This is a genomic window from Variovorax sp. 679 (assembly GCF_003952185.1).
In the GTDB taxonomy this organism is placed as follows: Bacteria; Pseudomonadota; Gammaproteobacteria; order Burkholderiales; family Burkholderiaceae_C; genus Variovorax.
This window is the reverse complement of record NZ_RXFS01000004.1, coordinates 1-57671: the sequence shown is the minus strand read 5'-3', so window position 1 is coordinate 57671 and position 57671 is coordinate 1. Positions and strand designations below refer to the sequence as shown.

Genomic DNA, 57671 nt, shown 5'->3' with positions numbered 1-57671 from the left:
GCCTCAAGTCGAAGACCGGCGAGAAGAAGGAGGCCTACTCGGCGCTCACCGAATTCCTCAAGATCGCGCGGCACTCGCAGAAGGTGTCGTACCAGGATGCCGGCGGCGCGAGCCGGCTGGTGCTGCGCCGCGGCCAGTCGTTGCTGCACGTGGTGTGGACGCAGGGCGGCGAGAAGACCGTGTCGGTCCCTGCGAACGGTGCGAAGAAGTGCACGCGCGTCGACTTCTTTCCCCGGATGCGCGAAGGCAGTTGCGGCAGCCGCTCGGGAGACGGGTTCACCGTCGGGGCGAGCTCCAGTCCTGTTCTGCTTTCGATATCGGACTAGCCGGAATGACGCGCCTTTCAGGTCTCGGGAAACGCCTCGGCGGTCCGATCTACGCCGTTGCCGACCAGTGCATCTACAGCGCCAGCCAGCTGCTGCTGAGCTTCGCGCTGGCCCGCGTGCTCTCGCCCTCCGACTTCGGCCTGGCCTCCGCCTTCCTGGCGGTGGTCAGCTTCCAGTACATCCTGCACATGGCGATGGTGCACGAGCCCCTGCTCATCAGGCGCTACTACACGGACCGGTCCGCCGCGTGGCTGGCTTGGACGCTGGTGGTCCTGTTCTCCCTTCTGGGCTACCTGGCCTGGCAGGTCGCGGCCTTTCCGGGGCAGGTGCAATGGGTGGGCGCGGCCCTCATCGTGGGCTACGAGATCTTCTGGATCTCGCGCACCCTGCTGCTCGCGGGGCGGCGCTACGGCGTGCTCTGCATCTCGGGCGTGCTGATCGCGGCGGGCTATGTCGTCGTGCTGGGCGCCGAAAGGCCGGCGAGCTGGAAGGAGGCGCTGCTGCTGGTTTCCGTTCTGCAGATCCCGTTTCTCTTCCTTGTGCTGGGCAATGTGAAAAACACGGTGCTCCCGCTGCCGGCGGCAAGGGATGCGCAGGGGCTGACGGTCAGGGAATCGATGGGCTACGGCTGGAAGGCCAGCCTCTCGCAGTTCATGAGCTGGATCATGACGGGCGGCGCCATCCTGCTGCTGGGCTCCTCGGCCGACGCCGAGCAGGGCGGGCTGCTCAAGATCTACATCACCTTCCTGCTGCCGATGCAGTACGTGCTGTCGGCGCTGGGCTACTACCTGTTGCCGCAACTGGCGGCGAACTGGAAGTCGGCACAGGAGGCGCAAAGGAAGAAGTCCTTCCGCGACTTCGCCGGCTTCGTGCTGCTCGGGTTCCTGGTCGCGCAGGCCGTGGGCGTGGTGCTGGGCCTGCTGGGGCCGCGCCTCGTGGTGCTGGCCTTCGGCGCGAACTACAAGGGGATGGACTTCTCGCCCTTCTTCTACGCGCCTGCGATCTTCGGCCTGACGATGTGCCTGCGCACCGGCTTCAGGGCGGCATCGCGGCCGGGCGCCCTTCTGCTGTGCTCGGTCGTCGGCGCGGTGGTGTTCGCCATCGCGATGCTCGCGGCCGGGACGCCCGTCTCCTACATCCAGACCGTCCACGCCATGACGTGGGGCTTCGCCTGCATGGCCTCGCTGATGATCGCCTGGCTGTTCTTCCTGATGCGGGCGAACGGGGAGCAACGCGCCTGAAGCCGGGTGCGCCGGTTCCGGAGGAAATCCCGATGAGCATCAGCCAACCACTGCTTCGCAGCGTGAGCTTCGACGAGCGCCTCCGCTTCCTGAGGGACGGCGTCGTGTGCCTGCGCAGGATCATCTCGCCCGAGTGGATACGTCGGGCGCTGGACGGCGTCGAGCAGCAGCGCAACGGCACGCTGCTGCAGCACGTCGTGTCCGAATCGGGCGCCGGCGAAATTGCCGGGCAGCTGACCGTCACGCGGCGGCCGCGCTGGATCTGCAACCAGCTCTTCGACAAGGACAAAAGCGCGGTGGCGGCCGGCACGCCCTGGCACCAGGACACCTCCTGCGGACTCGCGGACAGCCATCGCGTCGTGCGCGTGTGGATGCCTGTGGACCACATGCCGCGCGAGAGCGCGATCGAGGTGGTGCGCGGCTCGCACCTCTGGAAGACCGGATACAGGCGAGGCGGCAGCAGCAAGCCCGCGCCGCCGGACGACGACGAGCCCCAGCTTCCCGACATCGAGGCCAACCGCGGTGCCTTCGACATCGTGGGTTACGAGATGGACCCGGGCGACGTGGTGGCCTTCAACTGCCGGGCCTTGCACCATGCCGGCTCCGGCTTGAACCTGGACGAGAAGCACAGGGCCTTCGCCATCCTCTATGCCGATGACGAGCTCAGGCTGAAGCAGCTGAACCACCATCCGGCTGCGGGGACGTTCCGCGCCGCTTAGCCGACGGGCACCCTTACCAGCGCTTCTCGGGTGTTGCGGCCAGCGTCTCGGTGCAGCTGGCGACAGCTTTCGCCCGCTCCTCGCGCAGCCGCTGCCAGTTGTCGGCCTGCCACTGGCTCCATGCGACCGGCTCCGACTGGTACAGGCACGCGGCCGGAGGGCGCATGAAGCCCGCGCGGCCCAGCTCGGCGCCGAACTTCAGGCGAAACAGCTCGTCCGACCCCGTCAGGTTCTCGTAGACCAGGTGCCAGGGCCCCGGATGCAGGGGCGTATCGGCCTCCGCCTGCACCTTGCGCGCCTCCTCGATCTCCTCGGGCGTGGAACCGTCCGTCAGCGCCGTCGCGTACGCGGCCTCGGCACGCTTGCGGTAGATGTCGGTGGCGACCTTGCCGAGCGCGTCGTTCAGCTCGCTGATGGCGGGGTTGACACCCAGCGGATCGCCTTTGAGCGCCTCGAGCGTGGTGCCGCCGAGATCGTCCTTCGAGAACCCCTGCGCGCCGATGCTCACGCCGCCCCCGATGACCGACAGCGCGACGCTCAGGGCAATCTGCCCCGCGACGTTGCCCATCGTGTCCTCCCGGCGAACCACGCGAAGCTGTTCGATGCCGGGCTTGTAGAAGCCCCGGTTGAAGCGCAGGCGGGTCTGCTGTGCCGCCGGCGGCGCGGCTGCGACAGGTGCCGCGGGCGCCTCGGCGGCGGCTTGCGCAGGTTGTTGTTGTTGTGGCGCCGGTGCCGGCGCGTCGGGTTCGGCGTGCGCCGAGAGGCCGGCGAGCGCCAGCGCGATAACGCATGCGCGCCGGGCGACGCGTCGTCCTTGCTTGTTCGAGTTCATGTGAACGTGATTCCTCCCGGCGCGGATTGTCTCCGGCTCAGGGGGTCAGCGTTCGCAGCACGGCATCGAGCACCCGCTCATGGTCGCGCGGATGCGACTGGAGCCAGTCGTGCAGCTTGTGCCCCGCGCCGTCGAGCCGCACGACCTCGACGGACTTCGCCTTGCGGGCCCTGCGCTCGTACTGGTCGAGGACCTGCGCGGGGATCACCGCGTCCGCCGTTCCGTACACCAGCAGCAGGCGGCCTTCGTAGCCTTCGATCGCATCGAACGCGGGCGAACTCGCGTAGTCCACGGTCGAGCGCAGGATGTGCTGGAAGCGCGGCCCGAAAGGCGCGTCCTGCGCCTGGGCCACATAGGCCGCCGGGCAGAAGAGCACCAGCGCGGGCGGCTGCAGCCGCTCGATCAGCGAGCACGCGATGTGGCCGCCCATGCTGGTGCCGATCAGCGAAAGCGCACGCCCCGGCGCCACGCGGCCGGCCACGGCCATCGCCTGCGCCATGCGTTCGTTCAGGCTGGAGCCTTCGACCTGCCCGGAGCTTTCTCCATGGCCGGAGAAATCGAAGGATGCGCTGGCCACGCCGCCGTTCGCAATGCCGTCGAGAAGGTACTGGATACCGCGCCGCGAGGACTGGCCGCCACCGTGCAGTGCCAGCACACGAGGCACATCGCCTGGCAGGTTGTTCGTGATCGTGCCGCGCAGCGTCTGCGTACCCGAGATCACGGAGAAGTCTTCGTTCATCGGCGCGAGCATGACACGGCCGATGCGTACAGCCTCAGGCGGTATCGCCGACGGCCCTGCGGCCCGGGCTCTCCCTGGCCGGCATCGTCACCCACCACGCCGCACAGACGATCAGCAAGCCCCCTGCCCACCCCCACGGCCCGATGCGCTCGCCGAAGCCGTAGGCCGCGATCAGCGCGCCGAACACCGGCTCGCTCCCCATCAGCAGCGACACCCTGCTCGGGCTCGAACGCGAGGCCGCGTGGTTCTGCGCAAAGAACGCGAAGACGGTGCACAGCAGCACGAGGTACGCCATGCCCCACCAGAACGACGCGGTGGCGGGCGGCATGTGCCACGCGCCGCCGGCCGGCGAGGCGACGAGCGCGATCGCCGCCGCGCCGAGGGCCATCACGCCCGATTGCACGGCCGTGAGCGTCAGCGCCGGCAGCGCGTGGTGCCCGGCGAGCCGCCTCGTCAGGCAGACCATCACGGCACGCAGGAAGGCGGCGATCACCATGAGCGCGTCGCCCCAGCCCATCGACAGGTCCGCGGGCGAGGTGGCCGACAGCATCGCGGCTCCCAGCGCCGACAGGCCGGCCGCCCAGAACATGCGCCGCTGCGGCCGCCGGCCCAGCAGCCACCATTCGACGAAAGGCGTGAGCGCGACGCACAGGCTGATGAGGAAGGCGGCATTGCTGGCCGTGGTCAGCGACACGCCGAAGGTCTCGCACACGAAGATCGCCAGCAGGTTCGCACCGAGCAGGCCGCCGACCGCGAGGCCCTGGCGCCACTGCGCGCTGAACAACGGCCTCAGCGCAGGCAGCAGCACGACGAAGGTGAAGCCGAAGCGCAGCGCGATGAACTCCAGCACGGGCAGCTGCTGCGTCGCCTGCTTGGCCACCGCATAGCTGCCGCCCCACACGGCGGCCACCAGCAGCAGCATGATTTCGGCCGGGCCGATGCCCGCCCCGATGCCCACCCGCTTCTTTGAATCCATACTGTCGGCCCGCCGTCCTCGAACAATCAGGAGAGAAAGAGGGAATTGTTCAGGGCATCAACCGGGCCGCACAGCCATCGGCCGGAACAGGACTATTGCGTCGTGGGAACGAATTCATTTCTCAAGGTGCTGCCCGAGATGGTGACCTTCGTGCGGGTCGCCGAACTGGGCAGTTTCTCGGCAGCAGCCGATCTGCTGGGCATGACGCCGTCAGCGGCGAGCCGGCAGGTGAAGCGGCTCGAAAAGGAAATCGGCGTGCAGCTGCTGCAGCGCACGACGCGCCAGCTGCGGCTGACCGAACCCGGCACGGAAGCCTTCGCGCGCTGCCGCGAACTGGTGCTGGCGGCGCAGGGCGCGATGGAGATCGGGCAGCAGTTCGCCGCCGGGCCGAGCGGGCTGGTGCGCATCAGCGCGCCCAAGGCTTTTGCGCGGCGCGTGCTGCATCCGCACATCCTCGAATTCTTGCGGCTCTATCCCGAGGTGGATGTGCAGCTCATCGTGGCCGACCGCGACGTCGACCCGATCCGCGAAGGCGTCGACCTGGTGGTGCGGCTGACGACGAAGCCGCCCGAGGGGCTGGTGGCGCGGCAGCTGATGCCGGCGGCGCACATCCTCTGCGCCTCGCCGCGCTATCTGGCGGAGCACGCCGCCATCGCGCACCCGGGCGACCTCGCGGCGCACAGCTGCCTTTCATTGGGCGAGCACGAGCGCGACAACCACTGGCGGTTCAGGAAGAAAGAAGAAGAAGGAGAAAAAGAGGAGACGGAAGTCATCGTGCGCGGCCGCTATGTCTCGAACCACAGCGAGGTGCGCCTCGAAGGCGCGCTCGCGGACCTCGGCGTGGCCGTGGTGCCGGCCTTCGTCGCGCAGGAAGCGCTGGACGCGGGCAGCGTGGTCCGCGTGCTGCCCGGCTGGGAGTACCGCGGCAACTACCAGGGGCACGCCTACATCCTGTACCCGCCCAACCGCTTCATGGCGCCCAAGTGCAGGGCGCTGGTCGATCACCTGCTCGGCACGCTCGGGCTCAGTGCTTCTTCATCAGGACGCGCACCGCCTCGGGCAAGGAGTCGACCTGCGGCATGAAGTGATCGAGCAGCGCGCCCAGCGCCACCGCGCAGATCACCGCGCCCAGCAGCGGCTTCCAGGTGAGCCGCACGGCCGCCATGAGCCAGCCCTCGCGCGCCACGCGCACCGCGGCACGGGCCGACACGTACGAGAAGGCGATCTCGATGGCCACGGCCAGCAATGCGTCCCAGCTGAAATACAGCAGCACCAGCGAGCCTGCGCCGAACAGGATGGCCACGCAGATCAGGAAGATGGCGATCACCGGCACGACGACGATCGCGCCCTCGTCCGCGCCGCCGGCGACGTCGAGCGCGCCGCTGGCGATGTCCGAGAGGCCACTGCCTTCGCCACCGCCGTGCGCATCACCCACGCTCGTGTGGCCGTGCGAGCCGCCGCCGCGTCCGCCGCCGAAGTCCATGTCGGGCGCATCGACGTCGATGTCGAGCTCGCGCTCTTCCACCAGCCGCTTCGCCCACCAGCGCAGCACCAGCAGATAGCCGACGTACCCCACGCCCAGCGTGAGCAGATAGCGCACCGCCAGCGAGTCGACGTGCAGCAGGTGCATCTGCAGCGCCGACACGCCCCACATCAGCAGCAGCGTGAAGCTGCCGATCAGGATGCCGTGCGTGCGCAGGCTGTACCTGCGGTGCAGGTCGTGTTCGACCTGCGTTTCCCACAGGCGCACGGAGCGCCAGTCGGAAAGGATCTTCATCGGCCTCAGGCGGCCGTCATGTCCGCGAACGGCACGCGCGGCGCCACGGCGCACATGAGTTCGTAGCCGACGGTGCCCGCGGCCCTCGCGACCTCGTCGATGGGGAGCACGGCGCCGGTCTTCGCCGACCGGCCCCACAGCGTGACCTCGCTGCCGAACTTCGCGTCGGGCACGCCGGTGAGGTCGACGGTGATCATGTCCATGCTCACGCGCCCGACCATGCGGGTGCGCACGCCGTTCACCAGCACCGGCGTGCCGGTGGTGCAGTGGCGTGGATAGCCGTCGGCATAGCCGACCGCCGCCACGCCGATGGTGAGCGGGCCCTCGGCCGTGAAGTTGGAGCCGTAGCCGATGGTGTCGCCGGCCTTCAGCGTCTGCACCGAGATGAGCTGGGTCGACAGCGTCATGGTCGGCTGCAGCTGCCAGTGCGCCGAATCGTGCTCGGGAAAGTCGGGGGCGCTGCCGTACAGCAGGATGCCGGGGCGCACCCAGTCGCCGCGCGTCTGCCCGGCATGGCGCAGGGTGGCGGCGCTGTTGGCGATGGAGCGCTCGCCCGGCAGGTCGCGGGTGACGCGCTCGAAGGCCTCCAGCTGGTGGGCGATGCCGCGTTCGCCGTCGGCGTCGCTGAAGTGGGTCATGAGCGAGATCTCGTCGACCTGCGTGAGCGCGTTGAGGCGGGTCCAGGCGGAGCCGAAGCGCTCCGGCGTGAAGCCCAGGCGGTTCATGCCCGAGTTCATCTTGAGGAACACGCGCTGCGGCTTCAGGGTCTTGTGGGCGGCGAGCATGTCGATCTGCTCGTCGCAGTGCACGGTGTGCCAGAGATCGAGGCGCGAGCACAGCTCCAGGTCGCGGGCGTCGAACACGCCCTCCAGCAGCAGCACCGGACCGCGCCAGCCGAGGGCGCGCACGCGCTCGGCCTCGGCCAGGTCGAGCAGCGCGAAGCCGTCGGCGCCGCGCAGCCCCTCATAAACCCGCTCGATGCCATGGCCATAGGCATTGGCCTTCACGACGGCCCAGACACGGGCTTCGAGGGCCGATCGGCGCGCCCGCTCGAGGTTGTGGCGCAGGGCTTCGGTGTGGACGGTGGCGAGGATGGGGCGCGGCATGGGGGTTTCCGGAGAAGGCTCGGGGACAATGCAGACCACGTTTTAGCATCTTCGGGAATGGGGTCGAACACGGTGGGGATGCCGGATTCGCTGTCGCACCCCCGTGCTATAACCGCCCATTCGCCTTCGAGGCGACACTTTTTCACTACCGCCAGCAGACCCTCTGGCCAGCCAGCCCATCGATGAAGCGCGGTTTCTACACGATCATGTCGGCCCAGTTCTTTTCGTCGCTGGCCGACCAAGCGCTCTTCGTTGTTGCCGTCGACCTCATGCGAAGTTCCGGCGCGCCAGAGTGGCAGCGCGCCGCACTGGTGCCCATCTTCGCGGTCTTCTACGTGGTGCTCGCTCCGCTGGTGGGCGCCTTCGCCGACGCCCTGCCCAAGGGCAAGGTGATGTTCATCAGCAATGCCATCAAGGTGCTGGGCTGCGTGATGATGCTGTTCGGCTCGCACCCGCTGCTGTCCTACTCGATCGTGGGGTTGGGCGCCGCGGCGTACTCGCCGGCCAAGTACGGCATCCTGACCGAGCTGCTGCCGGCCTCCCAGCTGGTCAAGGCCAACGGCTGGATCGAGGGGCTGACCATCGCGTCGATCCTGCTGGGCATCGTGCTCGGCGGCACGCTGGTGGGACATTCCATTTCCAGCAAGCTGCTGGCCATCGACCTCCCGTTCATCGACACCGGCATCAACACGCCGGCCGAGGCCGCGCTCTCGGTGCTGATCTTCGTCTACATCCTGGCGGCCTGGTTCAACACGCGCATTCCGCACACCGGCGTCGAGATGCGCCCGCTGCGCTCCAACCCCGAGCAAGGCCTGGCGCGCAACATCGCCGCGCTGCTGCCCGACTTCTGGCACTGCAACGCCCGCCTGTGGCGCGACCGCCTCGGCCAGATCTCGCTGGCCACCACCACGCTGTTCTGGGGCGCGGGCGGCAACCTCAAGTACATCGTGCTGGCCTGGGCCTCGCTGGCGCTGGGCTACAACACCACGCAGGCCTCGGCGCTGACGGGCGTGGTGACCATCGGCACCGCCGTGGGCGCGATCGTCGCCTCGATGCGCATGCGGCTGGACATGGCCACGCGCGTGATCCCCATGGGCATCGCGATGGGCCTGATGGTGATCTGCATGAACTTCATCGGCAACGTGTGGCTGGCGGTGCCGTTCCTGATCCTGCTGGGCGGCCTGGGCGGCTTCCTGGTGGTGCCGATGAACGCGCTGCTGCAGCACCGCGGCCACAACCTGATGGGCGCGGGCCGCTCCATCGCGGTGCAGAACTTCAACGAGCAGGCCTGCATCCTCCTGCTCGGCGGCTTCTACAGCGTGTGCACGGGCCTCGGACTCTCGGCCTACGGTGCGATCAGCGCGTTCGGCCTCGTCGTGGCCGGGTGCATGTGGATCATCAAGCGCTGGCACGAGAACAACCTGAAAAAGTATCCCGAAGAAGTCGAGCACCTGCTGGCCATTGCCCGCAGCGATAAGCACCACTAACTCCCCCAGGCTGCGCGCACTTCGTGTCGCTACGCCACCCCCTCACCGGGGGCGACACCGGAGGCCCGGCAAAGCCGGTTCCTCGGTGTCCCTTGAAGAACTCGCGCCCCAATGCCAGCACTCGCCCTGCTACTGAACGCCTTCGTCTGGGGCGTGTCGTGGTTCCCGTTCCGCCAGATCGCGGGCCATGGGCTGCATCCGCTGTGGACCACCTGCCTGATCTACCTGGTCATCGCCTGCGCGATGGGCCTGCTGCGCCGGCACGCGTGGAAAGGCTTCGCGGCCTTTCCGATGCTGGCGGCGCTGGGCCTGGCGGCCGGCCTCACCAACGTGGGGTTCAACTGGGCCGTGACGCAGGGCGACGTGGTGCGCGTGGTGCTGCTGTTCTACCTGATGCCGCTTTGGAGCGTGCTGCTGGGCTGGCTGCTGCTGGGCGAGCGGCCCACCGGCGGCGCGCTGGCGCGCGTGGCGCTCGCGCTGACCGGCGTGGCGGTGGTGCTGAAGGCGCCCGGCACCGACTGGCCGGTGCCGTCGAGCCTGCCCGACTGGCTGGGCGTGGCGGCGGGCTTCAGCTTTGCCCTCACCAACATCGCGCTGCGCCACCTGCGGCAGGCACCGGGCGAGTCGCGCGCGCTGGCGATGTTCTGCGGCTGCGCCTTCGTGGCGGGCGTCGCGGCGCTGATCGGCACCGCGCTCGGCGCGTTCGATTCGCCGCTGCGCGCCTCGCCGGGCTGGCTCGGCTGGGCCGCGCTGCTGGGCACGGCCTTCGTCTTCGCCAACGTGTGCCTGCAGTACGGCGCGGCCCGGCTGACGGCTTCCGCGACCTCGGTGATCATGCTGTCGGAGGTGCTGTTCGCGAGCGTGTCTTCGGTGGCGCTGGGCGCGGCCGAGATGGACCCGCGCATCCTCATGGGCGGCGCGCTGATCGTGCTGGGCGCGGTCTGGGCGGCGTTTGCGCGAACGCCCGCGCGGCGCGATGATCGCGCCTCTTCTTCTCCCACCTGAGGAAAACCGCATGACCAGCGTCTACGACTTCGAAGCCACCCTGATCGACGGCAAGCCGGTGAAGCTCTCCGCCTTCAAGGGCAAGGTACTGCTGATCGTCAACACCGCCAGCAAGTGCGGCTTCACGCCGCAGTTCGCGGGGCTGGAGGCGCTGCACGAGAAGTACGCCGACCAGGGGCTCACGGTGCTGGGCTTTCCGTCGAACCAGTTCGGCTCGCAGGACCCGGGCACCAACGAAGAGATCGGCGCCTTCTGCACGAAGAACTACGGCGTGAGCTTTCCGATGATGGAGAAGATCGACGTGAACGGCAGCAACGCCGCGCCGCTCTACCAGTGGCTCACGAAGGAAAAGCCGGGCCTGCTGGGCAGCACGGCCATCAAGTGGAATTTCACGAAATTCCTGATCGGGCGCGACGGCTCGGTGCTCAAGCGCTACGCGCCGCTGGACACGCCGGCCTCGCTCGCGCGCGACGTGGAAGCGGCGCTGGCTTCAGCCGCCTGACGCCTTCCGGCGCCCCGCGCCCTCGACGCGGCGGTCCCACAGGTCGAGGCCGTTCAGCCACGCGAGCAATGCCCCGTCGTCGACCGGCGAGGCCAGCATCTGGAACGACGGCGGTGCGCGCATACGCGAAGGCAGGCGATGGGCGAGCGCCATCTCGGAGTCGTGCACCACGTAGAGCACCGGCAGCGGGCAATCCGCCTCGGCAGCCACGTCGAGCAGCAGCGGCAGCGCCTTCATGCCGTTCGCGTGCAGCCCCAGGACCACCGCATCGAACTGCTGGCCCGCACGCATCGCCTCGACGAGTCCGGACAACTCGTCGAACCAGTCGTACCCGGCACCGACGACGGACAGCGAATTGCCGGTGCACAGGCGCTGCAGCGCATCGGAATCCACCAGCGCGACCCGGCATGTCAGTCGGACCCACGCGTCCATGGCTCATTGCTCCCCGGCGATGTCGATCTCGACGCGCCGGTTCGGCTGCAGGCAACGCAGCAGGGCCGGCGAGCTGTGCGTGCCCACGCAGTCGCCGACCACCGGTTGGCGCTTGCCCATGCCGGCCGTGCGGATCAGCTTGCGCTCGATGCCCTGCTGCACCAGCAGGTCGCGCACGGTGTTGGCGCGCTCCAGAGACAGGGCCTCGTTGTAGGCGTCGCCGCCCAGCCGGTCGGTGTGGCCGGTCACGACAACGTAGTGCAGCGACCTGAAGTTGTTGCGCAGCTCGGCGGCAAGGCGCTCGACGCGCGCGCGGCCTTCGGGCAGCAGGTCGGTGAGCGATGCGCCGTCGAAGCGGAACAGGCCGTCCGCATTCATCGTGACTTTCTGCGGCGGCGCGAGCTTCGGGGAGACCGGAATCGGCGTGGCCTCCGGCGGCTGCGCGAGCATGGCGCAGTCGGGGTTCTTCCACCAGCTGCCGATGGAAAGCTCGTCGCCGTTGAAGCGCACCATGTACTGGCAGGTCACATAGTCGGCGCCCTTGCCCGTGCGGAAGTGGAAGAGGTAGTTCCACTCGCGCACGCCCCACAGCCCCTCGCTGAAGTGTGGCCAGCCCAGCAGCTCGCGCAGCTGGTCCTTGCCCATGCCGGGGCGTATGCGATCGAAGGTGCCCATAGCGGGGAAGGCGCCCTGCTTCCACTTCGCGCTGTCGGGCGCGGGAAAGTCCCCGGGCCCCGGCGGCATCGGCTTTGCGGCGACGGCGCGCGCCTGCGCATCCCTGTCGATGGCGATGCCGGGGTCGGGCCCGGCGCAGCCCTGCAGCATCGTCGCGGCCAGGATGAGCAAAGCCGCCAGCGGGGCCGCGTGCATCGTTCTTCCGTTGTTGTTGTCGTTGCTCATGCTTGCTCTCGTCCCTGTCCCGATCAATTGAAGACCCACTCGGCGCCGACCGTTGCCGCCGCGCCCGCACGGCTCACGCCCACGCCGCCCGTGAGGCTCCAGCCGTTGTTCTCCGCGGTGCGGCGGAAGCTCACGCCGACCGCGCTCTCGCCCTTGAAGGTGCCGTAGCCGACGCGCATCACCGTCTTGCCGGGCACGTAGCTGCCGGGCATCTGCACCGCCATGGCGGCGGCGGTGCCGGCATAGGCGTTGCGCGCAACGGCGCGGATGTCGCTGCCGAGCGCGTTGACGCGCGCATCGGTGTAGGCCGTGTTCGCGGCGCTCGACTGGTTCAGCTGCTGCACGTTGACCGCATCGGTGGGCGCCACGCCCGGTGCCACGTTGTGCACCGTCACCGCGCCGGTGGAGCTGCCGTTGCCCATGGTCACGCTGTTGTAGTTGACGCTGCCGTCCACGTTGGTGTCGTAGCGCACCGCGCTCTGCTGCACGGCCTGGAGCTGGCGCACGTTCACCGCGTCGGTGGCCTGCGTGCCGCCGGCCACGTTGGTGATCTGCCGCTCGTTGCCCGCCGAGCCCACCGACACCCCGCCCTGCGTCGACAGCACCGAGACGTTCGAGAACAGCTCCTTCTGCCCGTTCATGCCCGCGCGGTCCGCCGTGGCGCCGTTGCCCAGCGCCACGCCGTTGCTGCTGGTGGCGATGGCACTGGCGCCCAGTGCAATGCTGCCCGCTGCGTTCGCCTGCGCGCCGTTGCCCGTCGCGATAGCGCTCGCGCCCAGCGCGATGGCCTGCGGACCGATCGCCACGCTCTCCGCTCCAGCCGCCTGCGAATCCGCCGCCTGCGAGTTCGCGTGGAAGTACTTGATGCCCCCGCCGGTCTGGATGTTGTTGATGGCCTGGTTGGTCGCGTACAGCTGGCTGCCGTTGACCGCGTCGGTGCTGGTGGCGCTGAGCTGGCCGGCGGCCACGTTCTGTACCTGCCGCTCGGCGCCAGCGCTGCCCACGCTGACCACGCCCACGGGATTCGCGCCCGCGAAGTTGTAGGTCTGCCCCTGGATCGTGGTGCTGGCCGTCGGCGTGGCCGTGGCGGTGGTCGAGCCGTTGCCCAGGGCCACGCTGTTGCTGGTGGTGGCGCTGGCGTTCGCGCCCACCGCCACCGAGTTGTTCGCGCTGGCGCTGGCACCGGGCCCGGCTGCGATGCTGTTGGCTCCGCTGGCCCCTGCATTGTTGTAGTTGGCCTGCTGGGTTCCACCGTCGTTGACGCTGTAGTAGTGCGTCTGCGCGTTGTTGACGATGGTGGTGATGCTGCCGCCCAGGGCGCTGACGGTGCTGGCCACCTGGTACAGCTGGCTGCCGTTCACCGCATCCGTGCTGGTGGCGGTGATGGCGCCGGGCGCCACGTTGACGATCTGCCGCTCGGCGCCCGCCGCGCCGACGCTCACCACGCCGGTGGCGGTGCCTGCGAAGTTGCCGTAGGTGACGGCCGGCCCGGCGCTGTAGGTGACGGTGCCGTCCGGGTTCAGCGTGGCGATCACCGAGGGGACCGTGGCGCTGCTCACCTGCACGGCCGCCTTGTCGGCGCTGTCGTTGCCCAGCACGACGTTGTTGGCGTTGCTCACCGTGACGTTGCTGCCCAGCACGAAGCTGTTGTTGCCGCTGACGGTGTTGTTGTTGCCCACCGAGTAGCTGCCGCTGCCGGTGACGGTGCTCGGGTCGCCGATGGCGCCGCTGCCGGCGCCGCTGACCACGTTGCCCGTGCCGATGCTGATGCTGCCGACGCCCGTGGCCTGCGCGCCCGTGCCGATGGCGATGGCATCCGCCGCGCCGCCGAGCGCCCCTTTGCCCACGGCGACCGTCCGGTCCGCATCGGTGATGGCCTTGTTGCCGATGGCCACCGTGTCGTTGATCGCGGCCGAAGGCGCGGACGAGAGGACATTGCCGTTGCGATCGAGAAAATCGCCCGTGGCCGGATCGACGGAATACCCGGTTCCCGCCGACGTTCCGAGCGCGACGTTGTTGCTTCCGCTGACACCGATGCCGGCGTAGCTGCCGGAGGCGTAGTTGTCGCTGCCCTTGGTGACGAACCCTGCGTAGGTTCCGATGGCCGTGTTCCGGTTGCCGGTCACCTGCCAGGCCGCGACGTTGCCGAACGCGATGTTGGAATCGCCGGTGACGAACTCGCCGGCCGCGAAGCCGAAGGCCGTGTTGCCGTTGCCCTTGACCACGGAACCCGCCACCGCGCCGAACGCGCTGTTGTTGCTGCCGGAAGCCTGGGTGCCGGAGCCCGAACCGATGTAGGAGTTGTGGTCTCCCGACGAGCCGGAACCCGAGCCGTCGCCGATGAAGACGCCGTTGGTGGTGGTCGAGCCCGTGCCGGCGTCGGTGCCGATGGCGGTGGTGAAGATCCCCTTCGCGGTAGCGCGCAGGCCGATCGCCACCGTGCTCGTTCCGCCGGCCAGGGCGCCGTCGCCGAGCGCCAGCGCGCTGTCGGCCTGCGCCTGCGAATTCGCGCCCAGCGCCGTCGCGTTGATGCCGTTGGCCATCGCCCTGTCGCCTGCCGCCAGGCTGCTCTTCTTCAATGCCTGCGTGTTCGCGCCGAGCGCGACGGAATTGATGTCGCTGGCGCTGGCACGGTCGCCCGCGGCAAGGCTGCTGGTGGCCACCGCGGTGGTGTTGGCGCCGATCGCGGTCGAGTTCTTGCCGAAGGCCTGCGCCACGTTGCCGATGGCCGTGCTGCTGACCGCGCCCGCCGTGGACGTGGAGCCGACCGCCGTGGCGTAGACCTCCGTGGCCCTCGCCGTATCGCCGATCGCCACCGCGCTGGTCATCGTGGCCTGCGCGTTCGGGCCCGCCGCCAGCGCATCGACGCCGATGGCGCCCGAGTTGGCCTGCGTGGAGTTGCCGGCGACGCTGCTGTTGACGTGGAAGTACGGCGTTTCGTCCACGCTGACCCAGCGCCCGCCCTTCCAGGCGACCAGCCCCGTCGAGAGGCCGTTGACGCCGCTCGAGGCCTGCGTGTTGAAAACCACCATGCCTTCGACCGGGGTGTTGCCCGCGAGGCTCCAGGTGACGGCGTCGGTCAGCGCCACGCGCGACAGGAGCAGGCCGCGCTGCGTGCTGCCGAGTTCCAGCACCGCGCCGGGCGCGGGCGTCGGGTTCGAGCCGCCCGTGCCGTCGTCGATCCGGACCTGCGCATGCGCCGCGCCCGCGGCGGCCGCCAGCAGCCCCGCCGCCGCCAGGGCCCGCACGCTGCGCGAGCCCCGGCCGTCGCTCTTCGCGATTTCGGAAACGGCCACCCACGTGCCTGCCTGTTCGCTCCACATGGAGCGATATGTCTTGTTCATTCGGCGATCCCTCGAGACTTCAAACCAACCACCCTCACGGACTTGTTGCCTGCCGGCGCGGGAGCGGTTTCCACGCGGCGGCGATGCGCAGGCGGCGGATGATGTCGAGGGGGTCTTCGGGGCGTCGGGCTGCCGTGAGGTTTGGTCAGTATTCGGGAAACCTTTTTGGCTGATTTGTGAATTTCTTTACTACATCGCGCGCGGCGCCGACGATTCCGCAGCCGGGCCAAGGCGTAGATTTGTCAGATTCGGCGCGCGGGTTCACTGTCAGAATCCGCCGCCAGACCCACTGAGCCATGCGCATCGCCATCCTCGAAGACGACCCCGACCAGCTGTCGCACCTCGTGCGCACGCTGGAGCAGCTGCTCACGGTCGGCGACACGACGGTCAGCTGCGCCACGTTCTCCGACGGCGCGCTGCTGCAGAACGTGCTGCGCCGCGAGAGCTTCGACCTGCTGGTGCTCGACTGGAACGTGCCGGGCCTCGAAGGCGTGGAGCTGCTGAAATGGATGCGCACCTGGCAGGCCGACCCGGTGCCCGTGCTCATGCTGAGTTCGCGCGTCTCCGAGCAGGACGTGGTGCAGGCGCTGAGCTCCGGTGCCGACGACTACATCGTCAAGCCCTTCCGGCCGCTGGAGTTGGGCGCGCGCGTGCAGCGCCTGCTGGCGCGCCGCACGCCGGCCGTGCAGACGGACTCGGAGCGCTTCGGCCGCTGGGAGTTCGACCGGCGCTCGCACTGCGTGCGGGTCCACGCGGAGCCCGCCGACGACGCGCCGCCCCAGCAGCACATGCTGAGCGACCGCGAATTCAAGCTCGCGCTCACGCTGTTCCAGCACATGGGCGGCATCGTCTCGCGCGCGCACCTGCTGGAAAGCGCCGGCTACAGCGGCGAGGAGCTGCCCTCGCGCACGCTGGACAGCCACATGTACAGGCTGCGCAACAAGCTGGGCCTGGACGCCGAGCGCGGACTCAGCCTGCGCACCGTGTACGGGCGCGGCTACCGGCTCGAAGCCCTGCAACGGCAGCCGGAGGAATCCTGAGATGACGACGGCGGCCCGCACGCGGCATGCCCCGTCGCTGCTGCATTCGCTTCGCCGGGTGCTGGCCGCCGGCGTGCTGCTCGCAGTTGCTTCTACGGCCTCCGCGCAGACGCCGCACGTGGTGCAGCCCGGCGAGACCCTCTGGGGCATCTCGGGCCAGAGCCTGCAGTCGCCGCAGCGCTGGCCCGAGGTGCAGCAGCGCAACAACGTGGGCGAACCCCGGCTGCTGCAGCCCGGCAAGGTGCTGTACTTCGCCGATGGCCGCCTCGTGCCCGAAGGCGCGGCGGTGATCACGGCGGTGGAAGGCACCGCCTGGCGCCGCCGGGGCGGCGGTGCCGAGCAGCCGCTCGCGCCGGGCATGCCGGTGCAGCCGGGCGACGTGCTGGTCACCGGCGGCGACGCCTTCGTCACCATCGGCCTGCCCGGCGGCAGCCGCACGGTGCTGCCCTCGCGCAGCACGCTGGAAGTGCAGGCCATCGACGCGCGCACGGTCCGGCTGCGGCTGATCGAGGGGCGCGTCGAATCGCAGGTGCAGAAGCAGCAGCCCGAACAGCAGTTCGAGATCCGCGCGCGCTCCATCGGCCTGGGCGTGCGCGGCACCCACTTCCGCGTGCGCGACGAGAACGGCCTGCTGACCGGCGAGGTCATCGAGGGCGAAGTGGTGGTCAGCAAGGACGTCACCGCCCGGCAGCAGCTCGTGCTGCGCGCGGGCAGCGGCGCGGTGCTGACGGACAACGCACCCGCCGAGGCCCGGGCCCTGCTGCCCGCGCCGCAGCTCGCGGCCGAGACCGCCCCCCGGCGCGACCGCACGCTGAGGCTCGTGCCGGTGCCGGGCGCGCAGACCTACCGCCTGCAGCTCGCACGCGACGAGCGCTTCCTGCTGCCGGTGCACGAGCAGCGCGGACCCGGCCCCGCGTTCACGCTGCCGCCGGGGCTGGAGCCTGGCTTCTACCAGCTGCGCCTCACGGCCTTCGATGCCAGCCAGCTCGAGGGGCTGCCGGGCGACGGCACCGTCTACCTGCCTCCGTCCACCCCCAGCGCTGGTGGCGCATTGCGCGAACAAGGCACGGGCACCGCGGCAGCGATGCCCGACGGCCGCGTCGAGATCCGCTGGCCCGGCGTTGCCGGCCGCCGCTACAGCTTCGAACTCTCGCGCAACGCCGACTTCTCGCTGCTGCTGATCCAGACGCCCGCCGTCTATGCCACCGGCATGGCAGTCGGCCCGCTGGCGCAGGACGGCCGCTACTACTGGCGGGTGCGCGAAGGCGACAGCGAGGGCACACCCGTCGGCTACGGCGGCAGCTTCGACATGCCGGCGCGCTGACCGCCCCGCATCACGCGACGATGCGCGCGCGCCTTGTCATCGAACGGCTGCTGATGGCGCTGCTGCTGCCGCTTGCGCTGCTCTGGCTCGCGCAGCGCCCGGGGTTGCTGCAGCTCGACGCGTCGATCCACGACCGCATGCTGGTGCTGGCCTCGCACGAGGCGACGCCGGACATCCTGATCGTCGCCATCGACGAACGCAGCCTCGGCGAGATCGGCCGCTGGCCGTGGCCGCGCGAGACGCACGCCCGCCTGCTCGAACGGCTGGCCGCAGCCGAGCCGCGCGCCGTGCTGCTCGACCTGTTCCTCAGCGAACCCAGCGCCGACCCTGCCGACGACGCGCGGCTGGCACGGGCGATGGCTGCGTTGCCCGTCTACCTGCCGCTGCTCCACGCGAGCCCGCTGGCGTCGGCCGCCGGCGCATGGCCGGGCTTCCTGCCGCCGCTGCCGGCCTTCGCGGCGCAAGCCCGCGGCATCGGCCACGCCGGGGTGACACCCGATGTCGACGGCGTGGCGCGCACGATCTACCTGCGCGAAGGTTTCGCGGGACAGCTGCAGCCCTACGTGGGGGCGCTGATGGTCGATCGCGTGCCGGCCACCCCTGCGCCGGCCGGCGGCTGGCAGCGCCTCGATCCGCTGCACATGGCCTTCGCCGGTCCGCGCGGCAGCTACCGCACGGTTTCCTACGCGAGCGTGCTGCGCGGCGAGGTGCCCGCCGGGCTGCTGCGCGGCAAGCTGCTGCTGGTGGGCGCGACCGCCCCCGGCCTCGGCGACCAGACACTCGCGCCCGGAGCGGGCGTCCGCGGCGTGCTGCCCGGCATCGAGCTGCACGCCAACGCCATCGACGACCTGCTGAACGGACGCAACATCCGCGAGCTGCCGCCGCTCGCTCGGGCGCTGTGGACTGTCGCGCCGCTGTGGATCGCGCTGTGGCTGCTGATCCGCATGACGCGCCATGCGCTGCCCGTCACCCTGGGCCTGGCAGCCGGCTGCCTGATCGCCAGCATCGCGGCGATGCTGTGGCGCCAATGGTGGCTGCCGCCGGCAGCGCCGATCTTCGGGCTGTTCGTGCTCTACCTGCTGTGGAGCTGGCGGCGGCTCGAGTCGCAGTTCGCCTATTTCCGCCAGCGCGCGCAGGCGCTGGACGCGCTTCCTGCCGGCGCCTTCGAAGTGCCGCCCGCACCCGGGCCGCGCATGGCTGATCCAGTGGCCCGCCCCAGGCAGGCGCTGGACCGGGCCATCGCGCGCGTCGGGCGCATGCAGAAGCTGATGGACGAGGCCATGCACGCCATGCCCGTGGCGATGCTGATCTGCGACGAGCAGGGGCGCATCGGCTCGGGCAACGCCGCGGCCTTCAGGCTGCTGGGCGCGGGCATGCGGCCGGCGCCGGAAAGCGAGCACTCCGGCGCGCTGCGCGGCGTGTCGCTGCCCGGGCTGATCGCCCCGATGGCCGCCGCGCAACGCGCCGACGCGCCTTTCGCCACGCACTGGACCGACCGCCTGCGCGCCGAGTACGCCACGCCCGAGGCCCGCGTGTTCCGCCTGGAGGCCGCGGCCTTCGGCGGCCCCGCGCCGGAAGACCGCGCCTGGGTGATCGTGCTGCCCGAACTCACGGCCGAGCGCGAGGCGCAGCGCCAGCGCGACGAGTGGCGCCGCTTCCTGTCGCACGACCTGCGCAGCCCGCAGGTCACCATCCTGAGCCTGCTGTCGATGCACGAAGCTTCAGGGCCGCACGACACCGCCGACACCCTGCTGCGCGCGATCCGCCGCGAGGCCGAGCGCACGCTGTCGCTCGCCGAGGGCTTCATGGATTTCACCGAGGCCGAGTCGAGCGACTACCACTTCGCCGAGACGCACGTGGGCACGCTGCTGCTCGACGCGCGCGACCAGGTCTGGCCCTACGCGCAGGCCAACGGCGTGCGCATAGAGGCGCAGCTCGACGAGGCCGACGAGACCATGATCCGCGCCGACGGCTCGCTGCTGACCCGCGCCGTCGTCAACCTGCTGAACAACGCCGTGCGGCACAGCGGGCGCGGCAGCTGCGTGAGCCTGCGCATGGACATCGTGGACGAAGAAGGCGCGGTGCGCATCGCCGTGAGCGACCAGGGCTCGGGCATGACGCCGCAGCAGCTGCAGGCCCTGCTGGCCACGCCGCGCGGCCAGCGTGCGGCGGTGGTCCGCGAAGACCGGGCCGCGTCGCAACCGGCGGCAGGCAGCGCCCCAGCGGTGCGCGCCGCGCGCGGCATGGGCCTCGGTTTCTCGGTGGTGCGCGCGGTCGTGCGGCGGCATGGCGGCCGCATCGAGGCGCAGAGCGCGCCAGGTGCGGGCACCACCTTCAGACTGACGCTGCCTAGAACCTGAAATCGGCCGTCTTCGGCCCGCCGCCCACCGTCACGGTCTGGCTCTTCACCGCGCCGCCGGGTGCCGCGGCATCGATCACGTAGCGTCCGTTCGGCACGTCGACCAGGCAGACCGGGCCGTTGGCGCGGAACGCCAGCGCAGCGGCGTTGTTGGCGTCGCCGCCCTTGATGGTCACGTCGACGTTCGCCATGTAGGCGCCGTCGGCGCGCGCGAACAGCAGCGCGAGCGGATGCTCCTTCATCGCGGAACGCATGGCGGTCGATTCATCGGAGCCGATGCCGCCGCACACATAGCGCGCCGCACCCGCGCCCTGCCATGGCGGCATGGCGCCCTGGGCCTGCGCGGCCACCGCACCGCCCGCGCAGGCGCAGGCCAGCAGCACGCGCCGCAGCGTACCGGGAGTGAGTGATGCGAACGGAAGGTGGGACATGGCGCTTGCTCCTTGCAGATTCGGTGCAGCCATGATGCGCCGCGAACCGGCTCCGCGCGAGTCGGACCAACCCCCTCCCGCTTGTCCGACGATGCCTGCGATCAGACCCCTCGATCAGGCCTTGGGGTTCGGCAGCAGCGCCGCGTCCAGCAGCTCGACCCAGTGCCGCACCGGCGTGTCGCCGCTGCCGCTTTGCAGGTGCGTGATGCAGCCGATGTTGGCCGAGGCGATGGTGGTGGGCTGCAGCTGCTTCAGGTGCCCCAGCTTGCGGTCGCGCAGCGGATAGGCCAGCTCCGGCTGCAGCACCGAGTAGGTACCGGCCGAGCCGCAGCACAGGTGCGATTCGTTCATCGCCACGCGCATGTCGAAGCCCAGCGCGCGCATGTGCGTCTCGACGCCGCCGCGCAGCTTCTGGCCGTGCTGCAGCGTGCACGGCGGATGGTAGGCAACCACGCCGGCGGGCGCCTTCACGCGGGCCTTCAGCGCGGGCACGAGATCGGGCAGCAGCTCGCTGAGGTCGCGCGTGAGTTCGCTGATGCGCGCGGCCTTCAGCGCATAGGCCGCGTCGTGCTGCAGGATGTGGCCGTACTCGCGCACCGTGACGCCGCAGCCCGAGGCATTCATGACGATGGCCTCGACCTCGTTGCGCTCCACGTACGGCCACCACGCGTCGATGTTGGCGCGCATCTGCGCCTTGCCGCCGTCCTGGTCGTTCAGGTGGAACTTCACCGCGCCGCAGCAGCCGGCCTCGGGCGCGACCACCGCCTGGATGCCGGCCGCGTCGAGCACGCGCGCGGTGGCGCTGTTGATGTTGGGCATCATCGACGGCTGCACGCAGCCCGCGAGCATCAGCACCTTGCGCGCGTGCGTGGCGGTCGGCCATGCGCCGGCCTCCTGCCTTGCGGGCACCTTGGCCTTCAGCGCCTCGGGCAACAGGCCGCGCACCGACTGGCCGAGCTTCATCGCGGGGCCGAAGAGCGGCGATGGCAGGCCTTCCTTCAGCAGCCAGCGTTGTGCCGATTCCATCGCGGGACGCGGCACCTTCTCGTCGACGATCCTGCGGCCGATGTCGACCAGGTGGCCGTACTGCACGCCGCTCGGGCAGGTGCTCTCGCAGTTGCGGCAGGTCAGGCAGCGGTCGAGGTGCAGCTGCGTGCTGCGCGTGGGCGCCTTGCCTTCCAGCACCTGCTTGATGAGGTAGATGCGCCCGCGCGGGCCATCGAGCTCGTCGCCGAGCAGCTGGTAGGTCGGGCAGGTGGCGGTGCAGAAGCCGCAGTGCACGCACTTGCGCAGGATGGCCTCGGCCTCGCGGCCTTCGTCGGTGCCTTGGAATTCGGGGGCGAGCTCGGTTTGCATGTCTCTGTTCTTGTTCTCAGGTGGCGGGGAGCAGGCGGCCGCGATTGAAGAGGCCGTGCGGATCGAACTCGCGCATCAGCGCGCGCTGGATGCGTTCGACGGGTGCGCTCAATGCGTCGAAGCGCGGCACTCCGGATTGCGGGTCCGAGCCCGGCAGGCGGAACAGCGTGGCGTGGCCACCTGCCGCGCGTGCGATCTCGCGGATGCGTGCGGCCCCCGACGGCGGCGCCTTGTACCAGCGCTGGCCACCGTGCCATTCGATCAGCGGCGCGGCACCATCGATGGAAAGCACCGGCGCGGTCTGCGGCACCGACACGCGCCAGAGCACATCGGGCCCCTCGCCGGTGGCGAACCATGGCAGCTGCTGGTCGCGCAGCAATTGCCAGTCGGCTGCGGCACGCGCGTTGTCCTTGCGCTCGCCGCCCAGGTGTTCGCAGGCGGCTTCCACGGCCGCCACGGCACCGCGCAGCCGCAGGTACAGCGCGCCCGCACCGGCGTATTCGAACCAGCAGCTCGCGTTCAGCGGCAGCGGCCGGCCGCCCCATTCGTTGAGCAGCCGCAGCGCGTCGGCCTGGCCACACGCGAATTCGAGCGTGGCCTCGGCGGGCGCCACGGGCAGCACCTTGAGGCTGACCTCGGCGATCACGCCCAGCGTGCCGAGCGAGCCGGCGAGCACGCGCGAGACGTCGTAGCCCGCGACGTTCTTCATCACCTGTCCGCCGAAGCTCAGCACCTCGCCCCGGCCGTTGACCAGCGTGGCGCCGAGCACGTAGTCGCGCACCGAGCCGACGCCGGCGCGCGCCGGGCCGCTCAGGCCCGCGGCGACCATGCCGCCCACCGTGCCACCGCTGCCGAAGCACGGCGGCTCGAACGGCAGGCACTGGCCCTTTTCCGCCAATGCCGCTTCGAGTTCGGCGAGCGGCGTGCCGGCGCGCACGGTGACGACGAGTTCGCTCGGCTCGTAGCTGGTGATGCCGGCGAGCGGGCGCATGTCGAGCAGTTCGCCCTGCGGCGTCTCGCCGTAAAAGTCCTTGGTGCCGCCGCCGCGAATGCACAGCGGCGTGGCGTCGGATGCCGCGGCGCGGATGCGCTCGACGATCTGATGCAGTGCGTTGTCCATCGCCATCAGAACCTCGGCAGATCCGGATGCGGCAGCCTGCCGCCGCGCACCACCTGCTTGCCATACTCGGCGCAGCGCTGCAACGTGGGAATCACCTTGCCGGGGTTCAGCATGCCCTCGGGGTCGAAGGCGCGCTTCACGCCGAACATCTGCTCGTTCTCGGCGGCGGTGAACTGCACGCACATGCTGTTGAGCTTTTCCACGCCCACGCCGTGCTCGCCCGAGACGGTGCCGCCCATCGCGACGCTGGTCTCCAGGATGTCGGCGCCGAAGAGCTCGCAGCGGTGCAGCTCGTCGGGGTCGTTGGCGTCGAACAGCACCAGCGGATGCAGGTTGCCGTCGCCCGCGTGGAACACGTTGCAGCAGCGCAGGTTGTATTTCTTCTCCATCTCCTGGATGGCCAGCAGGATGTCGGCCAGGCGCTTGCGCGGGATGGTCGAGTCGAGGCACATGTAGTCGGGGCTGATGCGGCCCGAGGCGGGGAAGGCGTTCTTGCGCCCGCTCCAGAACTTCATGCGCTCCTCCTCGCTGCTGCTCACCGCGATGGCGGTGGCGCCGGATGCGCGCAGCACCTCGGTCATGCGGCCGATTTCCTCTTCCACCTCCTCGGGCGTGCCGTCGGATTCGCACAGCAGGATGGCGGCCGCGTCGAGGTCGTAGCCGGCGCGCACGAAGTCTTCCACCGCGGCGGTCATGGGCTTGTCCATCATCTCCAGCCCTGCGGGGATGATGCCGGCCGCGATCACCGCGGCCACCGCGTCGCCGGCCTTCCGCACGTCGTCGAAGCTGGCCATGATGCAGCGCGCGAGCTGCGGCTTGGGCACCAGCTTGACGGTGACCTCGGTGGTCACGGCCAGCATGCCTTCGCTGCCGATGACCAGCGCGAGCAGGTCGAGCCCGGGCGCGTCGAGCGCCTCGCCGCCGAACTCGACGGGCTCGCCTTCTGCCGTGAAGCCGCGCACGCGCATCACGTTGTGCAGCGTGAGGCCGTACTTCAGGCAGTGCACGCCGCCCGAGTTCTCGGCCACGTTGCCGCCGATGGTGCAGGCGATCTGGCTCGACGGGTCGGGCGCGTAGTAGAGGTTGAAGGGCGCGGCGGCCTCGCTGATGGCGAGGTTGCGCACGCCGCACTGCACCACGGCCGTGCGGCTCACCGGATCGATCTTCAGGATGCGGTTGAACTTGGCGAGCGACATCGTCACGCCCATGGTGTGCGGCATCGCCCCGCCCGACAGCCCGGTGCCCGCGCCGCGCGCCACCACGGGCACGCCGAGCTGGTGGCAGGTCTTGAGCACGGCCGCGACCTGCGCCTCGGTCTCGGGCAGGGCCACCACGAGCGGGCGGGCGCGGTAGGCGGTGAGGCCGTCGCATTCGTAGGGGGTGGTGTCCTCGGCGTGCCAGATCAGCGCGTGCACCGGCAGGTGCGCCTGCAGCGCGCGCACGATCTGCGACTGGCGCTCCGTTTTCTGTAGCAAATCGTGTTGCGTGGGGGTCAGCGGCGCGTTCATGCGGCGGCCTCTTTTCTTTCTTGCTCGCGGGATGTCTCGTGTTTACCGCACTCTACGGACATTCCGGCCGCCCCGGGTTGATGGATTTTTGCCGGGTGCTTGAAAGAACTTCGCGGACCCGATTCAGCGCAGGCTCTGCCCCAGCCAGTCGGCGAAGGCCGCGCACTCCCAGCGCTCCAGCGTGCCCGGCTGCCAGCAGATGTAGTGCCGGTGCGGCGAAACCACGGCCTGGTCGGACAGCGCCACCAGCCGCCCCGATTCGAACCACTCCGCGCCCAGCTTCTGCCGCACCAGCGCCACGCCGAAGCCGCTGGCGGCCGCGTCGTACATGAGCCCCAGGTCGTTGAACTGCGAGCCGATGACGGGCTCGGGCTGGTCGATGCCGCAGCTCGCGAACCAGGTGCCCCAGGGCTCGAGCGGACTGCGGATCAGCCGCGCGGCGGCGATCTCGGCCGCACTGCGGAAGCCCGTGAAGGGGCCGAACTCGTTGAGGTAGCTCGGGCTGCAGGCGGGCACCACCTGCTCCTCGATCAGCAGCCGGTGCTCGCAGTCGGCATAGCCGCCGGGGCCGTAGCGCACCTCCAGGTCGGCCTGCTCGGCCGTCACGTCGAGCAGCGGGATCGACACCTGCAGCACCAGCTCGATGTCGGGGTAGATGTTGCGGAACAGCTCCAGCCTCGGCATGAGGAACTGACGGCTGAAGGTGGGCGTGACGGCGATGCGCAGGCGCGTGGCGCGCTGTGCCGCGCTGCCGCCGAGGGGTGTCGCCTGCAGGGCGGCGAGCCCCGTGCGCACGTTCGCGAGATAGGCGGCGCCGTCGGCAGTGAGGCTGAAGTCGCCGCGGCCGAAGAGCTTGAAGCCGACATGCGATTCGAGTTGCCGGATGCGGTGGCTCACCGCACTGGGCGTGACGCACAGCTCATCGGCCGCGCGGCCCGCGTGGCGAAGACGAGCCACTGCCTCGAAGGTCAGCAGGCACTGGATCGGAGGGATGTGCTGCAGGGCCATGCGCGCCCGAAGGTCCGCTCTCAGTCGGCGAAGAAGCTGACGGGCAGGCCGGGCGTGTCGACGCGCATCGAGATCACCGTGCCCGAGGCGGGCCGCTGCGCGATCTCGGCGGCGGGCCGGCCCTTGCGGCCGCTGGTGACGAACAGCGTCTTCAGGTCGTCGCCGCCGAAGCAGGGCATGGTCGGGCACTGCACGGGCACGGGCATCGAGGCCACGATCTCGCCCGAAGGCGCGAAGCGCAGCAGTTGAGCACCCTCGAACATGGCGACCCAGTAGTGGCCCTGCGCGTCGATGGTCGCGCCATCGGGACGACCCTGGTAGCCCAGCGGCGCGTCGACGGTCCAGCCTTCGGGCTTGGCGTCGAACTGGTGGAACACGCGGGCATGAGAGAGCGAGTTGCCCTCCGAATCCCAGTCCCATGCGCACACCACGTGCGCGGCGGTGTCGGCCCAGTAGAGGGTGCGGGCATCGGGCGAGAAGGCAAGGCCGTTGGCGGTGGTGGACTCGTTGGCCATCTGCGAGAGCGTGGGCGAGACGCCGGTGTCGGGACGCGCGTCGAAGCAGTAGAGCGCGGCGTTGGCGCGGTCTTTCGCCTCGTTGAGCGATCCGCCCCAGAAGCGGCCCAGCGCGTCGCACTTGCCGTCGTTGAAGCGCATGGTGCGCACGTCGTGCTCCACGCGCGCCATCGCGACCAGCTCGCCGCCCCATTCGCGCGCGCGGTAGATGCCATCGCGCAGCGCGATCACGAGGCCGCCGCTGCGCGCGGGCGCCATGCAGCCGGGCTCGGTGGACAGCGGCCATCGCTCGACCCTGGCATTGGCGGAGCCGATCTCGCCGCGCGTGCGCAATACCGCGCGGCCGGGAATGTCGAGCCAGTAGAGCGATCGTTCTTCGGGATGCCAGAACGGCGATTCGCCGAGCTCGCAGAGGCTGTCTTCGATGGAGGTCCACATGGTGTCGCGATTGTGCCCCCGGCCATCGCGGCGATGGGCAAAAAAAAGCCCGCTGGCGCCGGAGCGCTCGCGGGCTGAACATCCAAAGGAGACCTCGCTTGAAAAACTCGTTACGGAGAATTCTTCTTGTAAGTGGTGGTGGTCATTCATTCGATGGCGGGCTGCCCGAAGGCATGCCCGCCAAGGCAGATCAACGGTTGTATGCGGTTTCGCCGTGGGAAGAGATGTCGAGGCCTTCGCGCTCTTCTTCTTCCGACACACGCAGGCCGAGGGTCAGGTCGGCGATCTTGTAGGCGATGAAGGCAACCACGCCGGACCACACGACGGTGAGCGCCACGCTCTTGATCTGGATCCAGACCTGAGCGCCCATCGCGAAGGTGTCGGGCGTCGCGCCGCCGGTGCCGCCGAGGCCCTTGGCAGCGAACACGCCGGTCAGGATGGCACCCAGGATACCGCCCACGCCGTGCACGCCGAACACGTCGAACGCGTCGTCGGCACCGAGCATGCGCTTCAGGCCGCCCACACCCCACAGGCAGACCAGGCCGGCCAGCAGGCCCAGCACGATCGAACCCATCGGGCCGACGAAACCGGCGGCGGGCGTGACGGCCACGAGGCCGGCGACGGCACCGGATGCCGCACCCAGCATCGAGGCCTTGCCCTTGTGCAGGCTCTCACCCAGGATCCACGACAGGGCCGCGGCGGCGGTGGCGAGCACCGTGTTGATGAAAGCCAGGCCGGCGACGGCGTTGGCGGCACCAGCCGAGCCGGCGTTGAAGCCGAACCAGCCGACCCACAGCAGCGAGGCGCCGACCATGGTGAGCGTGAGCGAGTGAGGCGTGAACGCTTCCTTGCCGTAGCCGACGCGCTTGCCGACCATGTAGGCGCCCACGAGGCCGGCCACACCGGCGTTGATGTGCACCACGGTGCCGCCGGCGAAGTCCAGCGCGCCGTCCTTGCCCAGCAGGCCGCCGCCCCACACGATGTGGGCGATCGGCACGTAGCTGAAGGTGAACCACAGCACCGAGAACAGCAGCACGGCCGAGAACTTGGCGCGTTCCGCGAAGGCGCCGACGATCAGCGCCACGGTGATGGCCGCGAAGGTGCCCTGGAAGGCGACGAACACGTATTCGGGAATCGTGGTCAGCGCGCCGAAGGTTTCCTGCGTGATGCCCTTCATGAAGATCTTGTCGAAGGTGCCGAAGAAGTTTCCGTCACCCGAGAAGGCCAGGCTGTAGCCGTAGATGGCCCACAGGATGCTGATGAGCGAGAAGATCACGAAGACCTGCATCAGCACCGACAGCATGTTCTTCGAGCGGCCCAGGCCGCCATAGAACAGCGCAAGGCCGGGGATGGTCATCAGGATCACGAGAAGGGTCGAAGTCAGCATCCAGGCGGTGTCGCCGGAGTCGATCTTCGGAGCGGGGGCCGCGGGTGCGGCGGCGGGAGCAGCCTCGGCGGCGGCCGGGGCCGCTGCTGCAGGCGCCGCAGCCGGAGCGGGTGCCGCGGCGGCAGGTGCCGATGCGGCCGGTGCTTCGGCCGTGGCCGCAGCGGGGGTTTGCGCGAAGCCGGTGGTACCGGCGGCCAGCACGCTCAAGCCGAGCGCAAGAGAGACAAGCAGTTTTTTCATAGTCGTTGTTCTTTCGGGCCAGGACTCGATCAGAGGGCTTCGCGGCCCGTTTCGCCGGTGCGGATGCGAACGACCTGTTCGAGGTTGTAGACAAAGATCTTTCCGTCGCCGATCTTGCCGGTGCGCGCAGCGCTCTCGACCGCCTCGATCACGCGATCGACGAGGTCGTCGGAGACGGCCGCCTCGATCTTGACCTTGGGCAGGAAGTCGACCACGTACTCCGCGCCGCGGTAGAGCTCGGTGTGGCCCTTCTGGCGGCCGAAGCCCTTCACCTCGGTGACGGTGATCCCCTGCACGCCGATGGCCGACAGTGCTTCGCGCACTTCGTCGAGCTTGAACGGTTTGATGATGGCTGTGACCAGCTTCATGAGTTTTCTCCTTCGGATGGAAATGAAATGGCGCGGCAGCTTGGGCCGCACCTCGTTGTTGTGTGGATTACAGCGTCTTCGTCAGCGTGAGGATGAAGCGCGCCTTGTTCGGCGAGTAGGTCGTCTGGCCGATGGGGCCGAAGCCGAGGTCGACGCCCGGGTTGGCCACCGCGAGGTACGAGCTCTTCTTGTTGGCGCCCTGGATCGAGCCGGTCAGCGACAGGCCGTTGCCGAAGTCGTAGCTCGCGCCCACGTTGTAGTCGACGTAGCTCTTGTAGCCCAGGCTGCGGATGTCGCTGGACATGTTCGTGTAGCCGACAGCTGCCTTCAGCGTGACCTTGGGCACGATCTCCTTGCTGTACGACAGGTTCAGGTAGCCGGTGTTGGTGCCCTTCAGGCCCGAACCGGCCTTGTTGCCGGCGTAGCCGAAGTAATCCTTCGACACGGTGTGCGAGTACTTGGCGGTGAACGAGCCGAGGGTTTCGTTGGCGTAGGTGCCCGCGACGTACAGCTCGGTGGTGTTGCCCGAGGAATTGCCCGGGTAGATGTAGCTGAGCGCACCGACGTCCATGTCCAGCGGGCCGGCCTTGAACTTGTAGCCGCCGTACACGTCCATCTCGATGCTGTTGCCCTTGAGCCAGTTGACGCTGGAGTTCCAGTTGCCCACGTAGAAGCCGCTGTCGCCGAAGGCGTAGTCCAGGCCGCCCTGGATGGCGGGCTTGAAGCCCTTGGTCTTGGCGTAGTCGTTCTTGCCGATCATGTCCTGGTCCTGGCCACGGAACTTGTAGTTCGTGGTGATCGACACGTTGCCCGTCAGGTTCTGGGCGGGAGCTGCCGCAGGCGCTGCTGCGGCGTCGGTCGTTGCAGTCTGCGCCAGGGCCGCGCCGGACGCGGTCAATGCGGTGGCCAGAACGATCAGCGCCTGGGCGGCGGTACGGTGCGTCATCAGGGAACTCCTCGCAAGTGTGTTGTTGGACCGGAGGGTTCAAAGCAGGGAGCGTGCCAAAGTGCACGAATCGCACCCCTTGCGACGGGGCCCGCACCGAGGGTGAGCGCCAAATCGTTACAACCCCTGTTGCGGGTGGTTGCAGATGAACGGTGCGCCGCACCACCGCGGGAATGCCACCAACAGGCGCACCATATTGGGGAGAGGGAGAGGAATGGGACTGTCTTTGGTGCAAAGCCGCGCCTTGCTGGGCCTTGAAGCGGCCAGTGTCACTGTCGAGGTGCATCTTGCGAACGGTTTGCCCAGCTTCACGCTGGTCGGACTGGTCGAAACGGAGGTCAAGGAGGCGCGCGAGCGGGTTCGCTCGGCGCTGCAGAACGCGGGGCTGGAGTTTCCGAACAACAAACGCATCACCGTGAACCTCGCGCCGGCCGACCTGCCGAAGGACTCGGGACGCTTCGACCTGCCGATCGCGCTGGGCATCCTCGCGGCCAGCGGGCAGATAGACAACGCCCGGCTCGCCGGCCACGAGTTCGCCGGGGAGCTGTCGCTGTCGGGCGAACTGCGGCCCGTTCGTGGTGCGCTGGCCATGGCGCTGGCGCTGCACACGCGCGGCGTCGCGACGCGGCTGGTGCTGCCCCTGGAGAGTGCGCAGGAGGCCGCGCTGGTGCCCGGCGGCGAGGTGTACGGCGCGAAGCATCTGCTGGACGTGGTGCGGCAGTTCGTGGCTGGCGACGACGCCGTCTCCCAGCTGCCCGACACCCCGGACGACGGCTGGGCCCGCATCCAGGCCTCGCCCGACGCGAGCCCGCCGCAATACGCCGACCTGTCCGAGGTGAAGGGACACTCGGGCGTCAAGCGCGTGCTCGAGATCGCGGCCGCGGGCGGCCACAGCCTGCTGATGGTGGGCGAGCCGGGCTCGGGCAAGTCGATGCTCGCGCAGCGCTTTGCGGGCCTGCTGCCGGCGATGCACATCGACGAAGCACTGGAGAGCGCGGCCGTGGCCAGCCTTGGCGGGCGCTTCGCGACCGAGCGATGGCAGGTGCGACCTACGTGCGCGCCCCATCACACTGCCAGTGCTGTGGCGCTGGTGGGCGGCGGCTCTCCGCCCCGGCCCGGAGAAATCTCGCGCGCACACCATGGCGTGCTCTTCCTTGACGAATTTCCCGAATTCGCGCGCTCCGCGCTGGAAGCGCTGCGCGAGCCGCTGGAGACCGGCACGATCACCATCGCGCGGGCCGCGCGGCGCGCCGAATTCCCGGCGCGATTCCAGCTGGTGGCCGCCATGAACCCGTGTCCCTGCGGCTATCTGGGCTCATCGGCCCGGCCCTGCCGCTGCACGCCGGACCAGGTCTCGCGCTACCAGGGCAAGCTCAGCGGACCGCTGCTGGACCGCATCGACCTGCACATCGAAGTGCCCCCTGTGTCGGCGCAGCTTCTGCTCGAAGCGCCGGCGGGCGAATCGACCGACAGCATCCGCAATCGCGTTGTCGCCGCGCGCGAGCGCGCGATGCGGCGCCAGGGCCATGCGAACCAGTCATTGCAAGCCAGCGCGATCGATCTCCATGCGGCGCTCGACGATGCGGCCCGCAAGTTCATGTTCAACGCTGCGGCCAAGCTCGGATGGTCAGCGCGCAGCACGCACCGCGCACTGAAGGTGGCGCGCACGATCGCCGATCTTGCGTCGTCGGAAGCCGTGCAGGTGGAGCATCTGGCCGAGGCGGTGCAGTACCGCAGGGCGTTGCGCGGCGCGGCCTGAGCGTACGTGCCGGCCTGCTGTCGATACCGTTGTTGCGCCCGCGCTTTTCATCTATAACCGCGCCACGTCGGAGAGGGACGGGATCGCATCGCATCAAATCGCGAGGATCCCGGCAGAGAACGACCATCACCGGAGGAGTCATCATGGCAGGTGAATTCCAGGTCAGCGGCACGAACAAGCTCGCCTTGTTCACGCTCAAGCTTCATCGCGGCGACGGCATGGCGCTCGTGGCCATGAACTGGAAGAAAGGCAAGCCGCCCAAGGACTTCGTCGGCTTCGCCATCGAATACAAGGAACCCGGTGGCATCAAGTTCTTCAGCCTGAAGAACCGCCTGGCCTTCCCCGGGGACGACGGCTCGGTCAATGCGAACCGGCTGTCGACGCGGTTCTCGCCGATCCAGAAATTCCGCTGGGTCCACTTTCCGAGAAACGCCGAACTCGAGGGCGAGTTCGTCTACAAGGTGACACCGGTGTTCATGAGCGCCGCCGGCGAACTCAGCTACGGCGAGCCCCAGCAGGCCGCCATCGAGTTGCGCCGCGAGACCTACCCCAAGCAGCTCAACGTGACGTTCACGCGCGGCTTCGTGTCGTCGCAGGCTTTCGTCGACAAGTACGGTGCCGATGCCGTGCCGCAGCTGCTGCCCGCGAAGGCCGAAGCGGGCCTGACCTTCAAGCCCACGCACCCCAAGGCGCAGGAGGCGCTGGCGTGGATGGGCTTCGAGGCGCGCAGCGCCATTCTCGAAGTGCTCGACGAGGCGATCGCCGACAAGAAGGCCCAGGTCCGCGCCGTGGTGTACGACCTGAACGAGCCCGGCATCGTCTCGCGGCTGGAGAAGCTCGGCAGCCGGCTGCAGATCGTCATCGACGACGACGGCGCACACGGGAAATCGACCTCGGGCGAAAGCCAGGCCGCCAGGCGCCTGATCAAGTCCGCGGGCAAGGCCAACGTGAAGCGCCAGCACATGGGCAAGCTGCAGCACAACAAGACCATCGTGGTCGACGGGCCCAGGACACAGGCGGCCGTCTGCGGCTCGACCAACCATTCGTGGCGCGGCTTCTTCGTGCAGAACAACAACGCCATCGTGCTGCGCGGCAAGAGCGTGGTCAAAGTCTTCATGGCGGCGTTCGACGACTACTGGGCCAGCGACAACCAGGTGGCGACCTTCGGTGCCACGGCATCCGCCACGTGGCAGAAGCTGGGCCTCAAGGGCATCGATGCGCAGATCGGCTTCTCGCCGCGCACGAAGAAGAATGCGGTGCTCGACACCATCGCCGACGACATCGCCGGCAACACGACGTCGAGCCTGTTCTTCTCGCTCGCGTTTCTCTACCAGACGCCGGGCGCGATACAGAACGCCGTCAAGAAGATCAAGCGCGACAAGAAGGTGTTCTCGTACGGCATCTCCGATCACGCGGTGAAAGCGCTGGCGGGCAAGGCGCCGGAAACGGAAGGCATCGACCTGCAGAAGCCCGACGGCTCGGTGACGATGATCCAGCCCGCCGCGCTCACGAGCCACGTGCCCGAGCCCTTCAAGTCGGAACCGACGGGCGGCGGCGGCACGCGCATGCACCACAAGTTCGTCGTGATCGACTTCGACAAGCCGACGGCGCGGGTCTACATGGGCTCCTACAACTTCTCCGGCGCGGCCGACACGTCCAACGGAGAGAACCTGCTGCTCATCAAGGATCGCCGCATCGCCGTGTCGTATGTGGTCGAGGCCTTGCGCATCTTCGACCACTACCACTTCCGCGTCGCCCAGCAGGAAGCGCGCAAGGCGCGAAAGAAGCTGCAGCTCGCGCCACCGCCGAAGAAGGCAGGAGAGAAGGCCTGGTGGTCCGAGTACTACACCGACGCGCGCAAGGCCGTGGACCGCGAGCTGTTCGCCTGACGACGACTCCCCGCCTTCGTCAGCTCACCATCGCATCGATCCAGCGCGCCGCGTAGGCCCCGCCCTGCTCGAAGTAGTGCGTGTGCGCGCCGATGCCCACGCACACGTCGCGCTGGACTCCCCCCATCGGCGCGGAGACCGGGGCCGGGTTCTACAGCGTCGCGTGGCCGCCCACGGTGTCGACAGCCGGCGGCGGATCGCACCACAGCCAGCGTCCCACATAGTCGCCGGTGGTGTACAGGTTGACCCAGCGGTTCGCGCCGACGTCGGAAGCGAGCGGGCCGCTGCTGCCCGGCGCGGTGGTCCTGCCCACCCATGCATAGAGAAGCGGGAAGCGCTCCGCATACAGCTGGCGCAGCGGACAGCCCGCCGTCAGCAGGTGGATCCGGCCCTGCAGCCGCGGCCACAGCCGCGTGACGCGGTCGTCGATGCCCGCATCGGCCTGCCACTGCGCGCGGTGCTGCAGGTAGCGCAGGAGCTCGGCCGAAATCACCGTGCCCTGGCTGTGCGCCACGATCACGATGCGGTCGTACTTCTGCGCCGCCAGGTGCTCGAGCAGCGCCACGTAGCGCGAGAAGATGCGGGCGCGCGGAATGGCGTTGCGCGGGAACTCGCGGAAATGGTTGTCCACGTCCAGCGCCACGTCGAGCGGCAGCCGCAGCCACGGCACGTAGCGCGACAGCACGCCGCCGAAGGCCGAGAGCGCCGCGGCCGCCGTGGCGGCGCTGAGCACCAGCGGCTTGAGCACCTGCTCCGACACCGGCCCCAGCCACGCGATGTACGCACCGCCGACCAGGTCCTTCGGCAGGATGCCGCAGCGCGCCAGCAGCAGGACCACCCCGACGACCGCGGCCACGACCACGCTCGTCGCAGCCAGCCCGGTGACGACGATCTCCAGGCGGCGATAGCCGCCGCTGAGCCAGCGCCCCAGGTTCTGCGCCGTGCCCACTCCGCTCCTGATCTCCGCGAGCACGCTGGGCACCAGCACCACGATCATGTACAGCAGCAACGCCAGCGTCAGGCCGGCAGCGAGCACGAAGGTCTCCGTGCTGCGGAGGTAGCGCAGGTGCAGGAATGTCGAGCCCTTGGGGAAGCAGTCCGTCCCGACGTCGAAGATCAGCGGGCAATAGGAGGTGCTTGCGGTGCCGAACTCCACCAGCGTGGTGAGCAGGGCCCAGATGGCCATCGACAGCGCCACGAACGAAGCCATCGACACCATCAGTCCGAGCCGCCCGGTCGCCACGCTGCCGCGCGCGGCGTCGCCGTCCCGCGCGGCCAGCTGCCCGCAGACGAACCAGAGCAGGAAGGGAACGACCGCGACTGCCCACCAGATCACGATCCCGAACAGCATGTACTCGAATGCGCGCATGCCGCCGCGCACCCAGCTGTGGAGATCGGCCTGGCCGCTGGACGCGAGCACTTCCGCGATCACGTGGCCCAGCAGCGCCAGCGCCGTGACCGCCAGGAAGACGAGGCCCACCGCACGCATCGCCGGAAAGCGGGCAGCCGCCACGCGCAGGACATAGTCGAACAGCAGCGCAAGCAGCGCCAGGCAGCCCACACCCACCACCCAGTGCGCCGGCACGACGTGCAGCAGCGCGGCCGCACCGGCCGCGCAGACAACGGCAGCGAGCCGGCTCGCGGGCCGCCCGGCATACCGGTAGCAGTACCACCAGGCCGCAAGCACCGGCACCGCCACGGCCAGCACCGTGCGCAGCACGGTGGTGTGCGGCTCGGCCACGCCCCACGCCAGGACCAGCAGCCCGATCAGCAGCAATTGCGAGAACAGGTTGGCCAGCAGATTGGAGAAGGCCCAGTCCAGCCCTCGCTGCAGATTCGTCAGCCAGGTCCAGCGCCGGGGCGGCTGCCCGGTCGGCTCCCTGTGGCCGGCGTCGGCGCTGGCGCGGTCCACCGCGTCGCGCCCGAGCAGCGACAGTCGGAACACGATGGTGAAGAGCTCGGTGACGATGCGCGGCAGCGCGCCGGACAACCGCGACAAGTCGGCCCAGTACATCTCGTGCACGTCCACCTGCTGTTGCTGCGGTGGCGCGCCCGCGCCGGATGCGGTGCGGGTCATGCGGATGCGGGTGGCTTCGTAGGCGTCGTTGTCCGCACCCTTCCACTTCGAGAGCAGGTAGTCACTGAAGGCAATGCCCGCGTCGGCCGCGATCATCTTCTTCGGCGTTGGCGCGCGACTCCCAGGCGACGCGCCGCCACCGGACGCGACGACCGGAGCGTTCGGCGCATTGCTGCTCTTGACGATCCATTCGTCGCGCAGGAAATCCGAGCGGGTCGACTGCTCGAAGGCCTTGCCGAGCGAATCCGGCGCCTGGCTGGACGGCTGGACCTTGCGCACCGAGCCCCGGGGCAATGGCTTCGCCGAGCGGTTGCCCGCCATCGCCTTCAGCGGCGGCACGGCCATGATGAAGCTGTCGCAGTCACCCTGGCTGTAGCGGACCTGCGCGCTGTCGGTGTTGACCATCAGCGAGGCGATCGCGCGCGCAGTGTCGCCGGACTTCTGGTCCGCGACGCCGTGGATGGCGATCACGGCCACGCGTTCGGCACGCGCGGTGCCGGGCTCCGGCTGCTGCTCTTCCCCTGTTGTTGCGCTCATGGCTTCTCCTGCGCGCCGATGGCCGGCTGCGGTGATGCCCACGGAAGGCAGGCTGGAGAGGCCTTCGCGTGAGGAGACGCATTCTTTCCACGCAAGCAGGCGCCGCGCCATCCCGCAAAAGCAGGATGCGAGCTACGGCCGAAGGCCTATGAAGCGGATGCGGCCTACTTGAACTCGTGGCTCACCACGGGCGCGGACTTGCTGTCCTGCACCGTCACGCGCTGGCGGTACACCTCGAGGTCGCCGTTGCGCACCTCGATGTTGTAGATGCCCGGTCGCAGCGACAGCGACTTCAGCGGCGGACTCACGCCGCGGTCGGCACCGTCGACGAACACCTGGCCCCAGGGTCGGACGTTGAACACGATGCGGCCCATGCCGGGCGCCGCCGCGGGCGTGGCGGCAGGCGCCGTGGCGCCAGGCGTGCCTGCCGGCGTCGCGCCCGCCACGGTCGTGGTGCCGGGCGGTTGCGTGCCGGGCGCGACGGGCACCGAGGGTGGCGAGACCCGGTTGATCTCTGCGAGAGCAGCGCGCGCCTCGCGCGCATGCAGGCCGCGACGGTAGCGGCGCAGGTAGGCCTCGTAGCCTTCGCGCGTGTTCTCGCTTTGCGCAAGGTTCCAGTCTTCCGCCTCGGCAGTGGCCAGCGCGGATTCGGGCGGTGCCGCTGGCGTGGCCGGTGTGACTGGCGTGGCAGCAGGAGTGACCGGAACGTTTTCCAGCGGCGCCAGCGGCCCGTTGCTGGCGGCAGCGGGTGCACTGGCCGCCGCGGCAGGCAGTGGTGCCGCCCCGCCGGCCACGGCCGGTGGCACGCCGTCGGTGGCCGGTTGCGTGCCGGTTGCCCCTGCCGGCGGCATCACAGCCGGCGGCGCGGTATTGCTCGACATGGGCTCGGCCGGCGGCGGCACCGGCACCATCGCGGTCTTCGAGGGTTCCTGCGGCTGCATGCCCGAAGTCAGGCGCAGGCCGATCCAGGCGCCGACCGCCACCAGCGCGATCATCAGCACGCCCACCATGCCCCATGGCGGACGCTTGAGCTTTTTCTTCTGCGCGACCGTCGCGGCCTTCTGCTGAGCCGCCTGCGCCTTGCCGCGCTCTTCCTGCACGGCGCGCGGCGCGGGTGCCGGCGCCGGAGCCCGTGCGGGTTCGGGCGCAGCCACCGGCAGCGGCTCCAGTGGTGCCGGCGCGGACACCGTCGAGAACTGCTGCGGCGCGAGCTGCGGGGGCGGCGGCGTCGCCGACACGGGCGCGGCGGGAATGATCACCGTCGGCGCGCTCATGCCGTTCACGTAGATGTCGCCGAGCTTCACCAGTCCCAGTTCGGCGGCGAAGGCAGCCACGGTCTGCGTGCGGTCCTTGCTGTGAACGGCCAGCGTGTGGTCGATGGCGGCGCAGAAGGCCGGGCTCAGGTCGTCGCGGCCCATGGACGACAGCGGCACGTAGGCGTCCTGCACGCTGCGCACCACGGCCGATGGCGGCGGATGGCCGGTGACCGCGCGGTACAGCACCGCACCCAGCGCGTACAGGTCGGTCCACGCGCCCTGCAGCAGCGTGTTGTCGTCGGCGTACTGCTCGATGGGCGAGTAGCCCGACTTCACCATCACCGCCACCTCGTCGACGAGGTCGGCGATCGACTTGCGCGCCGCGCCGAAGTCGAGCAGCACCGGCAGGTCGTCCTGCTGGATGAAGATGTTGTCGGGCGCGATGTCGCGGTGGAAGCACTGGCTGCGGTGCAGCGTCTCGAGCGCGCCGAGCAGCGGGCCGAGCATGCCCAGCAGCCATTGCTCGGTGATCCTGCCGGGCTCGTCTTCCGCCAGGCGGCGCAGCGTGCGGCCCTTGTAGAGCTGGATCGCCATGTAGGCGGTGGAATTCGCCTCCCAGAACCGATGCACCCGCACCAGCGCCGGGTGGCTGAACTGCGCGAGCGTGCGCGCCTCGTTGATGAAGCTGCGCAGGCCCGCCTGGAAGGTGGCCGTGAGCCGCTCGGAGCGCACGTGCACGCTGTTGTCGCCCACGCGGCGCGCGAGCATGGAGGGCATGTATTCCTTGATGGCCACTTCGCGCTGCAGCGAGTGGTCGTAGGCGCGGTAGACGATGCCGAAGCCGCCTTCGCCGATCACCTCGAGCAGCTCGAACTCGTCGAGCCGGTGGTTCACGCCCAGCGGGTGCGGGCGCTCGTCCTGCGTGTCGGCCGGCGGGCTTCCGATGCCGTGCGTCGTCGTCATGCTTCTCTCCCTCCTGCGGGACCGTGGCTCTTATGGCGCGTCTGGTTCTTCATGCCCATGGCACATGCCCCTGCGAAAACAACTTGGAAAACAGCGGTGTGTTGAGCCCGCCGCCGTGGGCGGCGGTACGCAACGGCGATCCGTCGGCCTGGTTGGTCCACCAGTAGCTGGTGCTGCCGAAAGGATCGAAGCACAGTGGAAGCTCGGGCCAGCCCAGGCGCTGCTGGGCGCCGGCGCTACCCGCCGTAGGTCCGAGGATCGAAAGAATGTCGTCCGAACCGCCGCTCGCGGTCTGGAAGCCGGCACGGCCCGCGGCAAGCACCTGGCTGTCGAACTGGTCGGGAGCCACGCCGTGGCGGATGGCCTGCAGCAGCGCGGTGCCGCACTGCCAGTACCACGCGGCCGAGCCCTCGAGCACCGAGGGGCGGTAGTTGCGCGCGGCCACCTGCAGCGTGACGCACACGGGGTAGTAGCGCCCCACGCGGTCGCAGCTCGGCGCGATGCAGCCGAACTGCACGGCATCGACGCCCTGCGTGGCGGGGATCGCGAAGTTCCACACCGGTGCCACCGCGTAGTGGCGCGTCATGGCATCGGGCCAGCGCTTGAAACTGCCCAGGCCGTTCTGCATCCAGCGGTCCCACCAGGCCTGCAGTTCGCGCGGCATGCGCCGATAGAGAAAGTCGCCGGCGGCGGGCAGCTTGCCGTACCAGCCGATCTGTTCATCGACGGGCACCCAGGCCTGCGGAGGAATGCTGCTGTTCATTGCATATGCCTCAAGACAACATCGCGGCATATGCCAGGAACACCGCGGAACCGGCTTTGCCGGGCCGCTGGTGTTGCCCCCTGCAAGGGGGTAGGAGAAGCGACACGAAGTGCGCGAAGCCTGGGGGTGTTCATGATTTCCCCGGGCACGAGAAGCTGTTCATCTGCGGCAGGCGCAGCGGGTTGTAGACGCTGTTGGCCGTCACCGCGAGCACCACCTTCTTGCCCTGCAGGTCGAAGCTGGCATTGAACGATTCGGGCGAGCTGCCCGCGGAGATGGAGGCCTTGTCGAACAGCCGGTGCAGCGCCCACGGGCCTTCGGTCACGATGCCGCCGGCGGGCGTGCCGTTGGCGGTGGTCACCTGCAGGCGCACCTGGTTGCTGTTGCGCGGGCCGGGCCACTTGATGGTGCTGGGCGCCTGCGGACCGTGGGCGTAGCGCACCGTCTGGCCGTCGACGTCGAGCGTGAACTGCGTGAGCTGCGCGTCCATGTCCTCGGGCCGGATGTCGATGGTGAACGAGGGCGTGCGCCCGCCCGCCATGCCCGAGAAGAACACGTCGCGGATGGCCTGCGCCTTCTGGAACGAGTCGAGGTACGCCGAGCGCCCTGCCGCGCTGCCGTCCACGCCGCGCTTGAAGGCCCAAGGATTGACCGAGGTGTCGACCTGCGTGATGAGGTTCTTCTGGAAGAAGTCGTCCATCATCCCGCCCGGCGCGAACAGCTGCGCGAAGTCGCCCGAGGCCACGTCGCGGCTCGATCCGCGCGTGAACGGATAGCGCCCCGCAATGGCCTGGTTGCAGAACGAGCCGATGCTCGCCGCCGCGCTCTGACCGATGTTCTGCCGCGTCACCGCGGCCGCCTTCGACGACGCGGTGGCTGACAGGTCGTTCAGCATGCCCTGGAACGGCACCGGCAGCCGCCCGGCCTCGGCCTGCACCTTGGTGACGGAATCGCTGGTCGGCGGGATGTTGCCGCTGCGCAGCGCAGTGTCGGTGGCTGTGAGGAAGTTGTAGAGCTCGTTGATGAGCGCGGCCGTCGCGTCGATGGGCGCCTGGCCGCCCTGCTTGGGCGCGGTCACCATGCGGCGCAGCGGCTCGAAGTGGTTGTCCACCAGCGACTCGGGACGGTCCACCCGCGTATTGCGGCGCTGGCTGCCGTCGGGCTGGCCGATGAGCTGCTCGATGCGCTCGCGCGTGCTCTGCACGCGGTTCTGCGCCTGGTCGAGCAGGCTGCGCGCAGCCTCGTCGTGGTTGCGCAGCAGGTCGGTCTCGCGCGCGGCGCCGCGGATGATGCGCGACATCGGCGACTCGGCGGTCGAGAGCACGCGCGTCATCTGGATGCTCTGCAGCAGCGAGCGGCTGTCGGCCAGGCGGATGTCGACGAGGTAGTCGTCCCACACCTTGATGTAGTCGGTGAGGTAGAGCCTGCGCACCTCGCGCAGCAGCAGCTCGCGCGATGTGATGTCGGCGATGCCGGGCGCGCGGATCTGCAGCACCCAGCGGTCTTCCTGCTCGAGCGACAGCGCGGTCTCGGCCATGCGCTTGTCGAAGATGTCCCAGTAGCCGCGGTAGGTGAAGAGCGTGGGAATGCCGTCGGTCAGCGGCTTGCCGCTCGCGCGGCGGATGACGAGCGCAGACTCGGCGCCGCCAGCCTCGGCGATGGTGAAGGCATTGGGTTGGCTGGTCTGCAGCAGGATGCGGCGCAGCCGCGCATACGAGCGCTGCGCCAGCGGCACGCCCGCCAGGCGCTCGCGCGTCTGCGTGATGAGCCTGTCGTCCTTCGCGAAGGGCGAGGCCACCACGCGGCCCGCGAACAGCGCCTTCAGGTGCGATTCGAGGTTGGCGCGCTGCTCCCGCGTGAGCGAGGCGCCGATCTTGCGGTCGACGTCGCTGAGCAGCCAGGCCTGCAGGAAGTCGGCGTCGTAGCGCTCGGCGTCGTACAGCATCAGGTAGGCCTTGAGCGCCTCGTAGCTGTATTCGGCATCGTTCTTCGCGGCTTCGCGCAGCGACTGCTCCACGCGCTGCGCGGCCTGCGGCAGCAGCACGGTTTCGAGCGCGCGCTGGTACACGCCGTCGGTCGCCGCCTGCAGCTTCTCGCCCTGGTAGAGGCCGAAGCGGTAGGAGGTCGGCGGATCGCCGATGTCGAAATGGCTCGACTTCGGCAGGTCGCGCAGCTTGTCGAGAACGAGCAGCGAGCTCGCGACGTCGCCGCTGGTGTCGACCACGGTGGGCAGCTCGCCGCGCGCGGCGGCCTTGTTGAAAGCCTTGGCGTTGGTGTCGACCTCGGCCACGTAGTCCTTGTTGTTGCGCCAGCTGTTCACGCAGGCACCGAGGAACAGCACCAGCAGCACGCCGATCACGCTGTAGCCCGCGATGTCGATGGCCCGCTTGCGCCGGTACCAGCGCAGGTTGGTGCCGGCCACGCCCGCGTCGCGGAAGATCACCTGCTGCAGCAGTTCCTTCAGGAAGTAGCTCTTGCCCGGGCCCGGCGGCGGCGCCGGCGGCGCGTTGACCTGCAGGTAGCGCTTGATGGCGCCCATCACGCGGTCGAAGGCCGTGCCCTCCTGCGTGCCGCTGGTGAAGTACACGCCCCGCAGCATCGAGGCCGCCTCGAACTTCGACGGATTGAACACATCGGCCAGGAAGGTGCCGAGGATGTCCTCGAAGCTCGCGAACTGCTGCGGCAGCAGGTAGGCCTGCGCGCGGCGCATCGGGTCGGACTCGGCGGCCAGCAGCTCGGGCAGGCGTTCGTCCAGGCGCTGGTGCAGCAGCTTGTATTCCTGGTGGAAGCGCTCGCGCAGGTCGCCGTTGCTCACCGCCGCAGCGCCCTTGGCGGCCTTCTTGTTCGCCGGGTTGCCCTGGATCGGGAAGGTGAAGCCCCACACCTGCTGCCGCTCGGCACGGCCCAGCGAGCCGAAGTATTCGTTGAAGCCGGCCAGCAGGTCGGTCTTGGTGACCAGCACGTACACCGGGAAGTCGATGCCCAGGTCGTTGCGCAGCTCCAGCAGCCGCTTGCGCAGCGCCATGGCGTGGCGCGCGCGCTGCGCGTCGTCGGCCAGCGGCAGGTCGGCGATGCTGATGGTGAGGATCGCCCCGTTGATCGGCTGGCGCGGGCGGAACTTCTTCAGCAGCTCGATGAAGCCCTTCCACTCGCCCTCGTCGGTCTCGCGGTTGCTCTCGTGCGTGGTGTAGCGGCCGGCCGTGTCGATCAGCACCGCCTCGTTGGTGAACCACCAGTCGCAGTTGCGCGTGCCGCCGATGCCGCGCACCGCGGCCTTGCCGAGCTGGTCGGCCAGCGGGAAGTCGAGGTCGGAATTGACCAGCGCGGTGGTCTTGCCCGAGCCCGGTGCGCCGATGAAGATGTACCAGGGCAGCTGGTACAGGTACTGCCGGTCGAACAGCGAGAAGCGGCTCGCGGGCTTGCCGTCGGCATCTGCGCCGAAGCGCATGTTCTTCAGGATGTTGGTGGCGTCGGTGAAGCCGCTCTGCAGCTCCTTGATCTCGGGGGCGTCCTCGGGCTTGGCTTCCTTTTCGCTCTTGGAAGGCGTGCGCAACTGGTTCAGCAGCTGCGCGTTGAGCCGGCCCTCGCGCCACTTGCGATAGATGATGCGCACGAGCCAGATCACGAACATCAGCACGATGACCACGATGCGCACGATCTCGTCTTCGAGCGGGCGATAGCGGCCCACCGCGATGGCCGGGCCGATGACCCAGATCAGGAAGGCGAGCGCGACGAGTCCCAGAAAGACCCAGAGGTCGCGGCTGATGAGAAAACGGAAGATGGCGCGCAGCATCAGCGGGAGCCTCCGGGCTGCGGAGCAGGAGTGGGAGCGACAAGCGGCGGCGCGGCAGCCACGGGTGCGCCGGCGCCCGGCGCCACCAGCAGCGTCACCTCGACACGGCGGTTGCGTGCGCGGTTGGCCGCGGAGTCATTGGGCACGAGCGGGTCGGCGTCGCCTCGGCCTTCGGCGCGCAGCCGCTGGGGCCGCGCGAGGCGCGTGGCGATCATCTTCTGCACCGCGTCGGCGCGGGCCTGCGAGAGTTGCCAGTTGGAGGGAAAGCGCACGCTGCGGATCGGCTGGTCGTCGCTGAAGCCGCTGACCAGCACGTTGCCTTCGACGGCATTGAGCGCATCGGCCACGCGCGCGAGCACCGGCGCATAGCGGTCGAGCACGCGGTCGGAACCCGAGGCGAACAGGCCGTCGCCGCGCAGCACCACGACACTGCGATCGGCCTCGTCGCGCACGGTCAGCAGGCCTTCGCGGATCTCGGGTTCGAGAAAACGCTGCAGGCGCGGCACCGGCGCAGGCATGACGACGGCACGCTCCGCCTGCGGCAGGCGCACCGCGTTGACGGCCGCGAAGGCGCCGTCGGAATGGCCCGCAAGATTGAAGGTGAGAAAAGCGAACACGGCCACCAGCAGCACCGCGGCCACCGCGCCCACCGCCCACACGGGCAGCCAGTTGCGCGCGCGGCGCACCGGCGCGCTGCCGTCTTGCCAGTGCGGAGACAGCGGCACGGGAATTTCGCCGCGCGTCTGCCGGATGATCTGCAGCAGCCGCTGCTTGAGCGTCTCGAGCTGCGTACGGCCGTTGTCGATGACGCGGAAGCGCCCTTCGAAACCCATTGCCAGGCAGAAGTAGATGAGCTCGATCAGGTGCAGGTGCTGCTGCGGGTTCTGCACCAGCCGCGACAGCAGCTGGAAGAACTTCTCGCCGCCCCAGGTCTCGTTGTGGAACATCACCAGCAGGCTCTGCGACGACCAGATGCTGCCGCCCCAAGGCGTGAGCGCGGCCGCTTCGTCGACTGCCGTGCACAGGCAATAGCGCGCGCCGATGATGACTTCGGGCGAAATGCCCGCCTGCTGCGCGCGCGTCTCGAAGCGGCGCACCTCGTCGACGAGGTGCTCGCGCAGCTGCGACGGCGCGGGATGGTGGCCGGTGGCGCGGATCTGCGGGATCAGGTCGAGCAGCGGGTTGGCCGCCGCCACCAGCGGGTTGTTGCCCGCGAGCGCTGTATCGCCGGCATGCGGGCGCCGCGCGTCATGCCACGCGGTGAAGGACTCGGGCTGTGCGCCGAGTCCGCGCTGCGCCGCGGGCATGCCGCCCATGTCGGCGTTGCCGCCCGGGTTCGGCGGCACGAAGCCTCCCGGGCCGACGGCCATGTCGTTGACACCGTTCATAGAGTCCCTCACGGACGGATGGCCCAGAACTCCATGGCCAGACCGGGAAAGTCACCGGCCAGGTGCATCGCCACGCCGCCCGATTTCTCGAGCTGGCGCCACATGTCGCCGCTCTTGTCGAGTTCGAAATAGTGGTAGCCCGCGTTGTACGGAATCTGCCGCGGCGCCACCGGCAGCGGACGCACCACCACGCCCGGCAACTGCAGCTGCACGAGGTCTCGGATGCGCTCGACCGAGCCGATCTTCACCTGCGTGGGGAAGCGCTGCTGGATGGCATCGGCCGGCAGGTCGGCATGCACCGCGAGCACGAAGCCCGCATTGCGCACCAGCACCGGGTCGGGCATGCGGCCCACGCGCACGCCGTGGCTGCGCTCTTCGAGCTCGATGGCGATCGCGCTCTGCTCGAGCACGGCCGACAGCGAACGGCGCAGCTCCTCGAGCAGCGGACGGATGCATTCGTTGAGGTTGTCGTGGTCGTAGATCGGCCACAACACTGGGCGGCGCGTGGGCGATGTGTGCGTGGCCAGGTGGCAGGCCAGCTTGAGCCAGTCGACGAAAAGTTCTTCGGGATGCACCTGCACGGCCTGCTGCGCATGCCAGGTGAGTGCGAGATAGCGGTTGACCAGTTCGAGCAGCAGGAAATCGGAGACCTCGCTCACACCGCCGCGCCCCGGCTGCGAGAGCCGCGAGGCCAGTGCCTCCGAGCGCTGCGTGAGCAGGCCGTGCAGCTCCGCGATCATGCTGCGCAGCATGGCGTGCGCGGAAGCGTCGAGCACGGGCGGTATGTAGTTGGCATCGACCACGAGCTTGTGATCGGTGCGCCGCTCGATCACGCGCACCGCGCCGATGGCTTGCCATTCGGCGGTGAGCGATGAAGCGCGCGCAAGCCGCAGGCGCGGCGCGGCGAGCTGCAGCACGGCGGGCCCGAGCGCGACGGCATTGCCGTCGTTCACTTCGCGCTCGATCACGCCGAAGCGCGCCGCCGAGCCTTCGTCTTCCGAGAAGATCACTTCCTCGCTGCCGGGCCTGCGCAACGGCAGCGCGAGAACTATGAGTTCGTCGGTGAGGTCGTTCGGTACTTCATAAGGAAGAGGCGCGTCTTCCGCGCCGAACGAAAAGGGCGTGCCGTCGGGCATCACGCCCGCGCCGCCGAGCAGCGACACGCGACCCAGCGCATACGCGTCGCGGTCGATTTCCAGATGCAGCCACCCCCAATAGGCGCCTTGCAGGCCCGCAGTGCGCCGGGTCACGTATTGCTCGACATAGCGTTCCATTTGCTGGAAGTGCTGCGGTCGCAGGTACATGCCCTCGGACCACACAACGCGATTCGCCAATGCCTGCGGATGGGCGCCGTTCTTTGCAGCGCCCGGATTGCGAACTGTCACCAAAAAGACCTCCTGGGGAGTGCTCACGTCGGAGCGGGAGATGCGCTGATGAGCGGCCTCCCGGTCCACTTGTTTTGCTCTTGATGCTACACGTCGTGTCTTACGTTTTGCACCGCATTTCACGCACGAATTTCTCGCACTTTCGTACTAGAGAATCGACACCCCAGGCTCGAAGTTAACGACTTGGTAGCAGCTCTATGCCCGTCTTGCGCACAGCGATGCTCACGGCCTGTTCGCTGGGCGAGAACTGCCACACCTTGTACAGGTTGGTTTGCTTGGGTTCCTTCAGCGGCAGCACGATGCGCCAGCGCGAGGCCTCCAGCTTGCGATAGCCCGCGATGATGCCGATGGCCCGCGAGTCGAGTGCGGCCTCTCGCTTGAACACACGCTCTTCGCCGCTGCGCATGATGGCCTGGTCGGCATTGACGAGCTCGGTACTCAGCGTCTCGCGGTCGCGATCCTGTAGAGCGAAATAGTCTGCCGTCTCGAAGTTACCGGAAGATTTCAGTTCGAAGACCTTCACGAGGATGGGCGCGGCCTGGCCGCGGCCGTCGGGGTTGACGCCATCGTCGATCCTGATGGTGATGGCATAGGGCGTCGGCATGGACTTTGCCGTGGATGCGCATCCGCTGATGAGGCCCGCAAACAACGGTGTGGTTGCAAGTGCGCCTTGTAGCAAGCTTCGTCGATGCATTGGAATCTCCCGAGGGTTCGCGGCTTATATTATCGAAGTCATGCGCCCTTACGATGGCGCATCGCGTGCATGTCGCAACACAGCGGCACACTATCTCAAGCATTACCTCTTGCAAGGTAGGAGAGAAGATTGAAGTCATGTCTGCCTGCTCTGGCGTTAGCTCTTCTTGCGGTCGCCGGTTGCACGACCACACCACCGCCGGAACCCGCGCCGCAACCCGAACGACTGAGCCAGCAAGTGGCGCGCACCACGCTCGAGAAGGCGCAACAGGCGTATGACGAAGGCGACTATGCGAAGGCCCTCAGCACGCTCAAGAGCGGCGGCGTGTCGGTGTTCGAGGCCGCCGAGCCTTCCACGCGGCTCGACGCGATGAAGCTCGAGGCCTTCAGCTACTGCGTGGCCAACCAGATCGCCGAATGCCGCCTCCAGTTCCGCAAGATCCTCGATGCGTTCCCGACCTTCGAACTCAACGTGGCGGAGCGCAAGCATCCGGTATGGGGCCCCGCGTTCGAGGCCGCCAAGCGAATGAAGCGTTGATGAAGAACATCGCGGCCGCACCGGCATCGCGGCGCGAGAAGACGAACACGGAGAAGCCATGCGTTGGACAGTGATCGAACACGCCGGCAGGCCGGTGGCCACGGGGCCGTCTGCATTGCTCGCCGCGCCCGGAGGAACGATCGGACGCAGCCCCGACAACAACCTCGTGCTGCCCGACGAGCAGCGGCAGATCTCGCGCCTGCAGGCCACCGTGCGCTTCGACGACGACGGCGTGGCGGTGCTGCGCAACATGAGCGCGGTGCTGCCGATCAGCGTCAACGGACGAGCGCTCGCGCACGAGCAGGAAGCGCGCGTGGCCGACGGCGACCGCGTGGCGATCGGCAGCTATCTGCTGGAGGCTTCGAGCGCGCTGCGCGCCGCGCCCGCGGTCGCACCAGCAGCGGCCGTGATGCCGCCTCCTCCGCCAGCGCCGCCTCCTGCCTTTGCGCCTTCGCCGGCGCCCGCGCAGTTCGCGCCGCCGCCGATGGCCGCGCCGATGTCGGCCAGCCCCATCGATGCGTTGCTGCCTTCCTCCGGTTCGTCCGACGTGTTCTCCGACCTGTTCGGCGAAGGCGCGCTGCCCATCGGCGATACGCAGCCCACGGTCGCAATGCCGTCGCCGCGACAGGCACCGCCGATGCCACCGCCCGCCGCGTTCGTGCCGACACCTTCGCCTGCGCCAAGCGAGGCATTCGCCATCCAGCAGCAGTACCAGCAGCCTCCGGCGCCTCCTCCAGTGCATCCGGCGAGACCGAACCCGAACACGGCCTCGTCGCAGATGCCTTCCGCCGCGGACTGGGACGCCATCCTCGCCAACGCGCCGCGCCGCGTCGACAGCACGCCCGAGCCGATGCCAGACCCGATGGCGCACGAGCCCTTCGAGCTGCCGTCGCAGGCGCGCCGCAATCCGGTCGATCCGCTCGCCGAGCTGAACCCCGACGCGGCCAACGACATGTCCGACATGGCGCTCAAGCGCGGCGTCGATCCGCTGTCCTTCTTCGCGTCCGACGAGAGCGCGCATTCGCCGCTCTCCGACCCCCGCCCCACCGCGCTGACCCACACCGATCCGCTGCTGCCGGGCGACACGCACCCGGCGGTCGACCTGCTGCAGAACAACAGGCCCGCAGCGCAGGGGTACAGCCATTCGAACCATGCGCGCGAAGTGGGTGCGCAGTTCCGGCCGCCGAATCCAGTGGCGATGCCGGCACCGGCGCCCGCGCCCACGCCTGCCGTAGAGGCGCCGAAGGCGGAAGCTCCGCCGCCTCCCCCGCCAGCGCCAGTCCCGCCGCCGCCACCTCCTCCGCCGCCTCCCCCAGCACCACCGCCCGCGCCGGTGATGCAGGAGAGCAAGCTGGAGCCGCCTCCTGTCGTAGTAACACCACCCTTGCCGCCGGCAGCAGCGCCCGTCACGGCGGTTGCTGCCGCACCTGCAACACAGCCCACGGCGCAACCTGAAACAGCGGCAATCGCAGCTTCATCATCGTCGTCGGAAGCCCTCTTCAGGGCCTTCCTCGAAGGTGCCGGCGTACCCGAAGTCGCGGGCCAGCAGCCGCTCGACATCGAAGCCATGCAGCGCCTGGGCCGCATCATGCGGGCCTTCACCGACGGAACCATCGAGCTGCTGTCCTCGCGCGCCATGCTCAAGCGCGAGGTGCGCGCCGAGATCACGATGATCGTGGACGAGGAGAACAACCCGTTCAAGATCCTGCCGAATGGCCGCGCCGTGCTGATGCAGATGTTCGGTGCGCGCATGCCCGGCTTCCTGCCGCCCGAGGCCGCCGTGCACGACGCGCTCGGCGACCTGCAGTCGCACCAGCTCGGCATGGTCGCCGGCATGCGTGCGGCACTGCTCACGCTGCTCAAGCGCTTCGACCCCGCAGCGCTGAGCCGCGAGACCCCGCACGACGGCAGCCTGGGCGAGAAGCTGCTGCCCGGCGGCCGTGAGGCGCGGCTGTGGCGGCAGCTGCAGCAGTTGCACACCGAAACGACCGCAGCCGTCGAAGACGACTTCCAGGCCGTCTTCGGCCGCGCCTTCCAGCAGGCCTACGACAAGGAAATGGAACGGCTGAAGGAGGCGCGCCGTGCTTGAAGCCACACCACGCTCTTCCTCATCCTTTGCCGTACCGATCTCGACCTCGCAGTTCTCCTGCGTCGGCGAGCGCAGCGGCAACCAGGACGCCATCGGCTACCACCTCGACGAGCGCAACGGCTGCTTCGTGGTGAGCGACGGCGTCGGCGGCAACGCGGGCGGCGAACTGGCCTCGCGCATCGCGGTCGACACCGCGCTCGACACCTTCGTCATCGCGCCTTCCCTGGACGCCGCGAACATCCAGCGCTGCGTGAAGGCCGCGAACGACGCCATCCTCGCGAAGCAGCGCGAGCTGACCGAGCAGAGCCGCATGAGCGCGACCTTCGTGTCGCTCTTCGTCGACCGCATCACCAACCAGGCCTGCTGGGCGCACGTGGGCGACAGCCGCCTCTACTGGTTCCGCCGCGGTGCGCTGATGCAACGCACCGAGGATCACAGCCTCTCGGAACGATCGGGCGATGCGGCGGCGAGCCACCAGAACGGCGGCGAGCGTCTGGTGAAGACCAACCTGCTGTACCGCGCGCTCGGTGCGCGCGCGACGGCCGAGGCCACCATCACCGCTCCGCAGCGCCTGGCCGATGGCGATGCCTTTCTTCTGTGCACCGACGGGCTGTGGCAGCTGATCTCGCAGCAGGTGATGGAGCGCTCATTGCAACTCGCCGACAGCGCGGAGGAATGGCTCGCGCTGATCCGCCGGGCGGCCGAGGCCAAGGCCGACGATTCGCAGGACAACTACTCGGCGCTGGCTGTGTGGGTGGGGTTTCCGCAGCAGGTGACGCTGGCGGGAACGGCGGCGCCGGGCAGTGGCGCCTGACGTCACTCGCTTTCTCTCTTTCAGGCCATCAACACCAAGATCTTGGGCTGGCTCGGTACGATGCGCATGCCCATTGCATTGCCGCGGTTCTGCCGGGTCATGCTCGTCAGGCGCGTCTGCGCGGAGCCCTTGATCAGCATCGTGAACGCGCCCAGCGTGTGCCGCGACTCGCCCATCACGCTCTGCACCGCCACGCCCAGGCCGATGCCCGCGTTATCGCCAAAGGTCAGCGGCGTGCGCGTGGCCAGGTTGTGCGCCGGGGTGCACAGGTAGAGGATGTTCCAGGCCTTCGGGATCGCGGTGGGACCGAGCGCGAAATTGGGATACGGAATGGGAATGGCCGGCGACTTGCAGACGTCCGGAAAGGCCAGGTCCATACCCATCAATTGGCAGTTGGCGAACATTCGTTGTCTCCTTCGATGATTGGGAATCCGGCGACGCTCAGCCCATGTGAATCTGGCTGGCATCCGCCTTGATCAGGTCCTGCGCCGTGACCACGGTGTTCTTGCCGTGCAGCCGCGCCATCTCGGTGGCCTGGTAGTCGATATGCGACGCACGCACCTGGTCGATGCCTTCGGTCATGCGAAACGCTGTCTTGCTCAGGTGCACCAGGCGTTCGACGATGGCTTCGTAGACGCGGCCGATCACGCGGATGCTGAGCACCCGGGCCTCGGCCTCTTCGCCCTGATAGGCGAGCCGGCCTACGCGGCAGTCGGCTGCGTCGGCGTCGATTTCCAGCTGCGGCGCATCCATGCGCAAGCCTTCGCGCCCTAGCAGCGAAAGATGCGTCGCGCTTTCGATGTTGACCGCACCACGCTCGGACGCCAGGGTCAGGTCGCCACTCACGTCCAGTCGCGAGGTGCGCGCGTCGGCCTGCTCTGCCACCGCGGTGAGGTAGAGACGGTTCGAATCGGGCCCGCTCACGAGCACCAGATCGCCGATCTCGGGGCGCAGCAGGCAGCTTGCGGCGCGCTGGCAATGCAGCACGCGGCCGTCGCTCTCGACGCTGTAGATGCCGCCGGGTAGCGCCGAGGTGACGCTTCCGAGCACGTTGACGGCACCGCTCTCCGGGCCCGCGCGATGTTCGGCGACGGCCGGCTGCGTCGATGGCGATCTCAGGGGGGTGACATTCATGGGGAAACCTCGCTGTTCTTGTCAGGGCCTGGCTCCGCGCGCCGAGAATTCCTCGGCCGCGAACAGATCGGGATCGTTCGGCAGCAGGCCGCCCCGATCGGAGAATCGCGTGCCTTCGGTCAACGCACGGTGCATCTTCGTGCGCATGAAGGTGGCGCCGCCGAAATCGGCGTCGTGCAGGTCGGCATACGAGAAATCGGCATAGGTCAGCGTCGATTCGCTGAAGCTGGCCTTGCCGCAGCGCGCACGATGGAACACGCACTGCTCAAGATCGGCGCCCGCGAAATCGACGCCTTCCAGATCGGCGTCGATCCAGATGCTCTGGGTGAAAACGCCGCCCGTGCATGCCACGCCCTTCATGTGCACTTGCGGAAACAGGCTTTGCAGCGCGCGCACGCGCCGCAGGCTGCTGCCCTCGAGTTGCGCGCCCTTGAAGTTGCAGCGCAGGAGCGTTGCGCCCTCGAAATCGGCATCGCGCAGGTCGGCGTCGGTGAACTGGCAGTTCTCGAAAGACTGACCGCGAAAGACCTGTCCCGTGAGCTTCGATTCGATGAAGATGGTCTTGTCGTAGCTGCAGCCGGTGAAAACCGCCGAGCGCAGATCGGTTCGAAAGAAGGTGGCTCGCACCAGCACGCGCGAGAAATCGACGCGCCGCAGCGAACCTCCGTGGACGCTGAGTTTTTCCAGGCGAACATCGGCGAACGACGCGTCGTCCAGGACGTCGTCGGCGAACGAGGCATGACCCATGTCGGCGCCCGAGAAGTCCACGCCGGCCAGGTTGCAGCTCTCGAACATGACGCCGTCGAGCGACGCGCCGGGCATGCGCGCACCGGGCGCCTCGCACCGGCTGAAGACGCATTCGACGAGCACCGCCGAGGCCAGGTTCGCATCAGCGAAGCGGCACTGGTTGAACATGCCGCCTTCGAGCTTCGCGCCCGACAGATCGGCACCGCTGAAGTCGCACGACAGGAAGATGCCGCCCGACAGGTCGAAGCCGCGGAAGTTCAGCCCCTTCAGGTTTTTCTCGCGGATCTCGTCGCCCCGCTGGACCATGGCCTGGATGCGTGTAGGCGTCATGGCGTGTCCTGCTCCGGCGCGCGCTTCGGCACGGTCTTGACCTGCTCGGTGTAGGCCTCGTCGAAACGGGTGAACTTGTCGATCAGGCACTGGCCCAGGTCGGCCTGGAACAGGTTCGCGCGGTGAAAGTTGGCCGAGGCGAGCAAGGCTTTCTGCAGGTTTGCGCCGATCAGGTTCGCACCGGCGAGCGTTGCACCCGTGAGATCGGTGCGCACGAAACTGGAGTCCCGCGCATCGGCACCCGCCAGCACGGCGCGGCGCATCGAGGCGTTCGAGAAGTCGGTGCCATCCATCCTGGCGCCGGTGAAGTCTGCGGCATCGAGCATCACGTCGCGCAGGTTGCAGTCGATCAGCACGGCGCGCTGAAAGCTCGTCTCGCCCAGCTTGCTTTCACCGACAAAGCAGGTGCTCTCCACGCGTGCGTCCGAGAAATCGACACCTCCGCGGCATTCGCTGTCGGTCCAGTCGCAGGTGTCGAGCTCGGCGCCCGCAAAGACCATCCCGGAGACGACGCAGTTGTACCAGGAGACCTTGCGCAGGCGCGCATGATCGAAGCGGATGCGGTGCAGCTCGCTCTCATCGAGGAAGTCCACCGAGGCGAGCTGTGCGCGGTCGAACCTGCAGTCGCTCAGACGGGCTTTGTCCAGCGTCAGGTCGTCGAGCTTCGCATCCGAGAAGTCGCAACCCTCGGCATGCAGCTCGTCGAGCTGGGTCTGATCGAAGCGGGCTCCCGAGAAATCGGCGTTTTCGCAGACGGCCAGCACCATGTTGGCCTTGGAGAAGCCGGCGCCGCGCAGCGAGGTGCGCGAGAAGCGGGCGCGCACCAGCAAGGCCTCGCTGAAATCGGCGTCGTCGAGCACGCAACCGCTGAAGTCGGCGCTCTCCAGCAACGTGCGCTGCCAGCGCGTGCCGCGCAGGTCCATGCCCGAGAAATCGGCGCCAGTGAGGTCAAGGCCGGAAAAATCGCGGTCATCGGCCAGGATGCGCTCGGCCTGCGCACGCGCCTGCGCCGCCGCCTCTGGCGACATCGCATCGGCCGGATCCTGATGCTGCGCCGTGCGCCGGTAGTTGGCGATGAGCTGATCGCCCGCCGTGTGGGACAGCCGCTTCAGTTCATCGGCCGCCTGCTGCGACATGGGGCGCGCGCCCGCTGCGGCGGAAGACTGCCGCTGCCTCTCGATGCGCGACCAGGCATCGACCTTCGGCGGCCCCTTCTGCTTCGTCGAGATGCTCTGCTCCATGAGCTTCGAGGTATCGAAGCCCGCCTTGCGCGATTCGACCGCGTTGGCTTCGGCTGCCGCTGCCATCTCGGCACGCACCTGCTCCATCTTCGCGCGCTGCTCCGCGATCAGGGCTCGCGTCTTCTCGATATAGGCCGGCACGTCGCGCATCGACGTCGGCGGCTTGTGCGCCGCCATCTCGCTTTCCGGCACTTCGAAGCGGCTCATGTCGACACCATCCGCCTTGGCCTTCTCCCGCACTTCCGAACGCATGCGTTCGGCGCGCGCCTCCATGTTGCGCCGCATGGGCGACTGCGGCAGCGCGGACAGGTCCAGCTCGGGCCACGGACCCAGGATGTGCTCGGGCATGAGCTGCTCGTCATGCAGGAGGTAGAGCGCACGATCTGCTGCCTCGCAGCGGATCACCAGCACCTCGCGGTAGTCCGCGACCGGCAACGGCGGCGCGCTGCCCTCCTCCATCGCCATCATGGCGTGGCTGATGTCGTCCGCATCGTCCTCGGCGATCTCGGTCACGCCGTGATAGATCAGGCCCAGACGCTCCAGGTGCGGGAAGAACCACGCGGTGCTCAGACGCAACGGCAGGTCTTCGAGCGCAGCACCGTCGAGGCTGTGCAGGTGTTGCTTGCCGCGCACCACGAAGCCGCGGGCGCGCCAGTCGGGAATGCGCCCCCGCTGCACCGGATGCCCCGGGTGCATGTTCGTGATCTCGAACTCGGCGCCGGCCAGCTCGCCGTCGCCAGGCGCGAGCCACTGGTCCGGCGGCGCGGCGTTGAAGTAGTTCCAGTCCATGTCGCGCGCATAGCCCGGAAAGAGGTTCTGCTTCCAGTGCTCGTCGTACTGCTTTCCCAGGCGCTGCGCGCGCGAGGGCCGCTCGATGCCGACAAGGCCGAATCCGGCGGGCACGACCTGCTGGTCGGGGCGGCGCAGCATCGCGTGCGGCAGCTCGATGTTGGGCAGGCGGCGCGTGTGCATGCCGTTGACCAACTCATCGGCATGGCCGATGCCGTCCGGGTTCTCGGCGAATGCGGGACCGCCGAAGGCGTGCTGCCAGTCGAGCCGCAACGTGTCGAAGGGCTGCGGCGCACTCGCACGGCCATCGACCCAGAAGCGGTCACCGAACACGTGCAGAGCCTTGGTGCGCCGGCCGACCCGCACCGCCACCGCGCTCTGCGTGCGGTCGGCCTGGTGGCATGTGTAGGCGTTGCCCGCCACGAGGAACTCGGGATTCACCTTGGGCATGCCGAGATCGAAGGAAAACTCGCCACCGAGTTCGTTGGCGAAGGTTTTCCAGCAGTCGGGTTCGGGCACCAGCTTCGCATCGGGGCCGAAGCCGTCGGCCATGACGATCGCCGTCATCCCCAGCCAGTGGCGTCGGTCCTTGATGAAAGAGCGGGTGAGCATGCTCATGCGCAGCGGCTTGACGAGCTTCATGCGGCAGTCGTGCTCGGAATTTCGACCTGCGTGCGATCTCGATCGATCGCCACCATCGGCGGCACGGTGTCCGAATACAGCACATGCACCTTGCTGCCCCTGACGAAGGTCGAGAGCAAGTCTTCATCGATGAAGGTCCTCACTGTGGCCTCGCGCAGTTCACCCTGTTCGTCGCGCCAGGCCAGGCGCAGTTCGGTCGCCGTCATGCCCGCGCCATGCCGGCTGCGCTTGGTGAGCTGGCCGGGTGGGCGGGCGAGCCCGAGCACCTCGGCCTCGCCATGCCGTGCATGGCCCCGCAGTTGCGCCCAGTGCCGCTCCTCCTGCTTGTATTCGGAGTTGGTGGTCACGGTGCTCCACACCAGGAAGACGGACAGGAACACCGCAGCGACCATTGCGATCGCACCCACCGTCCCAAGCACTATGTCAGACCATGACATTCGATATCTTTCCTTCGCGAGGCGCCGGGGTCATTCGGTGACATTCAGGTCGCCGGACTGTGTTTCCTGCAGGGCCACATCGGCCTCCACCGCCTTGGTCTTCTTCAGCTTGATGACGATGTTTTCCTTGCGCCAGACCCAGTCGATGAAGTTGACGACCGACAGGTTGACGAAGACCCCTGAGTTGATCGAGTTGAGACCACAGGTCAAGACCTTGAAGCCGTACAGGTCGTAGGACCCCAGGGTTGCCGTGACCTGAAATCCGGTGCCTTCCTTCACATTGCGCTGATACCAGGTCTGGCTGTCGGCGTTCACCTCCTGCCTCGGCGTGTTGTAGGTCGTCACATTCGTGTTGATCGTGAAGTTGGTGGTGTTGACCGTGTGGTTGGTGCTTTTGTAGAAGATGTCTGGCGCATAGACAGTCTTGGTGCCGGTGACCACCGTGTTGTCGGGGCCGAGCACGAGCTTGCCGTCGAAGGCGTTGATGATCTCGACCCGCCCGCTGCACGTGATGCGAATGTCCGAGCCCGCGACGAGCCGCAGCACCGAGCCGTTGACGGTAACGACCACGTCGCCGTTCACGGTCTCGAAGATGCCGTCGTTGACGATCCGCTTCTCGCCACCGCTGATGATCTCCGTCGCCCCGCCGGTGATGGTGCGGGTCTCGCCGTCGGACACCGTCTCGGTGGCGCCGTCGTGCACGGTGCGGGTCTCGCCGCCGTCGATGGTCTCGACCGCGCCGGCTGTGATGTGGCGCTCCTCGCCCGACTCGAAAGTGGACGACTCGTGGCCCTTGATGAGCGTGGTGCGCGTCTTCTCGGTGGTGTGCGTCTCGTCACCTTCCACCTCGGTGTCGAGGTTGCGCTCGGCGTGCAGCAGGATCTGCTCGGCGCCCGCGCGGTCCTCGAACACGAGTGCATTGGCGTTCGCTACCGAGCCGCCCTTGGTCGAACGCGACACGATGCCGCTCTTGGTGTCCTCCGCCGGCAGGTCGAACGGCGGCATCTGGTCGGCGTTGTAGACGCGGCCGATCACGATGGGGCGGTCGATGCGCCCGGAGATGAAGTCGACGATCACCTCCTGCCCGATGCGCGGCACGTGCACGGTGCCGAAGGAGTCGCCCGCCCAGGCCTGCGAGACACGCACCCAGAACGAGCTGTCCTGGTTGTTCTGCCCGACGCGGTCCCAGTGGAACTGCACCTTCACGCGGCCGTACTCGTCGGTCCAGATCTCCTCGCCCTCCGGGCCCACCACGGTGGCGGTCTGCGGGCCGCTGGTGCGTGGCATCGGCGTGCGCCGGGGCGCGCGAAACGGCTTGTCCGCGGGCTGTACGACGAACCCGGAACCGAATGAGGAGCCGCCCGGCGCATCCGCCGCGGTGGCATAGCCGCCTTCGCGCCAGTCGTAGCGCACCGACACCAGCAGGTATTCCTGGTTGTCGTCGTCGCGCGGCGAGCCGCGCATGGCGAAGCGGTATCCCGGCGCCATGCCGCGCACGGTCGCATGGCCCGCGCTGCGATCCGCGAGCGATTGCGCTTCCTCGAGCCGCACGCGCGCATAGTGCTCGCCGTCGCCGGCCGCACCGTAGTCGCCGATCCACTCGTACATGTCGTAGTCGGCGTTGTCGGTGGCCAGCGGCTGCACGCGCGTGTTCGCCAGATCGGCTTTGGGCGTGGTGAAGTTGAAGTCGTCGACCGTGAAGCTGCCCGATCGCACCTCGGCCGTCACCTGCCAGTCGTCGATCACCTCGATGTCGTCCGTGATGGCGCGATCGCTCGCGAAGCAGTCGATGCATGCGTAGCCGGGAAGCTCGCCATGTGCCGAGGCATCGTCCGCCAGCACCAACGTGTGCTGGTTCTTCTCGTGCTTGAAGTAGTAGTAGATGCCCTCGAGCTCCATCAGCCGGCTCACGAAAGCGAAATCCGATTCCTCGTACTGGGCGCAGAAATCCCAGGCCCTGTAGCTGCCGCTGAGCTTCTTCTCGTAGGCATAGCCGTAGGTGCCGAGCACTTCCTCGATCATCTCGACCGCGGTGCAGCCCTGGAAGGTACGGCTGTGGCTCGCGCGCGTGAGGTACCACAGCCATGGCCGCACGGTGGCCCGGTACACGGTGTGGCGTACCGTGCCGCCTTCGCGGCCGGTCTGCGCAAAGCGCGTGACCTCGCCATGAAGAAAGCGCGCATCGGCCGCGGTCTTCATTTCCAGCGCCATCGATTTTCCGAGCAGCGACCTGGCATCGATGGAAGGACTCGGACTCAGCAGCTCGACCTCGAACTCGAACAGCTCCGACAGCGTCTCGCTGCCGTGCATCGCGCGGAAGAACAACTGGTCTTCGGCGAGCGGCGTGTGGGCACGGACTACTCTTGCCATGGCGTGCCTTTCCTTTCTGCTCGGACGGCGCTCATTTCTTGTTGCGCTTCAGATTGACGGTGACCACGAACGGCCCCTTCTTCTGGGTGGTGCTCGTGGCAAAGCGGCTCTTCACATTGACCTTGATGTTGATGAGCGCATCGAGCCAGAACAGGTACGACCAGTTCGCGAAGATGCCGCTGAGCATGGTGTTCACTCCCGCTACCTGCAGCTTGCCGCCGAAAAAATCTGCGGAACCGATGAACAGCTTGACGTGCCGGTTCGACACGATGTCCTTCTGCTGGTCGACCCAGCCCTGGTCGGCAGCATTGCCGGTATAGCCCGGCGTGTTGAGGACGGCGACGTCCGCGTTGAGCGTGTAGTTGGTGGTGTCGACCGTGTAGTTGGTGCTGTTGTAGACCATGGTCGGCGCCGACACCGTCTTGGTGCCGGTCACGGCAGTCGCATGCGGCCCGAGCACGAGCTTGCCGTCGAAGGCATTGATGATCTCCAGCCGCCCGGCCGCCGTGATGCGGACGTCGGCGCCGGTCACCAGCCGCATCGTGCTGCCATTGACCACGAGCAGCACGTCGCCGTTGTCGGTCTCGACGATGCCCCCGTTGACGATGCGT

General features: G+C 68.6%; 45 protein-coding genes and 1 pseudogene (1 of these 46 running past the window's edge). 15 read left to right on the top strand and 31 right to left on the bottom strand.

Going from position 1 to position 57671, the window contains the following annotated elements; translation table 11 throughout:
- The 3 genes in view from EJO71_RS10725 to EJO71_RS10715 are tightly spaced (at most 32 nt apart) and all read left to right on the top strand, a layout consistent with a single transcriptional unit that may run on beyond the window.
- Positions 1-326, top strand: partial view of a hypothetical protein gene (locus EJO71_RS10725; RefSeq protein ID WP_125948706.1) — the 3' end only. Its footprint begins 949 nt before the window's first position; 326 of the gene's 1275 nt are visible here — the last part of the coding sequence; its start codon lies off the left edge, out of view; it ends in the stop codon at positions 324-326.
- 5 nt (positions 327-331) lie between these two features.
- A complete protein-coding gene (locus EJO71_RS10720; RefSeq protein ID WP_125948705.1) occupies positions 332-1567 on the top strand; it encodes an oligosaccharide flippase family protein in 1236 nt (411 codons plus the stop codon).
- 32 nt (positions 1568-1599) lie between these two features.
- Positions 1600-2286, top strand: a complete 687-nt coding sequence (locus EJO71_RS10715; RefSeq protein ID WP_125948704.1) for a phytanoyl-CoA dioxygenase family protein — start codon at positions 1600-1602, stop codon at positions 2284-2286.
- A 13-nt stretch (positions 2287-2299) separates the two neighbouring features.
- Here EJO71_RS10715 and EJO71_RS10710 read toward each other — a convergent pair whose 3' ends face one another.
- From EJO71_RS10710 to EJO71_RS10700, 3 genes are read right to left on the bottom strand one after another with little or no spacing between them, the layout of a single operon-like run.
- Positions 2300-3118, bottom strand: a complete 819-nt coding sequence (locus EJO71_RS10710; RefSeq protein WP_125948703.1) for a hypothetical protein — start codon at positions 3116-3118, stop codon at positions 2300-2302.
- A gap of 37 nt (positions 3119-3155) precedes the next feature.
- Positions 3156-3857 (bottom strand): alpha/beta hydrolase, encoded by a 702-nt coding sequence (locus tag EJO71_RS10705; RefSeq protein WP_164546804.1) that lies wholly within the window; start codon positions 3855-3857, stop codon positions 3156-3158.
- A 34-nt stretch (positions 3858-3891) separates the two neighbouring features.
- Entirely contained in the window at positions 3892-4833 is a 942-nt protein-coding gene (locus tag EJO71_RS10700) for a DMT family transporter (RefSeq protein ID WP_125948701.1), read from the bottom strand.
- A 102-nt stretch (positions 4834-4935) separates the two neighbouring features.
- On the opposite strand from EJO71_RS10700, the gene EJO71_RS10695 reads away from it, so the two are divergent.
- A complete protein-coding gene (locus EJO71_RS10695; RefSeq protein ID WP_125948700.1) occupies positions 4936-5916 on the top strand; it encodes a LysR family transcriptional regulator in 981 nt (326 codons plus the stop codon).
- On the opposite strand, the gene EJO71_RS10690 is transcribed toward EJO71_RS10695, so the two are convergent.
- Both EJO71_RS10690 and alr read right to left on the bottom strand, forming a co-directional pair.
- The gene (locus EJO71_RS10690) at positions 5858-6610 is read right to left on the bottom strand and encodes a hypothetical protein (RefSeq protein ID WP_125948699.1); all 753 of its coding nucleotides are present in this window, start codon (positions 6608-6610) and stop codon (positions 5858-5860) included. The genes EJO71_RS10695 and EJO71_RS10690 overlap by 59 nt on opposite strands.
- Positions 6611-6615: 5 nt before the next feature.
- Positions 6616-7716, bottom strand: a complete 1101-nt coding sequence (alr, locus tag EJO71_RS10685) for an alanine racemase (protein WP_125948698.1) — start codon at positions 7714-7716, stop codon at positions 6616-6618.
- Positions 7717-7898: 182 nt separating this feature from the next.
- Here alr and lplT point away from each other — a divergent pair, with 182 nt between their 5' ends.
- The 3 genes from lplT to EJO71_RS10670 all read left to right on the top strand — a co-directional run bounded on the left by lplT (position 7899) and on the right by EJO71_RS10670 (position 10710).
- Positions 7899-9203, top strand: a complete 1305-nt coding sequence (lplT, locus tag EJO71_RS10680) for a lysophospholipid transporter LplT (protein WP_125948697.1) — start codon at positions 7899-7901, stop codon at positions 9201-9203.
- Between the two features lie 111 nt (positions 9204-9314).
- The gene (locus tag EJO71_RS10675; RefSeq protein ID WP_125948696.1) at positions 9315-10208 is read left to right on the top strand and encodes a DMT family transporter; all 894 of its coding nucleotides are present in this window, start codon (positions 9315-9317) and stop codon (positions 10206-10208) included.
- A 10-nt stretch (positions 10209-10218) separates the two neighbouring features.
- Positions 10219-10710 (top strand): glutathione peroxidase, encoded by a 492-nt coding sequence (locus EJO71_RS10670; protein WP_125948695.1) that lies wholly within the window; start codon positions 10219-10221, stop codon positions 10708-10710.
- Here EJO71_RS10670 and EJO71_RS10665 read toward each other — a convergent pair.
- The 3 genes from EJO71_RS10665 to EJO71_RS10655 are packed head-to-tail and all read right to left on the bottom strand — an operon-like array spanning position 10699 to position 15386.
- Entirely contained in the window at positions 10699-11103 is a 405-nt protein-coding gene (locus tag EJO71_RS10665; protein WP_125948694.1) for a hypothetical protein, read from the bottom strand. The genes EJO71_RS10670 and EJO71_RS10665 overlap by 12 nt on opposite strands.
- A 42-nt stretch (positions 11104-11145) precedes the next feature.
- The gene (locus EJO71_RS10660) at positions 11146-12042 is read right to left on the bottom strand and encodes an OmpA family protein (RefSeq protein WP_125948693.1); all 897 of its coding nucleotides are present in this window, start codon (positions 12040-12042) and stop codon (positions 11146-11148) included.
- A gap of 23 nt (positions 12043-12065) precedes the next feature.
- Complete coding sequence (locus tag EJO71_RS10655; RefSeq protein WP_125948692.1) at positions 12066-15386, bottom strand: ESPR-type extended signal peptide-containing protein; 3321 nt, start codon at positions 15384-15386, stop codon at positions 12066-12068.
- Between the two features lie 296 nt (positions 15387-15682).
- On the opposite strand from EJO71_RS10655, the gene EJO71_RS10650 reads away from it, so the two are divergent.
- Genes EJO71_RS10650 through EJO71_RS10640 form a run of 3 tightly spaced genes read left to right on the top strand, consistent with a single transcriptional unit; the run spans position 15683 to position 20110 of the window.
- The gene (locus EJO71_RS10650) at positions 15683-16426 is read left to right on the top strand and encodes a response regulator transcription factor (RefSeq protein WP_125948691.1); all 744 of its coding nucleotides are present in this window, start codon (positions 15683-15685) and stop codon (positions 16424-16426) included.
- A gap of 1 nt (position 16427) precedes the next feature.
- Positions 16428-17750, top strand: coding sequence for a FecR domain-containing protein (locus EJO71_RS10645; protein ID WP_125948690.1), 1323 nt, complete (start codon positions 16428-16430; stop codon positions 17748-17750).
- A 20-nt stretch (positions 17751-17770) separates the two neighbouring features.
- On the top strand, positions 17771-20110 hold the full coding sequence (locus EJO71_RS10640; protein ID WP_125948689.1) for a CHASE2 domain-containing protein: 2340 nt from the start codon (positions 17771-17773) through the stop codon (positions 20108-20110).
- Here the strand turns inward: EJO71_RS10640 and EJO71_RS10635 are convergent.
- The 9 genes from EJO71_RS10635 to EJO71_RS10595 all read right to left on the bottom strand — a co-directional run bounded on the left by EJO71_RS10635 (position 20100) and on the right by EJO71_RS10595 (position 29426).
- On the bottom strand, positions 20100-20540 hold the full coding sequence (locus tag EJO71_RS10635; protein ID WP_125948688.1) for a carboxypeptidase regulatory-like domain-containing protein: 441 nt from the start codon (positions 20538-20540) through the stop codon (positions 20100-20102). The two genes, EJO71_RS10640 and EJO71_RS10635, sit on opposite strands and share 11 nt — an antisense overlap.
- A 114-nt stretch (positions 20541-20654) precedes the next feature.
- Positions 20655-21896 carry a glycolate oxidase subunit GlcF gene (glcF, locus tag EJO71_RS10630; protein WP_125948687.1) on the bottom strand — a complete coding sequence of 414 codons (1242 nt, stop codon included), beginning with the start codon at positions 21894-21896 and terminating at the stop codon, positions 20655-20657.
- Positions 21897-21912: 16 nt separating this feature from the next.
- Complete coding sequence (glcE, locus tag EJO71_RS10625; protein WP_125948686.1) at positions 21913-23016, bottom strand: glycolate oxidase subunit GlcE; 1104 nt, start codon at positions 23014-23016, stop codon at positions 21913-21915.
- A gap of 5 nt (positions 23017-23021) precedes the next feature.
- The gene (locus EJO71_RS10620) at positions 23022-24524 is read right to left on the bottom strand and encodes an FAD-linked oxidase C-terminal domain-containing protein (protein ID WP_125948685.1); all 1503 of its coding nucleotides are present in this window, start codon (positions 24522-24524) and stop codon (positions 23022-23024) included.
- A 123-nt stretch (positions 24525-24647) separates the two neighbouring features.
- Positions 24648-25532: a LysR substrate-binding domain-containing protein gene (locus tag EJO71_RS10615; RefSeq protein WP_125948684.1), complete on the bottom strand. Its 885-nt coding sequence runs from the start codon at positions 25530-25532 to the stop codon at positions 24648-24650.
- Between the two features lie 20 nt (positions 25533-25552).
- Positions 25553-26485, bottom strand: a complete 933-nt coding sequence (locus tag EJO71_RS10610) for an SMP-30/gluconolactonase/LRE family protein (RefSeq protein ID WP_125948683.1) — start codon at positions 26483-26485, stop codon at positions 25553-25555.
- A 190-nt stretch (positions 26486-26675) separates the two neighbouring features.
- A complete protein-coding gene (amt, locus tag EJO71_RS10605; protein WP_125948682.1) occupies positions 26676-28112 on the bottom strand; it encodes an ammonium transporter in 1437 nt (478 codons plus the stop codon).
- Positions 28113-28141: 29 nt separating this feature from the next.
- On the bottom strand, positions 28142-28480 hold the full coding sequence (gene glnK, locus EJO71_RS10600) for a P-II family nitrogen regulator (RefSeq protein WP_093206796.1): 339 nt from the start codon (positions 28478-28480) through the stop codon (positions 28142-28144).
- Between the two features lie 67 nt (positions 28481-28547).
- Positions 28548-29426, bottom strand: coding sequence for a TorF family putative porin (locus EJO71_RS10595; protein WP_125948681.1), 879 nt, complete (start codon positions 29424-29426; stop codon positions 28548-28550).
- A 214-nt stretch (positions 29427-29640) separates the two neighbouring features.
- Here EJO71_RS10595 and EJO71_RS10590 point away from each other — a divergent pair, with 214 nt between their 5' ends.
- Together EJO71_RS10590 and EJO71_RS10585 are read left to right on the top strand one after the other, a co-directional pair.
- The gene (locus EJO71_RS10590; RefSeq protein ID WP_125948680.1) at positions 29641-31185 is read left to right on the top strand and encodes a YifB family Mg chelatase-like AAA ATPase; all 1545 of its coding nucleotides are present in this window, start codon (positions 29641-29643) and stop codon (positions 31183-31185) included.
- A 143-nt stretch (positions 31186-31328) separates the two neighbouring features.
- Complete coding sequence (locus EJO71_RS10585) at positions 31329-33074, top strand: phospholipase D-like domain-containing protein (RefSeq protein WP_125948679.1); 1746 nt, start codon at positions 31329-31331, stop codon at positions 33072-33074.
- Positions 33075-33225: 151 nt separating this feature from the next.
- Here the strand turns inward: EJO71_RS10585 and EJO71_RS10580 are convergent, their stop codons facing one another.
- The 7 genes from EJO71_RS10580 to tssJ all read right to left on the bottom strand — a co-directional run bounded on the left by EJO71_RS10580 (position 33226) and on the right by tssJ (position 45930).
- Positions 33226-35688: a hypothetical protein gene (locus EJO71_RS10580; RefSeq protein ID WP_125948678.1), complete on the bottom strand. Its 2463-nt coding sequence runs from the start codon at positions 35686-35688 to the stop codon at positions 33226-33228.
- A 164-nt stretch (positions 35689-35852) separates the two neighbouring features.
- Positions 35853-37907, bottom strand: a complete 2055-nt coding sequence (locus EJO71_RS10575) for a serine/threonine protein kinase (RefSeq protein ID WP_125948677.1) — start codon at positions 37905-37907, stop codon at positions 35853-35855.
- Positions 37908-37956: 49 nt separating this feature from the next.
- On the bottom strand, positions 37957-38670 hold the full coding sequence (gene tagF / locus EJO71_RS10570; protein WP_125948676.1) for a type VI secretion system-associated protein TagF: 714 nt from the start codon (positions 38668-38670) through the stop codon (positions 37957-37959).
- A gap of 130 nt (positions 38671-38800) precedes the next feature.
- Entirely contained in the window at positions 38801-42463 is a 3663-nt protein-coding gene (gene tssM / locus EJO71_RS10565) for a type VI secretion system membrane subunit TssM (RefSeq protein ID WP_125948675.1), read from the bottom strand.
- Entirely contained in the window at positions 42463-43851 is a 1389-nt protein-coding gene (locus tag EJO71_RS10560) for a DotU family type VI secretion system protein (protein WP_125948674.1), read from the bottom strand. Before EJO71_RS10560 ends, tssM begins: the two co-directional genes overlap by 1 nt.
- Positions 43852-43859: 8 nt before the next feature.
- Entirely contained in the window at positions 43860-45239 is a 1380-nt protein-coding gene (gene tssK / locus EJO71_RS10555; RefSeq protein ID WP_125948673.1) for a type VI secretion system baseplate subunit TssK, read from the bottom strand.
- Between the two features lie 172 nt (positions 45240-45411).
- Positions 45412-45930 carry a type VI secretion system lipoprotein TssJ gene (gene tssJ / locus EJO71_RS10550; RefSeq protein ID WP_125948672.1) on the bottom strand — a complete coding sequence of 173 codons (519 nt, stop codon included), beginning with the start codon at positions 45928-45930 and terminating at the stop codon, positions 45412-45414.
- A gap of 237 nt (positions 45931-46167) precedes the next feature.
- Here tssJ and EJO71_RS10545 point away from each other — a divergent pair, with 237 nt between their 5' ends.
- From EJO71_RS10545 to EJO71_RS10535, 3 genes are read left to right on the top strand one after another with little or no spacing between them, the layout of a single operon-like run.
- Positions 46168-46467 (top strand): TssQ family T6SS-associated lipoprotein, encoded by a 300-nt coding sequence (locus EJO71_RS10545; RefSeq protein WP_240651356.1) that lies wholly within the window; start codon positions 46168-46170, stop codon positions 46465-46467.
- 58 nt (positions 46468-46525) lie between these two features.
- Positions 46526-48556 (top strand): type VI secretion system-associated FHA domain protein TagH, encoded by a 2031-nt coding sequence (gene tagH, locus EJO71_RS10540; protein ID WP_125948670.1) that lies wholly within the window; start codon positions 46526-46528, stop codon positions 48554-48556.
- On the top strand, positions 48549-49370 hold the full coding sequence (locus EJO71_RS10535) for a protein phosphatase 2C domain-containing protein (protein ID WP_125948669.1): 822 nt from the start codon (positions 48549-48551) through the stop codon (positions 49368-49370). Before tagH ends, EJO71_RS10535 begins: the two co-directional genes overlap by 8 nt.
- Positions 49371-49390: 20 nt before the next feature.
- Here EJO71_RS10535 and EJO71_RS10530 read toward each other — a convergent pair whose 3' ends face one another.
- The 7 genes and pseudogenes from EJO71_RS10530 to EJO71_RS34300 form a co-directional block, all read right to left on the bottom strand.
- Entirely contained in the window at positions 49391-49774 is a 384-nt protein-coding gene (locus EJO71_RS10530) for a DUF4150 domain-containing protein (protein ID WP_125948668.1), read from the bottom strand.
- A gap of 37 nt (positions 49775-49811) precedes the next feature.
- Positions 49812-50504, bottom strand: coding sequence for a DUF3540 domain-containing protein (locus EJO71_RS10525; protein WP_171022571.1), 693 nt, complete (start codon positions 50502-50504; stop codon positions 49812-49814).
- 21 nt (positions 50505-50525) lie between these two features.
- A complete protein-coding gene (locus tag EJO71_RS10520; RefSeq protein WP_240651355.1) occupies positions 50526-51581 on the bottom strand; it encodes a pentapeptide repeat-containing protein in 1056 nt (351 codons plus the stop codon).
- A complete protein-coding gene (locus tag EJO71_RS10515; RefSeq protein ID WP_125948667.1) occupies positions 51578-54253 on the bottom strand; it encodes a DUF2169 domain-containing protein in 2676 nt (891 codons plus the stop codon). Before EJO71_RS10515 ends, EJO71_RS10520 begins: the two co-directional genes overlap by 4 nt.
- Positions 54250-54690, bottom strand: coding sequence for a hypothetical protein (locus EJO71_RS10510; RefSeq protein WP_125948666.1), 441 nt, complete (start codon positions 54688-54690; stop codon positions 54250-54252). Before EJO71_RS10510 ends, EJO71_RS10515 begins: the two co-directional genes overlap by 4 nt.
- A gap of 30 nt (positions 54691-54720) precedes the next feature.
- Positions 54721-57060 carry a type VI secretion system tip protein TssI/VgrG gene (gene tssI, locus EJO71_RS10505; RefSeq protein ID WP_125948665.1) on the bottom strand — a complete coding sequence of 780 codons (2340 nt, stop codon included), beginning with the start codon at positions 57058-57060 and terminating at the stop codon, positions 54721-54723.
- A 31-nt stretch (positions 57061-57091) separates the two neighbouring features.
- Positions 57092-57671, bottom strand: a pseudogene (locus tag EJO71_RS34300) (hypothetical protein); the annotation flags it as partial.

Excerpts from the sequence above, each read along its gene's own strand:
- EJO71_RS10720 (WP_125948705.1), top strand. The coding sequence starts at position 332 with ATGACGCGCCTTTCAGGTCTCGGGAAACGCCTCGGCGGTCCGATCTAC.
- EJO71_RS10715 (WP_125948704.1), top strand. The coding sequence starts at position 1,600 with ATGAGCATCAGCCAACCACTGCTTCGCAGCGTGAGCTTCGACGAGCGC.
- EJO71_RS10710 (WP_125948703.1), bottom strand. The coding sequence starts at position 3,118 with ATGAACTCGAACAAGCAAGGACGACGCGTCGCCCGGCGCGCATGCGTT.
- EJO71_RS10705 (WP_164546804.1), bottom strand. The coding sequence starts at position 3,857 with ATGAACGAAGACTTCTCCGTGATCTCGGGTACGCAGACGCTGCGCGGC.
- EJO71_RS10700 (WP_125948701.1), bottom strand. The coding sequence starts at position 4,833 with ATGGATTCAAAGAAGCGGGTGGGCATCGGGGCGGGCATCGGCCCGGCC.
- EJO71_RS10690 (WP_125948699.1), bottom strand. The coding sequence starts at position 6,610 with ATGAAGATCCTTTCCGACTGGCGCTCCGTGCGCCTGTGGGAAACGCAG.
- alr (WP_125948698.1), bottom strand. The coding sequence starts at position 7,716 with ATGCCGCGCCCCATCCTCGCCACCGTCCACACCGAAGCCCTGCGCCAC.
- lplT (WP_125948697.1), top strand. The coding sequence starts at position 7,899 with ATGAAGCGCGGTTTCTACACGATCATGTCGGCCCAGTTCTTTTCGTCG.
- EJO71_RS10675 (WP_125948696.1), top strand. The coding sequence starts at position 9,315 with ATGCCAGCACTCGCCCTGCTACTGAACGCCTTCGTCTGGGGCGTGTCG.
- EJO71_RS10670 (WP_125948695.1), top strand. The coding sequence starts at position 10,219 with ATGACCAGCGTCTACGACTTCGAAGCCACCCTGATCGACGGCAAGCCG.
- EJO71_RS10660 (WP_125948693.1), bottom strand. The coding sequence starts at position 12,042 with ATGAGCAACGACAACAACAACGGAAGAACGATGCACGCGGCCCCGCTG.
- EJO71_RS10655 (WP_125948692.1), bottom strand. The coding sequence starts at position 15,386 with ATGAACAAGACATATCGCTCCATGTGGAGCGAACAGGCAGGCACGTGG.
- EJO71_RS10650 (WP_125948691.1), top strand. The coding sequence starts at position 15,683 with ATGCGCATCGCCATCCTCGAAGACGACCCCGACCAGCTGTCGCACCTC.
- EJO71_RS10645 (WP_125948690.1), top strand. The coding sequence starts at position 16,428 with ATGACGACGGCGGCCCGCACGCGGCATGCCCCGTCGCTGCTGCATTCG.
- EJO71_RS10640 (WP_125948689.1), top strand. The coding sequence starts at position 17,771 with ATGCGCGCGCGCCTTGTCATCGAACGGCTGCTGATGGCGCTGCTGCTG.
- EJO71_RS10635 (WP_125948688.1), bottom strand. The coding sequence starts at position 20,540 with ATGTCCCACCTTCCGTTCGCATCACTCACTCCCGGTACGCTGCGGCGC.
- glcF (WP_125948687.1), bottom strand. The coding sequence starts at position 21,896 with ATGCAAACCGAGCTCGCCCCCGAATTCCAAGGCACCGACGAAGGCCGC.
- glcE (WP_125948686.1), bottom strand. The coding sequence starts at position 23,016 with ATGGACAACGCACTGCATCAGATCGTCGAGCGCATCCGCGCCGCGGCA.
- EJO71_RS10620 (WP_125948685.1), bottom strand. The coding sequence starts at position 24,524 with ATGAACGCGCCGCTGACCCCCACGCAACACGATTTGCTACAGAAAACG.
- EJO71_RS10615 (WP_125948684.1), bottom strand. The coding sequence starts at position 25,532 with ATGGCCCTGCAGCACATCCCTCCGATCCAGTGCCTGCTGACCTTCGAG.
- EJO71_RS10610 (WP_125948683.1), bottom strand. The coding sequence starts at position 26,485 with ATGTGGACCTCCATCGAAGACAGCCTCTGCGAGCTCGGCGAATCGCCG.
- amt (WP_125948682.1), bottom strand. The coding sequence starts at position 28,112 with ATGAAAAAACTGCTTGTCTCTCTTGCGCTCGGCTTGAGCGTGCTGGCC.
- glnK (WP_093206796.1), bottom strand. The coding sequence starts at position 28,480 with ATGAAGCTGGTCACAGCCATCATCAAACCGTTCAAGCTCGACGAAGTG.
- EJO71_RS10595 (WP_125948681.1), bottom strand. The coding sequence starts at position 29,426 with ATGACGCACCGTACCGCCGCCCAGGCGCTGATCGTTCTGGCCACCGCA.
- EJO71_RS10590 (WP_125948680.1), top strand. The coding sequence starts at position 29,641 with ATGGGACTGTCTTTGGTGCAAAGCCGCGCCTTGCTGGGCCTTGAAGCG.
- EJO71_RS10585 (WP_125948679.1), top strand. The coding sequence starts at position 31,329 with ATGGCAGGTGAATTCCAGGTCAGCGGCACGAACAAGCTCGCCTTGTTC.
- EJO71_RS10580 (WP_125948678.1), bottom strand. The coding sequence starts at position 35,688 with ATGAGCGCAACAACAGGGGAAGAGCAGCAGCCGGAGCCCGGCACCGCG.
- EJO71_RS10575 (WP_125948677.1), bottom strand. The coding sequence starts at position 37,907 with ATGACGACGACGCACGGCATCGGAAGCCCGCCGGCCGACACGCAGGAC.
- tagF (WP_125948676.1), bottom strand. The coding sequence starts at position 38,670 with ATGAACAGCAGCATTCCTCCGCAGGCCTGGGTGCCCGTCGATGAACAG.
- tssM (WP_125948675.1), bottom strand. The coding sequence starts at position 42,463 with ATGCTGCGCGCCATCTTCCGTTTTCTCATCAGCCGCGACCTCTGGGTC.
- EJO71_RS10560 (WP_125948674.1), bottom strand. The coding sequence starts at position 43,851 with ATGAACGGTGTCAACGACATGGCCGTCGGCCCGGGAGGCTTCGTGCCG.
- tssJ (WP_125948672.1), bottom strand. The coding sequence starts at position 45,930 with ATGCATCGACGAAGCTTGCTACAAGGCGCACTTGCAACCACACCGTTG.
- tagH (WP_125948670.1), top strand. The coding sequence starts at position 46,526 with ATGCGTTGGACAGTGATCGAACACGCCGGCAGGCCGGTGGCCACGGGG.
- EJO71_RS10530 (WP_125948668.1), bottom strand. The coding sequence starts at position 49,774 with ATGTTCGCCAACTGCCAATTGATGGGTATGGACCTGGCCTTTCCGGAC.
- EJO71_RS10525 (WP_171022571.1), bottom strand. The coding sequence starts at position 50,504 with ATGAATGTCACCCCCCTGAGATCGCCATCGACGCAGCCGGCCGTCGCC.
- EJO71_RS10520 (WP_240651355.1), bottom strand. The coding sequence starts at position 51,581 with ATGACGCCTACACGCATCCAGGCCATGGTCCAGCGGGGCGACGAGATC.
- EJO71_RS10515 (WP_125948667.1), bottom strand. The coding sequence starts at position 54,253 with ATGAAGCTCGTCAAGCCGCTGCGCATGAGCATGCTCACCCGCTCTTTC.
- EJO71_RS10510 (WP_125948666.1), bottom strand. The coding sequence starts at position 54,690 with ATGTCATGGTCTGACATAGTGCTTGGGACGGTGGGTGCGATCGCAATG.
- tssI (WP_125948665.1), bottom strand. The coding sequence starts at position 57,060 with ATGGCAAGAGTAGTCCGTGCCCACACGCCGCTCGCCGAAGACCAGTTG.